Annotated in this window: 54 protein-coding genes, 1 tRNA gene, 1 rRNA gene and 2 pseudogenes (1 of these 58 only partly in view); 23 read left to right on the top strand and 35 right to left on the bottom strand. The window is 67.0% G+C overall.

Features of this window, described 5'->3' with window-relative positions:
• Window positions 1-180, top strand: partial view of a hypothetical protein gene (locus tag AB0N68_RS08765; RefSeq protein WP_199787650.1) — the 3' portion only. Its footprint begins 102 nt before the window's first position; only the last 180 of its 282 coding nucleotides appear in the window; its start codon lies off the left edge, out of view; it ends in the stop codon at window positions 178-180.
• Window positions 181-750: 570 nt separating this feature from the next.
• Here AB0N68_RS08765 and AB0N68_RS08760 read toward each other — a convergent pair.
• Both AB0N68_RS08760 and AB0N68_RS08755 read right to left on the bottom strand, forming a co-directional pair.
• Window positions 751-1,134, bottom strand: coding sequence for a TMEM175 family protein (locus AB0N68_RS08760; RefSeq protein ID WP_363332545.1), 384 nt, complete (start codon window positions 1,132-1,134; stop codon window positions 751-753).
• Between the two features lie 5 nt (window positions 1,135-1,139).
• Entirely contained in the window at window positions 1,140-1,880 is a 741-nt protein-coding gene (locus AB0N68_RS08755) for an aldo/keto reductase (RefSeq protein WP_238695569.1), read from the bottom strand.
• Here AB0N68_RS08755 and AB0N68_RS08750 point away from each other — a divergent pair.
• From AB0N68_RS08750 to AB0N68_RS08730, 5 genes are all read left to right on the top strand, one after another.
• Window positions 1,840-3,876 carry a site-specific integrase gene (locus AB0N68_RS08750; protein WP_162604560.1) on the top strand — a complete coding sequence of 679 codons (2,037 nt, stop codon included), beginning with the start codon at window positions 1,840-1,842 and terminating at the stop codon, window positions 3,874-3,876. The two genes, AB0N68_RS08755 and AB0N68_RS08750, sit on opposite strands and share 41 nt — an antisense overlap.
• A 125-nt stretch (window positions 3,877-4,001) precedes the next feature.
• A complete protein-coding gene (locus AB0N68_RS08745; protein ID WP_105950092.1) occupies window positions 4,002-6,113 on the top strand; it encodes a site-specific DNA-methyltransferase in 2,112 nt (703 codons plus the stop codon).
• Window positions 6,113-8,665 (top strand): DEAD/DEAH box helicase, encoded by a 2,553-nt coding sequence (locus AB0N68_RS08740; RefSeq protein WP_105950093.1) that lies wholly within the window; start codon window positions 6,113-6,115, stop codon window positions 8,663-8,665. Before AB0N68_RS08745 ends, AB0N68_RS08740 begins: the two co-directional genes overlap by 1 nt.
• Window positions 8,666-8,768: 103 nt before the next feature.
• Window positions 8,769-9,179 carry a hypothetical protein gene (locus tag AB0N68_RS08735; RefSeq protein ID WP_126892903.1) on the top strand — a complete coding sequence of 137 codons (411 nt, stop codon included), beginning with the start codon at window positions 8,769-8,771 and terminating at the stop codon, window positions 9,177-9,179.
• A gap of 4 nt (window positions 9,180-9,183) precedes the next feature.
• A complete protein-coding gene (locus tag AB0N68_RS08730; protein WP_105950095.1) occupies window positions 9,184-9,384 on the top strand; it encodes a hypothetical protein in 201 nt (66 codons plus the stop codon).
• A gap of 809 nt (window positions 9,385-10,193) precedes the next feature.
• Here AB0N68_RS08730 and AB0N68_RS08725 read toward each other — a convergent pair.
• The 7 genes and pseudogenes from AB0N68_RS08725 to AB0N68_RS08695 form a co-directional block, all read right to left on the bottom strand.
• The gene (locus AB0N68_RS08725; RefSeq protein WP_199787651.1) at window positions 10,194-10,478 is read right to left on the bottom strand and encodes an SDR family oxidoreductase; all 285 of its coding nucleotides are present in this window, start codon (window positions 10,476-10,478) and stop codon (window positions 10,194-10,196) included.
• 49 nt (window positions 10,479-10,527) lie between these two features.
• Window positions 10,528-11,061, bottom strand: coding sequence for a DUF488 domain-containing protein (locus tag AB0N68_RS08720; protein WP_200838805.1), 534 nt, complete (start codon window positions 11,059-11,061; stop codon window positions 10,528-10,530).
• A gap of 85 nt (window positions 11,062-11,146) precedes the next feature.
• Window positions 11,147-11,971, bottom strand: coding sequence for an IS3 family transposase (locus AB0N68_RS08715; RefSeq protein WP_234024242.1), 825 nt, complete (start codon window positions 11,969-11,971; stop codon window positions 11,147-11,149).
• 47 nt (window positions 11,972-12,018) lie between these two features.
• A complete protein-coding gene (locus AB0N68_RS08710; protein ID WP_158698552.1) occupies window positions 12,019-12,303 on the bottom strand; it encodes a transposase in 285 nt (94 codons plus the stop codon).
• Between the two features lie 422 nt (window positions 12,304-12,725).
• Window positions 12,726-12,803, bottom strand: a pseudogene (locus AB0N68_RS08705) (antibiotic biosynthesis monooxygenase); the annotation flags it as partial.
• Window positions 12,804-12,885: 82 nt separating this feature from the next.
• Window positions 12,886-13,272, bottom strand: a complete 387-nt coding sequence (locus AB0N68_RS08700) for a GlcG/HbpS family heme-binding protein (protein ID WP_234024130.1) — start codon at window positions 13,270-13,272, stop codon at window positions 12,886-12,888.
• 154 nt (window positions 13,273-13,426) lie between these two features.
• Window positions 13,427-13,738 carry a putative quinol monooxygenase gene (locus AB0N68_RS08695; RefSeq protein WP_105950100.1) on the bottom strand — a complete coding sequence of 104 codons (312 nt, stop codon included), beginning with the start codon at window positions 13,736-13,738 and terminating at the stop codon, window positions 13,427-13,429.
• Between the two features lie 107 nt (window positions 13,739-13,845).
• Here AB0N68_RS08695 and AB0N68_RS08690 point away from each other — a divergent pair, with 107 nt between their 5' ends.
• Window positions 13,846-14,787 (top strand): GlxA family transcriptional regulator, encoded by a 942-nt coding sequence (locus AB0N68_RS08690; RefSeq protein ID WP_280566902.1) that lies wholly within the window; start codon window positions 13,846-13,848, stop codon window positions 14,785-14,787.
• Between the two features lie 557 nt (window positions 14,788-15,344).
• Here AB0N68_RS08690 and AB0N68_RS08685 read toward each other — a convergent pair.
• Both AB0N68_RS08685 and AB0N68_RS08680 read right to left on the bottom strand, forming a co-directional pair.
• On the bottom strand, window positions 15,345-15,626 hold the full coding sequence (locus AB0N68_RS08685) for a transposase (RefSeq protein WP_363332540.1): 282 nt from the start codon (window positions 15,624-15,626) through the stop codon (window positions 15,345-15,347).
• Window positions 15,627-15,759: 133 nt separating this feature from the next.
• Window positions 15,760-18,426, bottom strand: coding sequence for an excinuclease ABC subunit UvrA (locus AB0N68_RS08680; protein WP_105950103.1), 2,667 nt, complete (start codon window positions 18,424-18,426; stop codon window positions 15,760-15,762).
• Between the two features lie 25 nt (window positions 18,427-18,451).
• On the opposite strand from AB0N68_RS08680, the gene AB0N68_RS08675 reads away from it, so the two are divergent.
• On the top strand, window positions 18,452-18,691 hold the full coding sequence (locus AB0N68_RS08675) for a hypothetical protein (RefSeq protein ID WP_158698553.1): 240 nt from the start codon (window positions 18,452-18,454) through the stop codon (window positions 18,689-18,691).
• 130 nt (window positions 18,692-18,821) lie between these two features.
• On the opposite strand, the gene AB0N68_RS08670 is transcribed toward AB0N68_RS08675, so the two are convergent.
• A complete protein-coding gene (locus tag AB0N68_RS08670; RefSeq protein ID WP_105950104.1) occupies window positions 18,822-19,121 on the bottom strand; it encodes a uracil-DNA glycosylase family protein in 300 nt (99 codons plus the stop codon).
• Window positions 19,122-19,367: 246 nt separating this feature from the next.
• Window positions 19,368-19,967 carry a hypothetical protein gene (locus tag AB0N68_RS08665; RefSeq protein WP_105950105.1) on the bottom strand — a complete coding sequence of 200 codons (600 nt, stop codon included), beginning with the start codon at window positions 19,965-19,967 and terminating at the stop codon, window positions 19,368-19,370.
• A gap of 240 nt (window positions 19,968-20,207) precedes the next feature.
• Between AB0N68_RS08665 and AB0N68_RS08660 the strand changes: the two genes are divergently transcribed.
• From AB0N68_RS08660 to AB0N68_RS08635, 6 genes and pseudogenes are all read left to right on the top strand, one after another.
• A complete protein-coding gene (locus AB0N68_RS08660; protein WP_105950106.1) occupies window positions 20,208-21,212 on the top strand; it encodes a metallophosphoesterase in 1,005 nt (334 codons plus the stop codon).
• Between the two features lie 730 nt (window positions 21,213-21,942).
• Window positions 21,943-22,094 (top strand): annotated as a pseudogene (locus AB0N68_RS08655) (IS3 family transposase); the annotation flags it as partial.
• A gap of 249 nt (window positions 22,095-22,343) precedes the next feature.
• A complete protein-coding gene (locus AB0N68_RS08650) occupies window positions 22,344-23,072 on the top strand; it encodes a VIT1/CCC1 transporter family protein (protein ID WP_105950107.1) in 729 nt (242 codons plus the stop codon).
• Between the two features lie 73 nt (window positions 23,073-23,145).
• Window positions 23,146-24,555: a ferredoxin reductase family protein gene (locus AB0N68_RS08645; RefSeq protein ID WP_105950108.1), complete on the top strand. Its 1,410-nt coding sequence runs from the start codon at window positions 23,146-23,148 to the stop codon at window positions 24,553-24,555.
• 19 nt (window positions 24,556-24,574) lie between these two features.
• Window positions 24,575-25,030 carry an FMN-binding protein gene (locus tag AB0N68_RS08640; RefSeq protein WP_105950109.1) on the top strand — a complete coding sequence of 152 codons (456 nt, stop codon included), beginning with the start codon at window positions 24,575-24,577 and terminating at the stop codon, window positions 25,028-25,030.
• Window positions 25,027-25,824 (top strand): FAD:protein FMN transferase, encoded by a 798-nt coding sequence (locus AB0N68_RS08635; protein ID WP_105950110.1) that lies wholly within the window; start codon window positions 25,027-25,029, stop codon window positions 25,822-25,824. The genes AB0N68_RS08640 and AB0N68_RS08635 overlap by 4 nt, the downstream gene beginning before the upstream one ends.
• Here AB0N68_RS08635 and AB0N68_RS08630 read toward each other — a convergent pair.
• The 3 genes from AB0N68_RS08630 to AB0N68_RS08620 all read right to left on the bottom strand — a co-directional run bounded on the left by AB0N68_RS08630 (window position 25,796) and on the right by AB0N68_RS08620 (window position 28,801).
• On the bottom strand, window positions 25,796-26,779 hold the full coding sequence (locus tag AB0N68_RS08630) for a sensor histidine kinase (RefSeq protein ID WP_105950111.1): 984 nt from the start codon (window positions 26,777-26,779) through the stop codon (window positions 25,796-25,798). The genes AB0N68_RS08635 and AB0N68_RS08630 overlap by 29 nt on opposite strands.
• Window positions 26,776-27,450 (bottom strand): response regulator transcription factor, encoded by a 675-nt coding sequence (locus tag AB0N68_RS08625; protein ID WP_105950112.1) that lies wholly within the window; start codon window positions 27,448-27,450, stop codon window positions 26,776-26,778. Before AB0N68_RS08625 ends, AB0N68_RS08630 begins: the two co-directional genes overlap by 4 nt.
• A gap of 100 nt (window positions 27,451-27,550) precedes the next feature.
• A complete protein-coding gene (locus AB0N68_RS08620; RefSeq protein ID WP_199787652.1) occupies window positions 27,551-28,801 on the bottom strand; it encodes a calcium:cation antiporter family protein in 1,251 nt (416 codons plus the stop codon).
• A gap of 1,300 nt (window positions 28,802-30,101) precedes the next feature.
• Here AB0N68_RS08620 and AB0N68_RS08615 point away from each other — a divergent pair.
• From AB0N68_RS08615 to AB0N68_RS08600, 4 genes are all read left to right on the top strand, one after another.
• Window positions 30,102-30,419 carry a hypothetical protein gene (locus AB0N68_RS08615; RefSeq protein WP_105950114.1) on the top strand — a complete coding sequence of 106 codons (318 nt, stop codon included), beginning with the start codon at window positions 30,102-30,104 and terminating at the stop codon, window positions 30,417-30,419.
• Between the two features lie 13 nt (window positions 30,420-30,432).
• A complete protein-coding gene (locus AB0N68_RS08610; protein ID WP_105950115.1) occupies window positions 30,433-31,353 on the top strand; it encodes a site-specific integrase in 921 nt (306 codons plus the stop codon).
• 74 nt (window positions 31,354-31,427) lie between these two features.
• Window positions 31,428-32,420 (top strand): tyrosine-type recombinase/integrase, encoded by a 993-nt coding sequence (locus AB0N68_RS08605; RefSeq protein ID WP_105950116.1) that lies wholly within the window; start codon window positions 31,428-31,430, stop codon window positions 32,418-32,420.
• Complete coding sequence (locus AB0N68_RS08600) at window positions 32,417-34,363, top strand: hypothetical protein (protein ID WP_105950117.1); 1,947 nt, start codon at window positions 32,417-32,419, stop codon at window positions 34,361-34,363. Before AB0N68_RS08605 ends, AB0N68_RS08600 begins: the two co-directional genes overlap by 4 nt.
• A gap of 243 nt (window positions 34,364-34,606) precedes the next feature.
• On the opposite strand, the gene AB0N68_RS08595 is transcribed toward AB0N68_RS08600, so the two are convergent.
• Window positions 34,607-34,683: transfer RNA gene (locus tag AB0N68_RS08595), tRNA-Pro, on the bottom strand.
• A 108-nt stretch (window positions 34,684-34,791) separates the two neighbouring features.
• Here AB0N68_RS08595 and AB0N68_RS08590 point away from each other — a divergent pair.
• From AB0N68_RS08590 to AB0N68_RS08570, 5 genes are all read left to right on the top strand, one after another.
• Entirely contained in the window at window positions 34,792-35,400 is a 609-nt protein-coding gene (locus tag AB0N68_RS08590; RefSeq protein WP_259954761.1) for a GNAT family N-acetyltransferase, read from the top strand.
• On the top strand, window positions 35,397-35,852 hold the full coding sequence (locus AB0N68_RS08585) for a hypothetical protein (RefSeq protein ID WP_280569359.1): 456 nt from the start codon (window positions 35,397-35,399) through the stop codon (window positions 35,850-35,852). The genes AB0N68_RS08590 and AB0N68_RS08585 overlap by 4 nt, the downstream gene beginning before the upstream one ends.
• Before the next feature lie 62 nt (window positions 35,853-35,914).
• Window positions 35,915-36,583 carry a lysoplasmalogenase family protein gene (locus AB0N68_RS08580; protein ID WP_280569356.1) on the top strand — a complete coding sequence of 223 codons (669 nt, stop codon included), beginning with the start codon at window positions 35,915-35,917 and terminating at the stop codon, window positions 36,581-36,583.
• The gene (gene hslR / locus AB0N68_RS08575; RefSeq protein ID WP_280569353.1) at window positions 36,583-36,957 is read left to right on the top strand and encodes an Hsp15 family ribosome-associated heat shock protein; all 375 of its coding nucleotides are present in this window, start codon (window positions 36,583-36,585) and stop codon (window positions 36,955-36,957) included. Before AB0N68_RS08580 ends, hslR begins: the two co-directional genes overlap by 1 nt.
• Before the next feature lie 39 nt (window positions 36,958-36,996).
• Complete coding sequence (locus AB0N68_RS08570) at window positions 36,997-38,436, top strand: HNH endonuclease signature motif containing protein (protein WP_313366652.1); 1,440 nt, start codon at window positions 36,997-36,999, stop codon at window positions 38,434-38,436.
• 178 nt (window positions 38,437-38,614) lie between these two features.
• On the opposite strand, the gene AB0N68_RS08565 is transcribed toward AB0N68_RS08570, so the two are convergent.
• The 18 genes from AB0N68_RS08565 to rrf form a co-directional block, all read right to left on the bottom strand.
• On the bottom strand, window positions 38,615-39,562 hold the full coding sequence (locus tag AB0N68_RS08565; RefSeq protein ID WP_280569347.1) for an NUDIX domain-containing protein: 948 nt from the start codon (window positions 39,560-39,562) through the stop codon (window positions 38,615-38,617).
• Window positions 39,563-39,624: 62 nt separating this feature from the next.
• Window positions 39,625-41,097 carry a ribosome biogenesis GTPase Der gene (gene der, locus AB0N68_RS08560; RefSeq protein ID WP_232089245.1) on the bottom strand — a complete coding sequence of 491 codons (1,473 nt, stop codon included), beginning with the start codon at window positions 41,095-41,097 and terminating at the stop codon, window positions 39,625-39,627.
• A 40-nt stretch (window positions 41,098-41,137) separates the two neighbouring features.
• Window positions 41,138-41,836 (bottom strand): (d)CMP kinase, encoded by a 699-nt coding sequence (gene cmk, locus AB0N68_RS08555; protein WP_313366653.1) that lies wholly within the window; start codon window positions 41,834-41,836, stop codon window positions 41,138-41,140.
• On the bottom strand, window positions 41,829-42,965 hold the full coding sequence (locus AB0N68_RS08550) for a prephenate dehydrogenase (RefSeq protein ID WP_187661846.1): 1,137 nt from the start codon (window positions 42,963-42,965) through the stop codon (window positions 41,829-41,831). Before AB0N68_RS08550 ends, cmk begins: the two co-directional genes overlap by 8 nt.
• A complete protein-coding gene (locus tag AB0N68_RS08545) occupies window positions 42,962-43,759 on the bottom strand; it encodes a pseudouridine synthase (RefSeq protein WP_259954748.1) in 798 nt (265 codons plus the stop codon). The genes AB0N68_RS08550 and AB0N68_RS08545 overlap by 4 nt, the downstream gene beginning before the upstream one ends.
• Window positions 43,756-44,379 (bottom strand): SMC-Scp complex subunit ScpB, encoded by a 624-nt coding sequence (scpB, locus tag AB0N68_RS08540; RefSeq protein WP_187661848.1) that lies wholly within the window; start codon window positions 44,377-44,379, stop codon window positions 43,756-43,758. Before scpB ends, AB0N68_RS08545 begins: the two co-directional genes overlap by 4 nt.
• Window positions 44,369-45,238, bottom strand: coding sequence for a segregation and condensation protein A (locus AB0N68_RS08535; RefSeq protein ID WP_280569339.1), 870 nt, complete (start codon window positions 45,236-45,238; stop codon window positions 44,369-44,371). Before AB0N68_RS08535 ends, scpB begins: the two co-directional genes overlap by 11 nt.
• Window positions 45,222-46,055, bottom strand: a complete 834-nt coding sequence (locus AB0N68_RS08530; protein ID WP_164498181.1) for a ParA family protein — start codon at window positions 46,053-46,055, stop codon at window positions 45,222-45,224. The genes AB0N68_RS08535 and AB0N68_RS08530 overlap by 17 nt, the downstream gene beginning before the upstream one ends.
• Before the next feature lie 164 nt (window positions 46,056-46,219).
• Window positions 46,220-47,122, bottom strand: coding sequence for a site-specific tyrosine recombinase XerD (gene xerD, locus AB0N68_RS08525; protein ID WP_187661850.1), 903 nt, complete (start codon window positions 47,120-47,122; stop codon window positions 46,220-46,222).
• Between the two features lie 2 nt (window positions 47,123-47,124).
• Window positions 47,125-47,721, bottom strand: a complete 597-nt coding sequence (locus AB0N68_RS08520; protein ID WP_280569331.1) for an NUDIX domain-containing protein — start codon at window positions 47,719-47,721, stop codon at window positions 47,125-47,127.
• Entirely contained in the window at window positions 47,714-49,408 is a 1,695-nt protein-coding gene (pyrG, locus tag AB0N68_RS08515; RefSeq protein ID WP_187661851.1) for a CTP synthase, read from the bottom strand. The genes AB0N68_RS08520 and pyrG overlap by 8 nt, the downstream gene beginning before the upstream one ends.
• Window positions 49,409-49,434: 26 nt before the next feature.
• Window positions 49,435-51,117: a DNA repair protein RecN gene (gene recN, locus AB0N68_RS08510; protein ID WP_313366655.1), complete on the bottom strand. Its 1,683-nt coding sequence runs from the start codon at window positions 51,115-51,117 to the stop codon at window positions 49,435-49,437.
• Entirely contained in the window at window positions 51,114-52,034 is a 921-nt protein-coding gene (locus tag AB0N68_RS08505; RefSeq protein WP_187661853.1) for an NAD kinase, read from the bottom strand. The genes recN and AB0N68_RS08505 overlap by 4 nt, the downstream gene beginning before the upstream one ends.
• Window positions 52,031-52,828 (bottom strand): TlyA family RNA methyltransferase, encoded by a 798-nt coding sequence (locus AB0N68_RS08500; RefSeq protein WP_280570154.1) that lies wholly within the window; start codon window positions 52,826-52,828, stop codon window positions 52,031-52,033. The genes AB0N68_RS08505 and AB0N68_RS08500 overlap by 4 nt, the downstream gene beginning before the upstream one ends.
• Complete coding sequence (locus tag AB0N68_RS08495; RefSeq protein WP_187661855.1) at window positions 52,825-53,004, bottom strand: hypothetical protein; 180 nt, start codon at window positions 53,002-53,004, stop codon at window positions 52,825-52,827. Before AB0N68_RS08495 ends, AB0N68_RS08500 begins: the two co-directional genes overlap by 4 nt.
• Before the next feature lie 49 nt (window positions 53,005-53,053).
• A complete protein-coding gene (locus AB0N68_RS08490; RefSeq protein WP_396654776.1) occupies window positions 53,054-54,103 on the bottom strand; it encodes an HAD-IIA family hydrolase in 1,050 nt (349 codons plus the stop codon).
• Window positions 54,103-54,921, bottom strand: a complete 819-nt coding sequence (locus AB0N68_RS08485; RefSeq protein WP_280570160.1) for a tetratricopeptide repeat protein — start codon at window positions 54,919-54,921, stop codon at window positions 54,103-54,105. The genes AB0N68_RS08490 and AB0N68_RS08485 overlap by 1 nt, the downstream gene beginning before the upstream one ends.
• A gap of 1,395 nt (window positions 54,922-56,316) precedes the next feature.
• Window positions 56,317-56,409, bottom strand: a 5S ribosomal RNA gene (gene rrf, locus AB0N68_RS08480); the annotation flags it as partial.

Raw genomic sequence — 56,409 nt, 5'->3', positions numbered from 1 at the left:
CCGCGGCCGAAGCCTGCGAAAGCGTGGGTGCGCTTCGGCGCCACGCCGGCGCTCGTCGACGCGGAGGTCTGCCGGTCGACAGCGGATGCCTGCGCGATCAGGTTCCGCGTGGGCGAGACGGAGATGAAGGCATGGGTATGGGCCTCGGCTGTCACCCCGGCCTCTCCTGCAAGGCGCTGAACGTCCCCTGTGGACGGTTTCTGCAGCGCCGCCAGCATCCTGGTTGCCTGGCATCGTGGATGACGACGAATGGCCGGGCTTCTCCCCTACCTGTGAGCGCTGCCTGGTGCAGCTGCAACCGTCGTGGAACCCGCCGACTTCCCCGGTCTGGCGGTGCCCGAATTGCGGCCTGGTGCGCATGTTCTAGCCGATCTGGCGGACGGCGAGCAAAGCAAGCCCGAAAACGTCGGACGACGGTAGGTCGCTATTCACTCGCAAGGAGCGTGCAGCTCCGAGGTACTATCCGCTCCTTCAGTCAACGAGCCATCTGATCGTGTCCCGGTTCAATACCGGGTCTGAACACGGGCTTTGCGGGGGAAATGACGTAGCTCAACGTTACAATCCCCGCCGCGATCAATCCAACACGCCAATTCCAGAACGCCAAGCCGAATGCCGCCCAATAGGCAGCGGCGGTAAGACCATACTTGATGGTAAGGCGGCGAAGATAAGCCTCGGTTAGCCTTCGATCGGGAAAACCTCTGGCGGTGGCGTACACCCACCGAAGAAACCACCAGGTCGCCGGTGCCGCTGCTATGCCCAGGTACCAAAGGGCGGCGGTCGTGCTGTCCGCATCTCCACCGAAATGTTCGACCAACTGGCGCGCGGGAAATGGAGTGATACTGACCGCAGCAAAAAGCCGATGGTCAGCAGGTTGTAGCCGTGGTCGGTCTTCTCCAGCAGCTTGCCGCTGAAATGACTGTGGGACCAATAGAGGCCGATGAGGATCACGCTGAGGACGTAGGCGGCGTAGTCCGGTGCCAGCTTCAGGTAGGCCGCGGCGAGGTCGCCATCCTCAGGCCTCGGTGCGCGCAGTTCCACCACAGGGACGGTGATCGCGATCGCAAACACCGCGTCGCTGAACACCTCGAGCCGATCCGTCTCATGTTCGGTTCCCTTGAGAGAGAAGACCGCCATTCGAGCTAGAGCATCTCGAGCGGGCGACGGTCGCGTGGCCGAGGAAATGCCGCGTCGAGTGTCGCAAGATCGGCGTCGGAAAGGACGATATCTGCGGCTGCCCGGTTCTCCCGCACATGTGCGATCGAACTCGCCTTCGGAATCGCAATGAGGCCATCGTGCCGCAACGTCCAGGAAAGTGCGACCTGCGCAGGGGTAGCACCAACCTTAGCTGCGATCTTCACAAGGGAGGGATGGCTCGAGAGTCGTCCCTGCTCGACGGGACTATAGGCCATGACAGGCATTTCATGAGCGACGAGCCACGGCAACAATTCCAACTCAGGGCCTCGACGGACGAGATTGTAGAGAACCTGATCGGTCACGCAGCCATCCCCGCCGGCAGCAACAAGCTCGTCCATGTCGTCAGTATCGAGGTTGCTGACACCCCAATACCGAATCTTCCCGGCCGATTTCAGCGCCTCCATCGCTTCTATCGTCTCAACGAGCGGCACCGATCCCCGCCAGTGGAGCAGGTAGAGGTCGAGCCGGTCGGTGCCGAGACGTCTCAAGCTCGCCTCGCATGCGCGTGAAAGGCGTGCGCGCGAGGCGTTCTGCGGATACGCCTTGCTGACGAGGAACAACCGGCCGCACCGGTCGCCTAGCGCTTCGCAGATCAGCGCTTCCGCCGCGCCGTCGCCGTACATCTCGGCAGTATCAACGAGTGTCATGCCCAGCTCGACACCGGCGATCAACGCGGCGATCGGCAAGGAGAGACGGCGCAAGGACCGAGCGCGCAACCGTCGGAACCTGGACCCAGGAACGACGATCCTCCTTGAGCAGGGCAGCCCTTGGAGCGACGCTCCGACTGCGAAGATCGAGCAACTCGTCATCGCCATCGCGCCGACGGTAATGGGAGCAGGACGCCTCGCTGCCTACCTCCGCAGCGCGCCCCCGCTCGCTTCGTCAAGGGATCAGGCCATGCCACGCGCGGCACAGCGGCTCCTCCGGAAAGCTCGCACCGCAGACCTGAAAGTCGCCCTGCCCGCCTGTGGACAGTGCGGCGAAGAGCGCTTCCTGGAACAGACAAGTCCGACCGGAGAACGGCTCGGCGGGCGCTGCACGAAACGCCGCTACGCTGCGCCCTGCTCTATATGCGACAGGCTTCTACCAATCACGCGCCGCATTGGTGAGTCACAATTCTGCGCCAACTGCTGGCGGCGCGACCCGAGGTCGCGAAGGGAATGCGCGGAGTGTGGGCGGCTACGCACGACCCACTCCATCGTCGGCGACAAGCCGTACTGCAACGACTGCGTGCCGAAACCGCGGATCGTATGTTTCATCTGTCACGAGGTCCGGCGGCTTTACTCCGCACGCATCGGTACTGGAGTCTGTGAGAGCTGCTACATCTCGACCGCCGGGTTTATGAAGCCGTGCCCTGAGTGCGGTGACAAACGTGTGATCGCCCACGACAAGGACGACAGACTGGTGTGTGCAGACTGTGCCGGGAACGCACCACTTTTCACCTGCAATGAATGCGGAGGCGAACGGGGGGCACGGCGGACGCTGTGCTCGGGCTGCGATCTGGTGAAACAAGTCGAGGAGCTATTCTCCGAAGCGTCGGATAGCGACGCGCGTGCTGCCCTCGAACCTCTACGCCACTATCTCCTTTCCTACAAGCACGACGCGGACCGGCTTCTGCGCTGGATGAGCCGCAGCACTAGCATCGCGATCCTGCGGCGGATTCTCGATGGCGAGATCCCCATCAGTCAACGCGCGTTGGAGATGCCCGAGCATCCGCATGCAGCATTGCGCGTTCGGGCTCTGCTTGAAGTCACGGGATGTCTGACAGAAGAACGCGACCCCTGGGCGTCATATGAACAATGGGCGGATCAACTCATCGCGATTTGCCCAAAGGCGAACCGAGAGCAATTTACGATCTTCACCCGTTGGATCGTTCCTGCCACCGCGCGCGTGCAGATTCGACGACGAGGCATCACCGATAGCACCCTCAGCCGGGCCAGAGAGATGAGCCGCGCGGCGCTCGAATTCCTCCAGATGCTCGAAGCGCGGAACCTGTCGTTGCAATCCGCCCCGCAGTCGATCTTCGACGAGTTCGCTGCCTCGCGCCGCAGCAGAGCAATCGCGATCCGTCCTTTCATCCGATGGGCGAAACAGACCGGCGCGATGCGCCGAATCTCCGCCCCGGTACGACCCAAGTCCGCCCCGTCGCTCGCCTACAGCGAGGCCACCCATCATTCTTGGGTGTCTCGCTTCCTCGAAGACGATCAGCTGAACGAGGGAACGAGGCTCGTCGGATTGATGGTCGGTCTCTACGCAGCGCCGATCACACGGCTCGTCAAACTCCAAGACAAGAACATCGTCTATCGAGGCGAAACGGCGACGCTTTCCCTCGGGAACGCTCCGCTCCACCTAGCGCCACGCGTCACCGAACTGCTCGGCATGCAACTGGCGCAGCGCGCTATATCCCCGGAAGGATGGTTATTCCCATCACCCGCCCTTCCTGGCCGACACATCGACCCCTCGACGCTTACCAAACGCCTGAGAGACCTCGGCTGCGAGACCATCCTGCTGCGCGGCGCTGCGATGATCAACCTGACCGCTACCGTCCCGCTCGGACCCTTGGCGGATCTCACAGGGCGATCACTATCGGCGACAGGCAGATGGATCAAGTCATCGGGTAGCACCTATCTGGTGTACCCGGCGATCCGGGATCCCTCCCGTCCTGGTGTGTCCAGCCAGTAGAACACTGCCGGGAACTCGCGGCCTTCGTGTCCTCAGATGCTGTTGAGTAGGCTGAGATCGAGTCCGTGCCACTCGCGCACACGCGAGAACGGACTCGTTCTTGTCCTGCCAGAAGGAGCCCGCCCATGTCGCGCTTGTCGGACCTGCTGCGCACCGTCAATCAACTCGATCCGCAGCTCGCTAAGGACCTCGACAGCGAGATCCAGCCACTCCAGAAGCGTCTACCGTTCGGGCTCAACTTCGAGCGTCATGCGCCGGAGGCGGTGGAGCTTCCCGCGCACAAGATTCGCAAGATGAGCAAGGTTCGAGTGCTCCCTCCGAGAGGGGTGACGGGGCACGGCGACCAGCGCATCTGGACTGTCGATGGAATCAACGGAGAGACCGCCGACATCTCGACGCCGAACGGCGCGAAGATCGAGGCCGCCTCGGTGGCATTGGATGACCTGGTTCTCGTGGCCGAATTCCGTGACCGCATCTACCCCGGCCTGCGCCCCGACGGGACCATCGAGCGCGGCGGCAATAAGCCGTTCCATACGGTCATCAATGGCGAGAACTTCCACGTCCTGGAGCAGCTCACGTTCACGCACGAGAAGTCCGTGGATGCGATCTACATCGACCCGCCCTACAACACAGGATCGCGCGACTGGAAGTACAACAACGATTACGTCGAGGGCGACGACCTGTACCGGCATTCGAAGTGGCTGGCGTTCATGGAGCGGAGGCTGAAGCTCGCCAAGCGGCTCCTGAAGCCCGCGAGCTCCGTGTTGATAGTCACGATCGACGAGAAGGAGTACTTGCGCCTTGGCCTGCTACTGGAGCAGACGTTTCCCGAAGCGCGTATCCAGATGGTGACGAGCGTCATCAGTAGTCAAGGCTCAGTGCGTGACGGAATGTTCAGTCGGTCTGACGAATACATCTTCTTCGTGTTCATGGGGCAGATGGCAGCCGCCCGCACGACTGACGACATGCTGAACGAAGGCCAATCCGAGAGCAAGTCTCAGGTGTGGTTTCAATACGTTCGGACTGGCAAGGGGAACTTGAGGGCAGACTCGCCCAACTTGTTCTTCCCGATTTTTGTAGAGGAAGCAACCGGACGCATTGTTCGGGTAGGGGCGCCGATTCCGCTTGGGACGAGTGTCGAGACGGTGCCAGTCCCAGCGGGTGAGGTCGCGGTATGGCCGAAGACCGCCACGGGCGCGGAAGCTCGCTGGCGCACAGGGGTCGAGGTCGCGCGACGGCGGGTCGAGAAAGGGCTGATCAGAGCCACCAAGTCCCAGCGACGGGGACGAGGCTACTCGATCATGACGGTGAACCAGGGCACCGAGGATCAGATCGAAAAGGGCGAACTCAGTGTGACCGGCCGCAACCCTTTGACTGGCGCAGCCATCATAGACACGTCGATGGTGTCTCGTGATCGTGCAGCAAAGACAACTTGGAACAGGGTCTCTCATAATGCGGGATGGCATGGCTCGAAGCTCGTTGCGGGCCTTCTGCCGGGTCGTTCATTCCCATACCCGAAGAGCCTCTACGCAGTGGAGGATGCCCTGAGGTTCTTTCTATCCGACAAACCAAACGCGGTCATTCTCGACTTCTTCGCTGGTTCCGGGACGACAGCTCACGCTGTCATGCGCTTGAACAAGCAGGACGGCGGCCGCCGTCAGTGCATCTCGGTGACGAACAACGAAGTCTCGGCCGACGAACAGGCCGCTCTGCGCAGGAAGGGCGTGCGGCCTGGCGATCCCGAGTGGGAGAAGCTGGGCATCTGCGACTACATCACGAAGCCGCGCATCCGCGCCGCGATCACGGGCGAGACGCCCGACGGCGCCCCGATCAAGGGCGACTACAAGTTCGTCGACGAGTTCCCGATGGCTGAGGGGTTCGAGGAGAACGCCGCCTTCTTCACTCTGACGTACGAGTCGAAGTGGCTCGTCGGCGTGGACCGCGCGTTCGCGGCGATTGCTCCGATGCTGTGGCTACGCGCCGGTGCGGTCGGCTCTCGCATCGACTGGATCGAAGGCGGATGGGCGATCGCTGACAGCTACGGCATCCTTCGCGACCTTGACCAGGCCGCCGAGTTTGTCGAGGCACTGCGCGGGAAAGGCGGCATTCGGATCGTGTACGTCGTCACGGACGACGAGGGGCGGTACCAGCAGGTCGCCGACGAGATCCGCGGCGTCGAAACCGTCCGCCTATATGAAGACTACCTCCGCAACTGCGAGATGACGGGGGACTTCTGATGCGCTTCACGCTGAAGGACTACCAAGCAGACGCGGTCGGTGACACGCTGCGCGAACTGACCTCTGCGCGGGACTTCTACCGCAGCGCGAGCAGGCGAGTCTCGTCGGTGGCGCTGACGGCTACGACGGGCGCCGGTAAGACGGTCATGGCTGCGGCCGTGATCGAGTCGCTGTTCTGGGGCAGCGACGACTTCAGCATCGCGCCGGACCCCGGCGCCGTCGTGCTGTGGTTCAGCGACGACCCGGCGCTGAACCAGCAGACCAAGCATCGGCTGGAACAAGCGTCGGACCGCCTGCGCAACCGTCTCGTCACGGTCGAGCACCCGTTCAGATACCAGAAACTCCAGTCGGGCAACGTCTACTTTCTGAACACCTCGAAGCTGTCGAAGAACAGCCTGCTCGTGCGGGGCCGCGACGACTCCAACACCCTGCCTGGCTTCGACTCGCATGCAGACACAGTGCCGTTCACGTTCTGGGACACCCTGCGGAACACGATCGAGGACAACGACCTCACGCTCTACATGGTGCTTGACGAAGCACATCGGGGCATGGGCAAACGCCCGTCGGAGACGCCGACCATCGTGAAGCGCCTCATCAACGGCCACAATGACGTGCCGCCGGTGCCGATCGTCTGGGGCATCTCGGCGACTGTGCAGCGGTTCGAGGCTGCAATGAGCGAAGCCGAGGTGCAATCGAATCGTGTGCACCTCGCGACGGTGCAGGTGGACCCTGTGCGTATCCAGGAGTCGGGTCTACTGAAGGACGACATCGTGCTCGACTTTCCCGCGGAGACGGGTGATTTCAATACAGTGCTGCTGCGCCGGGGCGTCCGGAAGGTGAAAGGAATTTCTGCGGCCTGGACGGCGTACGCGAACGATCAGAACGAGGAGCCCGTCAGGCCCCTCATGGTGCTTCAGGTGCCGAACAAGCCGTCGCCGACGGAGGTCGCCTCGGCTATCGACGTGATCCGTGACGAGTGGCCTGAACTGGAGGCGGACGCGATCGCCCACGTCTTTGGCGAGCACACTGCGCAGACGTTCGGCTCGCACAGCGTGCCTTACATCTCCCCGGAGCGCGTGCAGGACGCCTCCTACGTCCGTGTGCTGCTTGCCAAGGACGCCATCAGCACGGGCTGGGACTGCCCGCGCGCTGAGGTCATGGTCTCGTTCCGCCCAGCGAGGGACGAGACGCACATCACGCAGCTTCTCGGCCGGATGATCCGTACACCGCTCGCCAGGCGTATCGAGGGCGACGACCTGCTCAACAGCGTCGAGTGCATCCTGCCGAAATTCAACAAGGCGACGGCCAGCCTCGTGCTGGAGCGGATCATGGGCAACGACCTGACCACGGGCGGCGGGACGGGACAGCGTGTCCTCGTCGACCCACAGGTCATGACGCCGAACCAGGCCGTCCCGGACGAGGTCTGGGAATTGTTCCAAGCCTTGCCTGCCGAGACACTGCCTCGCAAGCATGCGAACCCGATCAAGCGACTCACTTCGCTGGCACACGCGCTCGCGGCTGACCGGCTGCTAGCTGACGCGGGGAAGCTCGCCCACGAGCGCCTCCACGGTGTTCTGAACGGACTCTCGGCTCAGTATGCAAACGACCTGACGAAGGCGCTCAAAGACGTTCAGACGGTTGCTGGCGGCACCGTTCGCGGACAAGCACGCCACGGGCTCCGCCAGGACGAGTCGTGGACGGAGTACGCGGACGACCGCGCCATCCAGGACGCATATCGCACAGGCGCGCGGTCGATCACGCCAGACATCGCCCGTACCTACGTCGAACATCTCGCCGCGGACGCTGAGGACGAGGACGCCTACCGCGACGCGAACGTCCGAGTCGCAGCCCTCGCTATGCTGCCGCAGACCCGTCCCGCGCTCGATACCGAGGCCGACCGCATCGCACACGAGTGGCTCGGCAAGTACCGTGTCGCGATCAAAGACCTCTCCGAGTCAAGGCAGAGCCTCTACGCAGAGATCACCGCCATGAGCACGGACCCTCAGCTCATCTCAATGGCGTTGCCGAAGAACCGCCAGGAGGAGACGAAACGCGTCACCGGCGACTCCGAACAGCTCCTTGAACGACGGGCACTGCACTTGTTGGCCGACGACGAGGGCATGTTCCCGGTCGGGAAGCTGAACCCCGACGAGATCGAGGTGCTGGACGCCGAGATGTCGAGGGGCGGGGCTCTGGCCTGGTATCGGAACCCAACAGGCGGCCGCGATTCGATGAGCATCGCCTACCAGGACCGTCACGGCGAATGGCGCACACTGCGCCCCGACTTCCTCTTCTTCGCCAACGGCGAAGACGGAGTGCGAGCGAGCATCGTGGATCCCCACGGCCACTGGCTCCCGGACGCGGCGTGGAAGCTACACGGCATGGCGAGGTTCGCCGAGGCCTACGGGGACCAGTTCCACAGGATTGAGGCAATCAGCCGGATAGACGGGAAGCTCAGAGTGCTCGACTTGAAGCTCGCCGACGTGCGCGCGAAGGTGCTGAACGAATCCGACGCGCGGTTCGCCTACGACCGCGCCGCCGTGGACTATTGAGCGCAGGATCGTCTGCCACTCGTAGTCGTTACTCACCGGCTGAGATCGCGAATCAATGTCGTTGGTAACCGAGAATCTCAACCACAGGGACGGGGCGTGAGCGATGACAGATCCTGAGGCAACGCAGATGCCGATCTACAGTCAGGCGGAGGCATTCGCGAAGCGGCCTGGAATGTACATTGGACGGCCAATCCGAATCGACCGAGTGATGATCTTTCTGCACGGCTACGAGGTCGCGATCTTCCACGTCCGCTTGGCGCGCTTCCCCGAGATCGCCAAGGTGCACCAGTCGGGCGGTCCACTGTCACAGTTCCGCGCTCAGATGCGGGATGAAGGACGGTTGCGATGGGACAGCGTGGAGCTCACTGCGGTGGCCGAAGCAATCGGCTGGACAGGTGAAGAACCGCCCGTGCTAGATGATCTGACCGAAGAACAGCACCACGCCGCGATCTGGCGTCTTGTACCCCTGCTGGAGCGAATGTTTACATTGCCTGCTGCCGTCGTTGAATCTTGATGCGATGAGCGAACCAAAAATTGAGAACGATCTCGCCCTAATCGAGAAGGCCCAGCAGCTCGCCGGACACTTCCCTGACGCCGACGCACTCGACCGCGCCCGCCGCATCCTCAACGGCAGCACCACCCCGGCCGAGGCATACGCCGAGCTGGACGAGAAGTACGGGTCGAACGTCGAGGACGGGCGAAAGAAGTACGTCCGATGACACGCCCTGCTCAGCGTCAGCGCCCTAACGCCTCCCGAGGTCGCGCGAGCACATTCTGACTGGCCCGAGCTGTTCGAGGGACTCAGCGCTGAGCAAGTAAACGCCGTGCGCACAGTGCTAAGCATCCGGCTGCGCAGCGGGCAGAACCTGGACTACGGCACAGTGCGAGAGCTTGCGGTCCACGCACAGACCTGCCCGTTAGTTCACGCGTAGCACGCCTGCCTCATCCCTTCGAAGGTGCGTCAGCCTCTTCCGGTGGAACGGAGAACTATGGGGTAACAGTTCTCGCCTGGGTATGTCACTTCCACCAGTAGACCACAATCCCCTGCTCGTTCGTCTCTTCATCCCCTTCCCTGATCAACCGTTTTTCTTCGCCTTCCGGCAGACAGAGATAAAACGGAGGCGGAGCGCGCAGCGCGCGCAATGTCGAGCGATATAAGCCCGTAGGGCGCGTTCGAGATTGTAGGAACGGAGTCGCGGGAGCCGACGTATTCTCGACAGCCGGAAAGGTCAAAGAAACAGAGCTTCTGCTGCGCCGTGTCAGCGGCTCCTTCGCGCGTTCGCGCGCTCGTCGTTTGGTTTTCCACGGGATCACCGGATGGGGAGTTCCGTGCCGTCGATCGGGGGGCGGTTGCAGGCGCCCGCGCCGCCGCACAACTCCATGCCGTAGAGGGCGTAGAACGCCTCCGGGTTGACGAAGTTCGCGTAGACGCCCGGGGCCCCTTCCGGCCTGCGAGAGAACCAGCGTGTCGAGCTGGGCGTTGGTGTTGTGCCTCCCGTCCGTCACCGGTCGCGCCGCGACCCGCGTGTCAGCCGTTCTTCGCGGCCAGTCGGTCCGTCTCGCTGTCGTTCCGCCACCCGGCGGTCGCGCCGCCGTCGACGCTGTAGTTCTGTCCGGTCACCCAAGAGGACTCGTCGGAGGCCAGGTAGAGCGCCATGTACGCGATGTCCTCGCCCGTGCCGGGGCGTTGAATGAGCGCGTTGCCGACCTGCCAGGCCTTGCCCTCCGCGTCCACCGCCTTGTCCGTCGCCGGGGTGCTGACGATCGGCGCTTCCGACCCGCCGTAGTGCAGTGTGCCCATGGTGGACGACATCCATTCTCGGAATGACAACTCGGTCACATCGGCGAGAGGCTCGCTATGCCTACGGTTGCCCTTCCAGGTTAGTGGGCGGGTACCAGACCCGCTGCCCGTCCACCGACGCGAACGACGTGAGTGTGTGGGGTTTGGTGGAGGTGGCGCTCATGATGTCCTTCACAGAAATGTGGCGAACGAGCAGCGCATCCGCGATGAGAGACCGGTGGCAGCGCCACGGGACCGCTTCCGCGCACATGATCGCCACAATCTTCTCTTTTGCTCGATCGATCAGACGGTCTATTCCACGCGCGAAGGGCTCGGTTTGCATGTAGTCGGCGTAGCTTCGGAAGCTTTTGTTGCGCCAGGCGCCGTTGATGCTCTCCACATTCACTGGGGTGTGGCGGAGACCGCCGAGTTCTTCCATCCGCGCATAGTGCAGGCCTGCGTGCGTCAGGCTTTCCTCAAGCGCCTGCGCGCCGAATTGCGGGTTATGTCGGGAGCCGGGAACCGTCCGCACATCGATGAGTTGTTGCACGCCGTTGTTTTCGAGCAGCGCTATGAACTCCTCGATCGGGTGTGTGGAGTGACCGATGGTGAACACTGTCGAGGGTTGCATCCTGCTCCTGAACGGTTGCGAGCGGTCGGTGGAGCCTGACCCGGTTTCCCGGACGGTTTCTCTGTGTTGATCATGCCGCGGTTGCGGCGGGGTTGTGAAGTCGTTCGAACTCCACGGGGCTGAGGTTGCCGAGCGCGGTGTGCGGGCGGGTGGGGTTGTAGAAGCCCTCGATCCACTCGAATATCGCCGACGACAGCTCGGTCCGGGATGTCCAGGTTGAGCGGTCGAGGAGCTCGCGTTGCATCGTGGACCAGAAGGACTCGATGAGCGCGTTATCGACCGATGAGGCGACTCGCCCCATCGAGCCGAGCAGTCCGGCTTGCCTGAGTCGGTGGCCGAAGAGCCACGACGTGTGTTGCGCTCCTCGGTCGGCGTGGACCACGGTGCCAGGCTCGGGTCGGCGGCGCCAGCGAGCCATTTCGAGCGCGTCAACGACGATCTCCGCGGTGATTCTGTCTGAGATCGACCAGCCGACGACGCGGCGGGAGAACGCGTCGATCACTGCGGCGCAGTAAACCCACCCGTCTTTCGCGCGATGCTGCGTGATGTCACAGAACCAGAGCCGGTTCGGCTCGTGCGCGCGGAACTGTCGCTTCACGAGGTCCTCGTGCGTCGCCGTGTCCGGCTTCCAGCCTCGTCGTTTGCGTCGATGAGACACCCCGGTCAGGCCATCCAGGCGCATCACCCGGGCGACGCGCTTCTTGCCCACGTGGACACCGAGCCCGAGCCGCAGCTCGGCCAGCACCCGCGGGGCACCATAGGTGCCGCGCGAATCGCGGTGAACCCGCCGGATCGTCGCCGGGGGCGCCCTATCAGCGATCGTCCGCGGCGATGGCGGACGCGACGCCCACTCGTAGTATCCCGAGGTCGACACCCTGAGGAACCGGCAGGCCACCGCGACGGGAACCCCATCCGCGGCAAGCTCCTGGACCAACCGGAACCCTATTTTGGGAGTACGTTCTCCCGAGCGAGATAGGCGCTGGCGCGCTTGAGGATCTCATTCTCCATCTCCAGCACGCGGTTGCGGCGACGCAGCTCGACCAGCTCCATATGCTCGTCGGTCGTGATCCCGGCCTTGCGGCCGGAGTCGATCGCGTCGCGGTTTATCCAGTTCCGAAGGCACGACTCGCTGATCCCCAGATCACGAGCGGTCTGACCGACAGGGTTTCCCTGGGCGACCAGATCCAGGGCTCGACGCCGGAACTCCGGCGAGTGGGCAGCAGGCATCTCACGGGCTCCTTCCGAGACGATCATCGCCTCAACTCAGGTGTCCGGGAAACCGTGTCAGGCTCCCCCCACGCTCGGCGTTTGCGCAGGTCAGCGGCTCGTTCGCCCAGTGGGCACATCAAGCGATAGACGCAAAGCCGACGTGATGAGGTCGTCGGTTCGATTCCCACAGGGGGCTCCGGCGAACAGCCCCTGACCTGCGGAAACGCAGGGCAGGGGCTGTTCGGGTCTGGTGGTCGCGCGATGCGCTGGCCTCACGGCTCTGCCCGACACCGACGTCGCTCTCCTCTGCGACGGACCCCTCGCGGCCGGCATCCTGTCCGTGTGTCGATAGGCCTCGCACCGCTCGGCAACGCAGCGTGACGTTGCGTCGCGACCTGGCTACGGCTCGGAGGGGCGCGGTTGTCTCGTGCGTTGGCGGACTACGGGAGCTTGGACGCGAGGAGGTCGGCCGCCATGATCTCGGGTGCTGCGCCGAGGAGGTGCTGGTTGGCCGTCAGGTCCGAGCCGTGACCGGCTACGTCGACGACGCACGCATCCAGCCTCGTGCCGGCCGGGGGCCGGGTTCGGTGCGGGTCGGTCTCAGAAGGCGCTGGCGGCGGCTTCGGCGACGGCCTGGTCTTGGACGCCGGTTCCTCCGCTGACGCCGACGGCGCCGACGACCTGGCCGTCGCGCTCGAGCGGGATGCCACCGGCGAAGATCATCACCCGACCGTTGTTGGAGGCGTTGATGCCGTAGAACTGCTCACCGGGTTGGGCGAGGTCGCCGAGGTCTTTGGTGGCTGTGTCGAACGCTCGGGCCGTGAAAGCTTTGTTGATCGAGATGTCGATGCTGCCCAGCCACGCTCCGTCCATCCGTACGTGAGCGACGAGATTGCCGCCGGCATCGACGACGGCGATGTTACTGGGCTGACCCTGCGTGCTGGATTCAGCTTCTGCTGCCGCGATGACACGTTTGGCGTCGTCCAACGACAATGTAGGAATAGATGGCATCAATTGCTCCTTCGAATGTGGCGTGCGCTTTGTGGCTCGAGCCGCTCCATAGCCGCCCGTTGGTTTGCCTGTTGAGTTTGTGACCGGCAGCGCTCGTGTTGTGTTCGCGTTGCGGACGTGCGTTGGCGGACTACGGGAGCTTGGACGCGAGGACGTCGGCCGCCAGGATCTCGGGTGCTGCGCCGAGGAGGTGCTGGTTGGCCATCAGGGCTGCGACGATGGCGCCGTCGGCGTGGGCGTCGCGAGCGGCCTCGTCGGGGAATGCATCGAAGATCCAGAAGGTGTCGGCGTGGGTCCTGACCGCGAACCAGACAATCGTTCCTACTTCTTCGTTGGCGAGTGCGACAGCGCCGGCGAGCAGATCGGCGACCGCGTCGTGCTGTCCATCGGCCGCGACGATCTTGGCGACGAAGGCATACGGAAGTGATGCGGGTGTGGACATGAGGGACTCTCCTTGAAATCGGGGTTCTTCGTGGGACGAGTTCAGCGTATGACGAGCGAGGGCCGGTGGGGAGTGGCGTATACGGCAGTATTGCTATTGTTTACGTCATGCGTATTGGACTGATCGCGATCGACGGCTGCTTCGGTTCGGCTATCGCGTCGATCATCGACATCGTGCGGGTGGCCGAGGGTGCCCGCGGCGATGTCGACCCGCGGATCGACCCGATCGAACTCGCCATCCTCGGACCGAAACGGCGAGTGACCACGACGGCATCGATGACCCTGTCGGTGGACCACCCGCTGTCGGAGTCCGGAGAGTTCGACGTGGTCGTTGTCCCTGCGCTTGGAACCCTTACGGCCGCCGCTACCAACGACGCCCTCCAGAGCCGAGATGCTCGTTCGGTCATCGCCTCGCTCGGGCGCCTCGACGAGGCGACCACCCGGATCGCCGCGGCGTGCACCGGCGTGTTCGCCGTCGCCGAGACCGGACGGATGCATCATCGGCGGGCGACGACCAGCTGGTTCCTGGGGCCGGAGTTCCTGAAGCGCTATCCGACCGTCGCCCTCGATCTCGACACCATGGTCGTGACCGACGGGAACCTCGTCACCGCCGGCGCCGCGTTCGCCCACATCGACCTCGCGCTCTCACTCGTGCGATCGATCAGCCCCGACCTGGCCCAACATGTCGCCAAGCTCCTCATCATCGACGAGCGCCCGTCGCAGGCGGCCTTCGTCGCTTACGAACATCTCCGGCACGAGGACTCGATCGTCGTCGAGTTCGAACGCTTCGTGCGCGCCCGCCTGGACGAACCGTTCAACGTCGCCTTCGTCGCGCAGTCACTTGGCACCAACCGGCGCACCCTCGAAAGACGAGTCCGTGCGGCGCTCAACCTGACTCCGCTCGGCTTCGTCCAACGGCTTCGCATCGAACGAGCTCGGCACCTCTCAGCAACCACGGACCTCACCTCCGCCGAGATCGCGCTACGAGTCGGCTACGCGAACGCCGAGACTCTGCGCTCCCTCCTGCGTAGGGAGCGACACCGTTCCTGACCTATCGCCATGCCTGTAGCCGGTGTGCCAGTGCTCGACTGGAATCACCTCTCAGCACGTCGCGTCGACGCTCCTGCGTCGCCCCCTGAACGACCCACTCGACACGCCCGCAGCACAGGCCATGTGACGTGTCCCGGCTTCCCGGACGGTCGGAGTTGGGTGGCTGCGATGTCGCTGCGTTCTCGTCGAGAGCATCAGCAGACCCGATCAGAGTCGATTGGGATAGGACGCGAAGGCGGTCAGGTCAGGGCGGCCGAAGCCGGCCGGCGGGGTAGCGTCGGACACGTCGAGGTCTTTCGGATGGATGGCGTAGGAACCTCCATCGTCGGGAGACCTCGACGTCTATCCCGGGACCGCCACGCCAACGCCAACTACACCCTCATCTGGGAAGAGCCCGTTTACGGCACCTTCACCGGGCATTTTTGCGGGACAGTCTTACGGGAATCGAAGGCTTAGGTAGTTGCTGGGTTCTGGTCGTTCACCCGGATGGTCCGCACCTGTACCGGTGGACGACCGGCTATCGGGACAGCGGAAGCGGTGTGCGCGGGGCAGACCCGTCAGGAGCGGTCGAGTTCCTTCGCGAAGAACACGCTCGCGGCCTTGAAGACTTCGTTCGCCTTGCGCAGCTCAGCGTTCTCACCCCGCAGGCGCTTGTTTTCCTCGGCAACATCGGTGGGCACACCGGGACGCTGCCCGCCGTCGACTTCGCGACGGCGATGCCACACCCGCAACGTCTCCGCGCTCATACCAAGAAGCCCAGCGACATGGCGCACCGCGGTTATGAGATTCGGATGCGAGGGCTTCGCCTCGTCCAGCATCCGCAACGCCTTCTCCCGCATCTCGGGCGACTACTTCTGATTCATCAATTCCATCCTTGCTTGAAGAACGGAACGGAACGAAACCCAGAGCGATTCACCTTACCCGGCCAACGACGCACCCTCGACGTCTACACCCCCATCTGCAAAGAGCCGGTTATGCCCCTGACGTCAGCGTCGCGGCCTCGGCGAGGGCGGCGGCGAGATACGGTGCTGAAGCGCTGTTTCTCGACGCGGCGACCTCTGCTGGCGTTCCGGACGCGACCACTGTGCCGCCGTCGTCACCGGCTCCCGGCCCGAGATCGATGACGTAGTCGGCTGCGCCGACCACCCGCATGTCGAGTTCCACCATCACGACCGTGTTGCCCGCATCGACGAGAGTCTGAAGGTGGGTAACTAGACGGTCTGCGTCGGCACAGTGCAATCCGGAGGTCGGCTCATCGAGCACATACAGAGTGTCGCCGCGCTGCGCTCGTTGCAGTTCGGTGGCCAGCTTCACACGCTGCGCCTCCCCACCGGAGAGCTCTGTGGCCGGCTGTCCCAAGCGCAGATAACCGAGCCCGACATCAACCAGCGAGGTGAGTGAGCGCATCACGTCGTACTCGCCGGCGAAGAACTCGTGAGCCTCTTCGACGCTCATCGCGAGGATTTCCGCGATGTTGCGCCCTCGCCAGGTGATCTCCAGGGTGCTCGATTGATAGCGGGTGCCATGGCAGTCGGGACACACGGTGTAGACCGAGGGCAGGAAGAGCAGCTCGACCATCACGGAGCCTTCACCCTCACAGGTCGGGCAACGGCCGCCTGCGACATTGAAGGAGAACCGACCGGGCTTGTATCCGCGTGTCCGAGCTTCCGGCGTCTCGGCGAACCGGCGCCGCACATGATCGAAGAGTCCTGTGTAGGTCGCGACGTTGGAGCGGGGCGTGCGGCCGATGGGTTTCTGGTCGATGCTCACCACACGCCGGACCGTCGTGAGGTCGCCCTCGACCGACCCTCCGAGTTCATCGGACTCGTCAGTGAGGAGCAGGGTGTCGGCCTCTGCGTTGTCCTCCTCGATGCGACGGGTGTCTCCTTGCCTGGCGCCGATGAGGGCTGGCAGGACTTGACTGACAAGGCTGGACTTCCCCGACCCTGACACGCCAGTGACAGCCGTGAGCGTTCCGAGCGGTAGCGCCACAGATACGTCCCGCAGGTTGTTGCGGGTGACGTGCTCCAGCTGCAACCAGTCGTGGGCGGCACGGGGCTGGTGCGGTGGGAGGCCGCTGCCTCCGAAGATGTATCCGCGCGTCACCGACTCGTCGACCTCCGCGAGCCCGTCCGTGGGGCCGCTGTAGATCACGCGCCCGCCGCGTTCCCCGGCTCCGGGGCCGATGTCGACGAGCCAGTCCGCGTGCCGCATGACGTCGACGGAGTGTTCCACGACGAAGAGGCTGTTGCCGCGCTGCTTGAGGCCGTCGAGGATACCCAGCAGCGCGGTGACGTCGTGCGGATGGAGACCGGCTGACGGTTCGTCGAGGACGTAGACGACACCGAACAGTTCCGACGTGAGTTGCGTGGCGAGTCGAAGTCGTTGCAGTTCCCCCCCGGACAGTGTCGGCGTCGTACGGCTCAGCGAGAGGTAGCCGAGTCCGAGGTCGATGATGGGGCGCAGGCGGTCCAGCAGCTCGGCACCGAGGCGGGCTGCCGCGGCGCGCTTCTCGGCGGACCGATTCGGCGTGCGACGGACATCGGGTGCAGCGGAGTGCGCAGACCCGCCTGCAGCGACGCGTTGTGCGACGGCCTCGCGCCTGGTCTCGACGTCTATCGTTGCGCCGGAGGTCTCGTCCTCGAGGTCGGATTCGGCGACGACGGGCACGAGAAGTTCTGCCAATTCACGCAGTGGCAAGGCTGAGAAGTCGGCGATGTCCAGTCCTTCGAACGTGACCGTCAGCGCTTCGGGCTTGAGCTTCTTCCCCTGGCACACCGGGCACACCGCTGCGCTCATGAACTGGGCTACGCGGCGCTTCATCGACGCGCTCTTCGTGTTTGCGAAAGTGTCGAGCACGTATCGTCGCGCGCCGACGAACGTGCCTGAGTAGCTCGGTTCGATCCCCGCTTGGATCGCCCGTCGAGCCTCAGCGAGCGTGAGTCGCGAGTGAACCGGGACGAACGGAGTCTCGTCGGTGTAGAGGATCCAGTCCCGATCCTTCTTCGGCAGATCTTTCCACGGCACATCCACGTCATAGCCGAGCGCGACCAGCACATCGCGCAGCTGGTGGCCGTGCCAGGCGGTCGGCCACGATGCGATGGCGCGTTCCCGGATGGTGAGTGAAGGATCGGGGACCATCCGCTCCTCGGTCACCGCGTACACTCTGCCAATGCCGTGGCACTCGGGGCACGCGCCCTGCACGGTGTTCGCGGAGAAGTCCTCGGCGTAGAGCATCGGCTGACCATCTGGGTATGCACCTGCTCGCGAATAGAGCATCCGAACCACACTCGACAGCGTGGTGATGCTGCCTACAGAGGAGCGCGCGCTGCGCCCTCCGCGCTGCTGCTGCAAGGCGACTGCGGGCGGCATCCCAGTGATGGAGTCGACGTCGGGGACACCCGCCTGGTCGATCAGTCGCCGCGCGTACGGGGCAACTGACTCTAAGTAGCGCCGCTGCGACTCCGCGTACAACGTGCCGAAAGCCAAGGAGGACTTCCCGGATCCGGACACGCCCGTGAACACGACCATCGCGTCACGCGGAACCGTGAGATCGACGTCCTTGAGGTTGTGTTCCCGGGCACCACGCACCCGGACATCGGGCTGGACGTGGGGGGACGCTGAGGAAAGGTGATCCATTTCGGAACTGTACCAAGCGGCTCTCGTGGTAAGCAGGTTCATCGACCGTGGGAGGCAAGATGATGCGGCTGTCTACCGGCTCTTCAAGGTTCGTGGTGAAGGGCGCTTCGTCGGCATCGTCTTTACCAACACGTTCGAGGATTCCCTCCCCTCTACGGGAGCAGATGGGGCAACAGCGATACTCGCGCTGCTTCTTGGTCTCGGCATCCTTGGCGGGGGCGCCTGGCTGGTGACGACAAGTAGGAGGAGACGTCTCACGCGATGAAGAACCTCCCCACCGTCGCCGCCGGACGGAGATCACCGCGGTAGGTCCCTGTCGTCGATCTCACGCCAACCGCATCCGGCTCACTAGGTGGGCGTCTGTCCTGAATGCTCCTTGTAGAACCTCCGGGTTATCACTCAGTTACCGCAGCCCTACACCGAAAATCGACGACGATGGCGATCCTTGCTGGCGTCAAGAGCCACAAAACACATCGCGGATGTTCGACGTGCGGCGGACTCCTCCGCTCCTTGACTTTGTCGATGGCCACGGCACTGAGAATCAGTGCAGGCACGCCAAGCACGCTCCGCATGCTGCCCTGGAGCAGCACCACGTTCAGCTTGGGCGCGAGCTCCAGCAGCCGCAGGATTGTCTGGACACCGGCGTCCAGTTGGGCGATGTTCGGTGCCCGGTTGATGTACCAGGAACTCGGCACACTTGTGCATGCACGAGGAACCCGGGAAGTTCGTCGTCAGTCTTATGAATCTGGCGCTGCCGCACGCCGCACGCCGCACGGGCATGGTCATGGAGTTCACAGACGTACACGCTCCGAGCGTCACCCGCACACCACGAATCAACCTTTAGCAACACGCTCTAGTGGCGGTGGCTAATGGGCCCGAGATGGTCGACACGCCGGAGACGAGGCCGCGTAGAGCTGGGCGACAAGCAGCCGACTACCGGGTCAGAAGGCGACTTCGCCCGCCGGGGTAGCGCCGGCACCCTTTCCGCTCTCCTCCAGGTACCGTGCGTAATCCTCTTCGGGGTCGTACCGGTTCGGGTGGCCGTCGCCCCACAGTTCGTACTTCGTCTCGATCCTGCCGGGCGGGAATGAAGGCCAGCTCCAGTCTTCGCCGCGTGCGTGTGCCCACACCGCAGTTTCCAAGGCGGCGCGCGCGAAGTCGATGGCGGCGAGGACCGAGTCTACGAAGGCACTCCAGCGGTCTCGGTTCGAAGTGGGCCAGCCCCCGGATTCTTCGTCCCAGGAGCGATCTCGGTCTGTGTAGGAGATGCGCTGCGTCGAGAAGGTGGCGAGCTGCGACGCCCAGTCGGCCGGCAATCCCCGGGGAATGCGGAAGTGGATGGTTGCGTACTCGTCCGTCTCGTTGGTAAGTACGCGAACGCCGTAGCCGTCCCAGGTACCGATGACATAGCGAGTGCATGCGAGATGCGAGTAAAGAGGCGACGGGTCGATGTCTCGCACGTACTCGTCAGTGGTGGGGCGGGGGAAGTCCGGCAGTTCGATGTCTGACTGCGGCGTAGTCGAGGCGTGGATGTTAGTCATAAGCAGCTTTCTCTGAGTGGTTTGGACGCCTCCCTATGCGCGACAACATCGAGCCGGCAAGGCTCAGCTGTAGGTCGTCAAGCACGCGTGTTGAGACACCCGCGTTGGACAGAGCTCGCGTCGAGAATCGCCGAACGGAGGACAACGCTCCATGCGAACAGACTCGACGCATGTTTGCTTGAGATGCTTGCAGGATCGCCCGGTGCACGGCCGTGGTGCTCGCCGCTGAACGGAGTCGGGATGAGATTGTCTGAACACACAGAAAGGATCTCTTTGCCCGATCGGCGCGTCGCGGTGTGCGGCGACTGGCACGGCAATGCAGATTGGGCTCGTGTGGTCGCCCGGGCACTCCCGTCGCTGGCACCCGATGTGACGACGCTGCTGCACCTAGGGGATTGGCAGATGTCGCCGCGCGAGGTCGACGCGATCTTCGCCGACACGAACATCGACCGCTTCTACGTGGTCCTCGGGAATCACGACGACTACGGTCAGATCACTCCGCTGCTCGATCGACATCCCGGGGAAGCCGTAAGGGTATCCGAGCTCACCTGGATCCTCCCACGGCCAGCCCGCCTCACCATCGGCGGACGCTCTGTTCTGGCGCTTGGCGGCGCCGCGTCCGTCGATCGCGAGTCCCGCCAAGAAGGGCGGACCTGGTGGCCAGATGAGACGATCACCGATGACCACGTCGCGACAGCTGTCGCCGGTGGGCGGGCGGATCTGATGCTTACCCACGAGTCGCCGGCCAACAACCCCGTCCGCGCCGTTCGCCAGGTCTTGCGCACAAACCCGCACCGGTTTCCGAGGATGGCACTCGAGGCTTCCGCAGCATCACGCGCGCGCGTGAGCGAAGTCTGGGACGCTGTGCACCCGGAGCTTCTCATTCACGGGCACATGCATATCGCAGGAGGCGGACAGACCGATGATGGACGGCGGGTCGCTAGCCTCGGACGCGACGGCCACGAGTGGAACCTCGGGATCCTCGACATGCAGAACCTTCGGATGGCAACGCCGAGTCTCGCCGTCCTCCGCGGACTGGCGAACGACCAAGCTCCCCGCCTCACTCGTGCGCAGCGAATCAACGGCGCCGCAGAAGCCCTGCACTCGGGTGTCTTGGACGGACTCAAGCCGACGCCTCGTGCCCTCCGTGACGCCCAGGACTACGTCGACGGTGTCCGCAGTCTCGAGGAGATACTCGAAGAGGTCCGCCGCCGCCATACTCGAACCCGCCACGATGAGCCTTGACCGAGGAGAAGCCCCTCGCTTCAGGTGCGACCCTGCGCGGGCTAGCTGCAAGCATTCAGCTAGTCGCAGTCGCCACGCGAACAGCATCGACGCTGTTTCCCTCGACGGACGGCCGCAAGTATGTCTGTCGCTGTGCCAACCGTTTTGGTCAGGCTTATACATCGCGACTGTATAAGCCTGCGCCACGGCTCCCGCCGCATCCACCCTCCCCGCTATACGGCACCGCTGGGTGAGAGGCCATCTCCTGTTGCTTCAGCGGGAGGGCGGGAGCGGCAAGGTTCGAGCAGCGTCGAGCACGCATTCGACGGACCAGCAATCCTCCCTGACGAGTCTCTCTGGAGACGAGTGAACGCCTGGGCGTGAAGGTCTGACGAAAGCTCCAGTGCACGAGCAGCCCATCGCGGGACGAAGGCTATGTTCGCCGTGCTTCAGGCGACGAGGAAGAGCGAGCCGACGCTCGCGGCCGTCGAGATGAGTAGTCCGCCCGCGGCGGTCAAAAAGTCGCGCCGAGTCGAGTTGAGCACTCGTACGCCGCAAGAAGGCTTTGTTGTCGTAGGTAGGACGTGTGAGCCCATGTTCGGCGCAAATCGCGTCCCACTTCTCGTCCCTACCGATGAAGAGAACCATTGACGAGGGGTCGCCGGGAGGTGCGAGTTGTCCTCGAACTCGGCCTTCGCGAGCTCTTCCATCTTGCCGATCCGCGCCTGGGCATGATCGAACTCCTTGCGCGCGCCGATGGGCCCCCGGCAACGACTTCCGCCTCGCCATCGTAACCTGAAGCGAACGGACCTACTACCGGCGCCGTCGACAGCGAGCCCTCGGCAAGTTGCGCCCGTCGAATTCGAAGCCATCATGACCACACAGGCCGCATCCGCGGCCTAACACGAAGAGTCACCAAGACCCTCGGCAGTCCCACGGAGCTTCGATCAGACCGGGAGCTCGTCGTACAGCACAATCCACCCGCGGCTCAACGCTTCGGGACAACGGGGGCTGGCACTGGACGCTCCCCATTGACCTGAAGCTTCAGATCACGCCAGCGTTCCAAAGCGAGCCCAGTTGCGGTTTTGTATTGGATCCGCGATCATCTTGAATCAGTCTGCGAAACCAGTCGAAGGATGCTTAGCTAACGCCATGGACGACAACGCGCCTGAGGGCGCCCACCGCAACGAGCCTCACTCTGGCGATCTCGGTGGGCGATTGAACTGGCTGCGGGCAGGCGTACTTGGCGCCAACGATGGCATCGTTTCGGTTGCGTCGCTCGTCGTGGGCGTCGCCGGGGCGACGACGGATTTCGCGCCTCTGGTGACGGCGGGTATCGCAGGGCTGGTCGGTGGGGCGGTCTCGATGGCGCTGGGCGAGTACGTCTCGGTCAGCAGTCAGAGCGATAGCCAGCGGGCGCTGATCGCGAAAGAACGCCAGGAGCTGGTCGATGATCCCGCTGCGGAGCTCGAAGAGCTCACCGGTATCTACCAGGCGAAGGGGCTCACTCCCGAGACAGCACGCAAGGTCGCGGAAGAACTGACCGCCCACGACGTCCTCACCGCGCACCTGGAAGCAGAGCTCGGAATGACCGAAGACCACGTGGTGAGCCCGTGGGCTGCCGCTGGAGCGTCGGCTCTTGCGTTCACTATCGGTGGGTTGCTCCCGTTGCTGGCGATCTTGCTGCCGCCCGTCGACCTGCGCGTCCCGATCACGTTCATCGTTGTCCTGCTCGCGCTGGCGCTGACGGGGTTCGTGAGCGCGAGGATCGGCGGGAACCCTGCGGTCCGGCCGACGGTTAGGGTCGTGGTCGGCGGGGCGCTCGCTCTCGCCGCGACGTTCGCACTCGGGTCGCTTCTCGGAACGACCGGCGTTGCCTGAGAATCACCTATGACAGCTTCAGGTGCACAGCTTTCTTAAAGCTCTCTCAGAGGGCCGCGTGGACGATGGCGTCATGAGCACCCTCCGCACCGCCTCAACGTTCACGCCGACCTTGCGTGTATCGAAGCCCCGGGTCGCCACTTCGTGGTGGCGGGTCGCCGCACTCTGCGTGATCTGGGCGACGAGCTTGTTCGTCGTCGCACTGTGGGTGGCCGGGGGCGGGGTGACCGCCGTACTCAGTTTCTCTGCGGAGAGCGTGACCACTCTGGGACGGCTCTCCGGGCTTGTCGCAGCGAACCTGTTGCTCTATCAGGTGTTGTTGATGGCGAAGGTTCCGCTGTTCGAGCGGGGGTTTGGGCGTGAGGGGATCACGCGGTTTCATCGACAGGTCGGCTTCTGGTCGTTCTGGTTGATGGGTCTGCACATCCTGCTGCTGGTCATCGGGTACGCTGCGGCGGCGGGTGTGGGACTGTGGGATCAGCTGTGGAGTTTCGTCTGGGATTACCCGGGGATGCTGCTGGCAACTGCGGGAACCGGTCTGCTCGTGATGGTCGTGGTCACCTCGATCCGCCGTGCCCGCCGTCGCCTGCGGTACGAGTCATGGCATCTGCTACACCTGTACGCGTACCTGGGCGTCTTCCTCGCTCTGCCGCACCAGTTATGGACGGGAGCCGACTTCCTCGCATCAACACCGGCCACGATCTACTGGTGGTCGCTGTGGGCTATCGCAGCGGCAGCCGTCATGGTGTTCCGCGTCGTCGCACCGCTTGTCCGTTCCCATCGACACGCTCTCCGCGTCGACACCGTCGCACTCGATGGGGCAGCCGGTGTCACCGTGCGCATGTCCGGTCGGGACCTCCGTGCGCTGAAGGCACGGGCGGGCCAGTTCTTCGTGTGGCGGTTCTTGGATGGGCCAGGATGGATGCGAGGGCACCCTTTCTCCCTCTCGGCCGCTCCGGGCGACACCTACGCGCTTACGGCGCGCCTCGTCGGCGACGGCACGACACGACTCGCGTCGCTGCGTCCGGGCACCCGAGTGTTGGTGGAGGGTCCGTTCGGGGAGATGACCGGAGATCGCCGCAGCGGCCGGAAGCTCCTCATGATCGGTGCGGGAGCCGGAGTGGCCCCGCTCGTCGCGCTTCTCGAGGCGGAGCGATACGAGCCAGGTGACGCGGCCCTGGTCGTCCGGGACAGTGCGGACTCTGACGCTCTACTGCGGGAGCCGATCTCGTCGCTGATCCGTGAGCGCGGAGTGCGCCACTTCCCGCTCACCGGCCCCCGCGCGGGCGGCAACTCCCCGTGGCTGCCGGCCACCCACACCGCCTGGAATGGCCCCGATCTGCTCCGCTACATCGCCCCTGACCCGGACGAGTACGACGTCTACCTGTGCGGCCCCGACGGGTGGATGCGCGCACTACGAGAAGACCTCCAAGGCGCCGGCTTCACCGTCGACCGCATCCACTCCGAATCCTTCACTTCCTGAGCACCGAGGGAGCAACGCCATGAAGAAGATCATCTACGCACTCCTCGCGACACTGAGCGGGATCGTCCTCCTGTTCAGCTACCGCACCTCCCTCGACGCTGTTCCCCCCTCCGACATCGCCAGCCCCGCCAGCAGCACCACCCAGGGCACCAGCGGGTCGGCATCGACCACCACCGCCGGGACTACGACGGGGCTCGCGGACGGGACGTTCACCGGCGACACCACCCACACGCGCTACGGGCCCATCCAGGTGCAGATCACCGTGTCGGGAGGGAAGATCACCGACGCGCAAGCGCTCCAGTATCCCGACAGCAACGGTCGAGACCAACAGATCAACGCACACGCGATCCCGCTGCTGGTCTCCGAGACCGTCCAGGGCCAGAGCGCACACATCCAGATGGTGTCCGGCGCGACCTACACCAGCGACGGATACACGAGCTCGCTGCAGAGCGCTATCGATCAGGCACAACAATGACCACGCCAGACATCCACGTGCACGTGGAGCACATCATGGGCACCGCCATCAGCATCCACATCGTCGACCCGCGTGACGACGCTGCGGTCCGGGATGCGGTGCGGGCGTGCGTCTCGGAGCTCCGCGACATCGACCGCGTGTTCTCGCCCTACCGGGCCGAATCCGACATCAGCCGCATCCGGGCCGGTGACCTCCGCATCCAGGACGCTGACCCGCGCGTGGCAGAGGTCGCTGCCGCGTGCGCCGACTACGAACACGAGACCGGCGGGCTCTTCTCCGCATCTTGGCGGGGCGGGTTCGACCCCACCGGGTACGTCAAGGGGTGGGCGGTGGAACACGCGAGCAGACGACACCTCGCCCCTCTCCTCGTATGGTCACGGGCCGTCGGCATCAACGCCGGAGGAGACCTGCAACTGTTCACCGCACAGGGCTCGGACTGGGTCTGGGACGTGGGAATCGCAGACCCGTGTCGCCCCGGGAGCGTTGTCGCGACGATGCAGGTGACGAATGGTGCTGTGGCCACGTCCGGTCCCGCCGAACGTGGCAGGCACATCATTGATCCACGCACCGGTCACCGCGCGCACGGCATCGCCTCCGTCACCGTCGTCGCCGACACTCTCGCTCACGCAGACGTCTGGGCTACGGCCGCCATCGCCGCAGGCTCCTCCGACACCACCTGGATCGCCGCCTCCCGCACGAGGACCGGGCTGCTCGTCACGGATACTGGAGCCACCACACGGTGGATCGGGTCGACGCCCGTCGAGGTCACCTCGGCGTCGTCGTGGGCAGCGTAAGAAGGAACACTGTCCTTCCCGGGGACGTCGATTCGACGACAACGCTCCCTCCGGCGCGCTGTGCGACATCCCGCACCAGCGAGAGCCCGATCCCGAATCCGCGTCCACGGCCGCTGTCGGGAGAGCGAGCGAACCTCTCGAACACCTGAGCGGGGTCGATACCGGAGATCCCAGCCCCGTGGTCGGTCACACGTATCTCCACCCCGCTCGCCGACCGCCGTGCTGAGAGCTCGACCGAGCCGCCTGCCGGTGAGTGCGCGACCGCGTTATCCAGGAGTGCGACCAGAGCCCGCACGAGGGTCACCGGCAGCACCGGCACGACAGCGTCCACGACGTCGACGTCGATCCTCACAGCCGTGTCGTCCGCCAGGGAGCGGATCGCGGCTGTGGCGCCGCGAGCGGCGTCGGCGAGGACCGCTGATTCTCCGGCGAACGACTGTCCTTCTGCGGCGAGGAGCATGTCGGAGAGGACGTCGCGCATGCGATCCGCGTCTTCTCGCAGCTCGCGCGCCGTCGCGGTCACGTCCTCGCCGCGGTCCAGACGGCGCTGCAGGATCTGGATACGGCTCGTCAACGCCGTCAACGGCGTACGGAGCTCATGGCTCGCATCCGCGACGAACTGTCGTTGCCGCCGCAGAGCATCGCTCAACGGGAGTGCTGCTCGCCGCGCGGCGATACTCGCAACCACGGCCAGCAACAGCACCCCCACCGCACCGAGCAGGACCACGGCGGGCACGAGAACACTGATGTCGACGACGAAATCGTCCCCACCCGCACCCGGGAACCACCCGCCCTCGTGCCTCTCGCCCTCACGGCGCGACGACGACAGCACCACCGCGAGAAGAATCAGCACACCTCCGAGGACGATCACCCCGGACGAGACGCCCACCCAGACCGCGACGACCCGAGCCGCCCGCCGCACCTTCTCCGCATCCGGGTCTCTCTGCGCACTCATGACGGGTTCCCCGCACGATACCCGCGCGCTCTGACCGTCTCGATCATCTCCGGAGTCGTCTTCTTCCGCACATAGTGCACATACGTGTCCACGGAGCTCGCGGAATCACCGGCAGGGAACACCGCCCGGAGGATCTCCTCTCGACTGAACACATGGTCCGGACTCCCGCTGAGCACCTCCAGCAACGCGCTCTCCGTCGCCGTGAGCGTGATCCGGTACCCCGACGGGTCAAAGACCGCCTGTGCTGTCGGGGCGAAACTCCACTCACCGAGCTCGCGCCGCGCCCCACCCGACTGGAAAGCCCGCTGCAATGCGCGCAACCGCGCCAGGAGTTCCTCGTAGTCGAACGGCTTGACGAGATAGTCGTTCGCCCCACCGTCGAGCCCCGTGACCTTGTCGTCCACCGCGCCCAGGGCAGTCAGCATGAGCACCGGGGTCGTGATGTGCGCCGTGCGCACCGCGCGAACAAGATCGACACCGTCCATCCCCGGCAGCCGCCGGTCCACCACCATCAGGTCATACCGGGTACCCAGCGCCAAACGCAGGGCGACCTCGCCGTCGGACGCATGATCGACCCGATACGTCTCCGACAACACCTCGACCGTCATCGCCGCGATCAGTGGATCGTCCTCGACATACAGCACAGACGCGAGCTTCGAGGATCCCACCATGAGGTGATACTGCCACGCGCCACGGGCATCACGCTATGACTCACGACAAGCGCACAACGGAATCGAGCATCTCACTCACACAGCAGATGCCGTGCTCACGTCACTGCCAGGCAGCCGTCGGAGTCTCGCTGAGACGTTCCCGAGTAGGGGTGCGGCGGAACGGTGCCGTGAGAGTGGGCAGGATGTGTGCGCGGTGCGCGATGAGCATCCCCACGGCGATCAGCACCTGGATTGCTGAGAGGATGTAGCGGCCGGTGGTGTCGGTGACGAAGAACTGCACAGCGAAGATCGCTGCGAGGGCGACGGCCGAGCGCCAGTGGAAGCGCAGCGCGATGATGATCGCGACGCCCATGAGGGTCTGTGTGCCGGTGAGGACAAACTCTTCGATCTGGCGGGAGTCGAGTGGCAGGTCGCCTCCTCCGCCTCCGAAGAAGTGCGCGATGGGGAGGGATCCGACGAGCAGGCTCCACTGGTTGACCTTCGAGGCGATGAGGGTGCCGATGGCGGCGGCGCCCATGCCGCGCAGCGCGAAGAGCACGGCGATGATGAACTCGGGAGCCTCGGAGGCGAGTGGGGCGAGCCACTGGACGAGGAAGTAGCTGTCGATGCCGAGCGACGTCCCCGAATCCACGAGCGCGGTAGCGAACGGTTCGGCGCAGGCGAGGATGATCGCGGCCGACACGACGAACATCGAGATGACGGTGACGCGGCGGGCACGCGTCGGCATTCCGGCGATGTCGGCTGCCGCTCCGACGAACTCCTCTTCGCCGTCGTCTTCGACCCGGCTCGCGCGCCATAGGTACAGCACGAATCCGGTGATCAGGACGAGGCCGAACCAGATCGGGATGTTGCCCAGCAGCGGGATCGCGAATGCCAGCACCGCGAGGATGCCGAGGAATCCGACGTCGAGGCGCGCAGTCACGGGAAGGCCCAGACTCGACACCCGGCGCGTGTCGCCACGGCCAAGACCTCGATTGGCGACGATGAGGGCGACGATCACGACCAGCGGCCAGCCGAAGCCGAGCAGCAGCCGGTTGGACCCGGTCATGTTCGCGGCGGCGTACTGGGCGTAGTCGGGGTCCGAACCCGAGCGGAACGCGTAGTACAGGTCGACGGCGTACTCGGGGAGCACGGCGATCAGGGCGAGGATCGCAATCGCGAGGGCGCCGGAGATGTCCTTCTGCGCGGCTTCGGCGGCCCAGGCGAGCAGGAAGCTCGCAGCGACCACCGCGGCACCGAACACGAACAGGTCGACTACGGGGTTCGGGTGGAATGCGAGGATGCGGAACACAACGGCCGGGGCGGCAATCGTCAGGCACAACAGGATGCGGGAGATGAGGGCGCGAGGCATCGCGCTCTCCTTTCGGTCGGGCGCGACCGAAGAGACGACACAGCGGAGCTTCGGCCACACAGAGAGGCCGAAGGTCTCGCTCATCCCGGATCGGGACGGGGCACCGGACGATCTCCGTGAACGTCAGTATGTCGATGCACCCTCAGGCGCTACGGCCCGGAGCTACTCCCCTTCGATACCCCCAGTCTTCCGGCCGGCGAGCTTCGAACATGGCCGAGAGAACGGATTCGGAGCTTTTCGGGAGACCTGAAGCGGAATCGTAAGGCCGAAGCTAAGACACTTCTTATCTTTTCGCTGCGCCGAAAGCATGAGCGAGCGTTTCTCAAGCGCCACAGCCGGCGGCGCAGCCACTCAGAGCAACGGATGGCAGCATGACATGGCCTCGCCCAGACTAGCGATTCGGGGTGCGGGGTCGCCCACGGCAATGACGCCGAGACCCGAATGATAATGCTGGCACTTGACGTTCTCGCGTCTGGTAGACAACCATCCTGCAGCCCGACCACTGCTGGATGCGATCAGGCCAGGATTGCGAAGCGTGCACGAAATTCAGCATGTGGGACCGCTCGGGTGCGGCCGGGGTTATGTTCGGCGCGCTTCTCGAATAAGTCGGAGCAACTTCTGAGTACGAGCACGTTCAAGTCGTCCGTTTCGGAGTCGCAGCAATTGACGGCCGAGCCATCGCGCGAGCACGAACTCTGCCCGATCTGCCGCGTGCAATCGAGGAAGGGTGCGATGCGCTGCGACGAATCGTTCGCATTCTTCGAACCTTTCGTTCCACGCGCGATCCAGGGGATCCCACTCGAAAGCGGGTGAGACGTCGAGTCGAGCGCGCTGGTACGCGTTCAGGCCGCCTTCGAAGCGACGCTGATACCGAGCCCACTCGCCGAGATGGCGTTCCTCGTCCATGAGGGTCGTCCTCGCGCGAGTGTTCTCGCGTGGCGCGCGACCGTGGTGTCGCCAGTGATCTTCGTAGGCATGGAGAGAACGGATCCAGGTCGCTGCGCGGCGCTGAGGTACGACTTGGTCGTCAAGAACCAACGTCACCGCCGCGGCGAACCGGTCGGCGACGGGATCGACGGGCCCCTCCGCCCGTCGTAGTTGTTCAGCTTCTTGGTGGAGTTCTGCAGGGGTCGACGCGCGCACAGGGTCCTTTCATGGGCGAGACGGCTCGCCCAATGGACCTATGCGCGGTGTGCACCCGTCGTCAGACCGCGCCGAGCACACGCGTCGCTGTCGCTGAGTCGGCGGAGTCGCCCTAGACGGCTTCGTAGGGTTGCTGACATTTAAAGGAGGCGTCATCGTGCAGATCGACGACGAGCCGCAGGTCCGGGTGCTCGACGAGATGGACGGCGTCTTCGTCGTGACCACAGATGATGGAGTCGAGTACTGCCTCGACATGAACAACCGACAGGTCACCCGCACGGTAGAAGTGCGCACAGGGGTCCGTACGGTGCTCGACCCAGAATCCGCCGCGCTGGTCGCTGTCGCGACGTGCCGAGTCGGCGTTCCGATGGTGCTCCTCATCGACCGAGACGTCCCCGGAGTGTTGTTCACTCGCCGCACGTCCGCCACGGTGTTGAGCATCAACCAGGTGTCACGAACACCACTCCCGCAGTAGGAACAGCTGGACCATGGCCGATACCAAGGTCGACGATGAGGCCGACGACGGAGCCTTCGCGCCGAAGAAGGCGGCACGGTACTGGACGACGCTGGGGCCGGTCGTGACGGCTGCGGTGAACAAGACGGCGAGTCGGACGGGTCGGGAGGCGCGTTCGCTGTATCCGGTCGCGACGGCGTTCGTGCTGTGGGCGTGGCAGACCAAAGGCCTGGAACTCGACGTCGCACAGATGTTCCGGCGTCGACTGGTCGAAGAGTACGTCCACCGAGGGATGGAATCGTTCACGCGCGGGAGCCGGGCCACGTATCGCTCCGTCCTCCTCACCATCGTCGACACCGTGACCCCACCCTCAGAGGCCCCCTTCCCTATTCCTCGGTCTGATCCCACTCCGCCATACAACTCAGCTGAGATCGCTGCCCTCCGGAGCTGGGCCGGCGCCCAGGGGTCGACTGTCCGCCGTCGTGACGCGGCCGCCCTCCTCGCGATGGGGTTCGGAGCAGGCCTCGCGACCCGTGAACTTCTGTCGGTGCGCACCGGGGACATCGACGTGCGCGGGGACGACGTTCATATCCTGGTATGGTCGGGGCGACCACGGCTCGTCCCGGTTCTCCCTGCATGGCAACCCGCACTCCGAGAAGCGATAGAAGAGCTGGGCGACGACCAGTGGGTATTCCGTATTGGACGCACGGGGGTGCGGTCGGCTCAGGTCACCGACTTTTTACATCGGGGGCACAAGACAGAGCTGGATGTTAGGCCGGCGCGGATGCGGACGACTTGGTTGCTCACCCATCTGCAGGCCCGGACACCTCCGGGGGAACTCCTTCGTATCGCAGGGCTCGAGCACCTTGCGGCGCTGGATAGGATTCGACGGTTCCTTCCGTCGCGGGCACCACTTCCGCCATCGAAGTCCGACTTCGAGCGCTCTCGGGACTAGGCCGGTGCGCTGTGCTGCGGGAAGTGCGACACGCCGTACGCACGCTTTGGCGACTGGCCGCGTACACGGTGGTCATGAACCCAAACCACCGACTCAGCGACAACCTCGACGAGACCGCAGCACTACTCGCATCCCACCCGCAGCTGCCCGAGCTGGCCGCGCCCATCATCGTCAAGTACCGGCCCAACAGCGCCGCCCTGGCTGGCGCCTGGACGGCCACACGCTCCTTCACCGTCGAGACCGCAGCCGCGATGCTGCCGCACTCGTTCGATGTGGCTCGCCGGCTGATGACGATGTCCGCGTCGTTCCACATGTGGGTGTGGGCGCGGACGGGTACAGAGCTGACGATCCGTCGGGTCTACACGCAGAGCAACATCGACCGGTTTCTCGAGACGGTCCATAAGAACCGATCCGCGGGTCACCGGTGGGGCGTATCCCGTCAGCTGGTGAAGATCGGTCGCGAGCTCGCCGACGCCGACCTCATCGCCATCACGGCACCGCACGGCAAGGTCCGCTCCCCGTTCACGACGAAGCAGATCGCGTCGATGCACAGCTGGGCGAACTCGCTCACCACCGTGAAGAAGCGCCAGAACGCTCAGGCGCTCCTCGGACTGGCCGGCGGCGCTGGACTGACCGCGGCCGAGATCGTCAACGTCCGCGTCGCCGACATCCACCGCGACGGCGACGTCGTCTTCGTCGATGTCGTCGGCAAGCGTGCCCGACGCGTACCTGTGCGACACGCCTGGGCTCGGGTGCTGCTTCGCAGCATCGACGGCCGGGCCGACGCCGACCAGCGTCTGTTTCGTGGACCGCGGATCGCCGAGTACCCGCCCCGCATCATCCAGTCCTTCCTCACTGACCACCCCGCGCCCGTCCGTCCCACCCCGGCAGCGCTTCGTGCGGCGTGGTTGCTGCACCACATCAACAACAACGTGCCGCTGCCCGTGCTCCGTGAAGTGGCCGGGTTCGAGCACTACTCGACCCTCGTTCGGTACTACGAGCACGCGAACGTGCTGGATGTCGCTGACTTCACTGCTCAGCTCGTCGGAGCGGAGGTCGCACGATGACCTCCGTCGACATCGACTACTACCGCGCCTTCGACGACAACGACGACTGCGGCATCACCGAGCGCGAGGTCCTCGGTCGCGGCCGCGACCTCCAGCAGTTCGACGACTCCACTGTGGCCTTGGCGGAAACCCGCGTCCGGCAGTCCGGCATCCTCGAGCAACTCGACCGTTGGGCCGCTGAAGATGCCAAACGCGACGGTATGGGCGGACGACCCGCGATGATCTCCTACCGCGCCCTGCTCACCGCCCTCCTTCTTCTTGCTCAGGAAGGGGCCCCGCTCCACATCCGGCGTGCCGCGTACGTTCTTCAGCACAGGCTCTCCACGAAGTCCAGCGACCTCCTCGACCTGCCCGAGACGCCCACGAGCTTTGCTACCCATGTCGCCACAACGAAGCGCTGGTACACGAACACGATTCGCGCGTTCCACCGAATGAAGACCCTGATGGACCCCTACCCGCAGGAGCTCTACACTGCCAAGACCCACACTCAGATCCAGGAGATCCTTCGCAATCACGACGCAGAGCGCGCGGAGAAGTACAAGGCGCGCCTGGACGAGTACACCCGCCTTTTTATCCGCATGACGTTCATGCTCCAGCCGCGAGAAGTGCGTCGGGCTTCGAAGCAGATGGATCTCTCCTTCGACCAGACCTACATCGGCACACCCACCACCAAGGGGTACAGCCGCAAGCATCTCGCGAGCAAGGTCAAGGCTGAAAAGGGAGCCGATTTCGGCGAGGTCTCCCCTGGCCCCGTGGACGCCTTCGCCGGGTGGCACGTCAAGAGCGGCAAAGCTGAGCGCGTCGACAACCAGAAGGGCGAGGTCGACCAGACCGCACCTGAACGCGGGAAGTCGGGAGACTACGACTGGGGATGGGTGGCGAACCTGGCCGTTCGCGTCGACGCCGAGCAGCCCAGCTCAAAGCGGTTCCCGAGTCTCGTGGTCGCCGCGTCCCTCAGCATCCCGAACATGGAGGTCGCCGAAGAAGCTGCGCACCTCCTCGAAGCCGCAGCGATGCTCGACCTCGCCCCTGGTGTCGCCGACGCTGACAAGCAGTACTGGGCCAACGCCAAGCCCTTCCGACTCCTGAAGCCGGCATTGAAAACCGGCTTCACTCCGTCCACGGACTACCGATCCGACCGCGTCGGCGTCAAGGGTGGCCAGCACGGCGCCTTGTTCGTCGAAGGCGACGCGTACTGCCCGAGCACGCCGAAGCCCCTCCTGAACGCCACTCCGGATCGTCTCGGCGACGTGATCGACGTCGCAACGCATCGAGCCCGAATCGAAGAGCGGAAGGCCTTCCAGCTGCACGTCAAAGACAAGGCGAAGACGCCTGACGGAAAAGTGATGCTGCGCTGCCCGGCCCTCGGCCCCAGTCCGACGGTCACCTGCCCACTCCGCGAGATGATGCTCAGCGCGGCTAAGAAGGCCCGCCCCGAGGTCGAGCCCGAGACCCTGGAAGAAGAGTTCCTCGACACCATCTGCAAGAAGCACTCGGCCGCGTTCGACCTCACTGAGATGCAGGCCCCGCAGCAGGCCTTCGCCTACGGCACCGAAGAGTGGGAGACCTTCCACGACCACGCCCGCAACACCGTCGAGTCCGGAAACCATCAGCTCAAGGCATCAGGCGACGCAGACATCGAAACCGCCGGTCGCCGCCGCGTCCGCGGAATCGCCGCCGCACAGATCCTCGTCACACTCCTCATCGCGGCCCACAACATCCGGAAGATCGCAGCCTTCTTCAGCGACCGAGAGATCGAACGAGCGCGCACGACTCCACGTGTCCACACCATCCGCCGCCGCGACCGCGTCTGGGCCAATCGCTACACGAAGACCACAGGCAACGGCGACCTCAGTATCCCCCGAGGCGGTCGAGCATCGTCGCTGACGAACACACCGCCCGGCCAACCGAGCGAGCTCGCGCTGACACCAATGCGCACCTGAACGGCTCCGTACACTGACGACGCCCGCCGGCGGCACGCCCGGCACGCTCCCCGCTACACCAGGACAATCGAACGCGCCCGAAAACCGGGCGCGTTCGTGTTTTCGTCCCCAGAATCGTGCGGACTCGACCATATGAACTCGAATCCGATCTCGCAGACGCAGAAAAGGGAAGGGCACCTGCTCGAAGCAGGTGCCCTTCCCTTTTCTCTAGCTGTTCTGCAATCAGTATTGCCAACAGCCCAATGGTCGGGCTGACAGGATTTGAACCTGCGACCCCTTGACCCCCAGTCAAGTGCGCTACCAAGCTGCGCCACAGCCCGTTGTTCTGCACTCTCGCGCAGGCAACTCCCCTATCTTAGCCGCACCCGCGGCCCTCTCGCGAACCGAGGCGTTGCGGGGTGTCGGAAGCTGCTTGTACCGTCGCCTGCATGTCGACGATCACGACCGCGCTGGCGACGACCGCCCGCTGGGATGACGTGCAGCACGCGCTCACCGGCGGCGGTGACGGGGCGAGCTGCCAGTGCATCTGGCCGGTGCTGCCGAACAAGGACTGGAATCAGACCACCACGCCTCAGCGCACCGAGATGTTCCGCGCCGAGATCGACGAGGGTCCCCCTCCGGGACTGGTCGCGTACGTCGACGGCGAGGCCGCGGGCTGGATCCGGATCGGACCGCGCACCCGTCAGGCCCGGATCCCCCGCACCCGCATGATCGCCGCGTCGAGCACCGAGCCGTTCGACGACGAGTCCGTGTGGGCGGTCACCTGCTTCGTCGTCCGCAGGGAGCATCGGGGCACCGGGCTCAACGCGGAGCTTCTCGACGCCGCGATCGCCTTCGCGCGGGAGTCCGGCGCCCGCCTCATCGAGGGCTATCCGGTCGATACCCGCGGCGAGAAGAAGCGCGCGAACGATCTGTACCACGGCACACTCGGGACGTTTCTCCGCGCCGGCTTCGAGGAGAAGGCGGTGATGAAGCCGGGGCGCGTGCTCGTCGCCCTGGAAATCACACCGAACGAGAGCGATAGCGTGAAGGCATGAGCGCCGCGAACTCCTCCCTCGACGATCCCGACCTCGGACCGCTCCACCGGGCGACCTCCGAGCTCGACGACGGCTCAGTCCTCACCCACGACTGGTTCGTCGGTAGCGTCGAGGTCGACGGCAGCACCTACGAGCTGATGGTCGAGGGCGCGTCACCGGACGAGGTCGCGCCGCTGCTCCCCCGGCTGCGCACAGTCGTCGCCGCGCTCCCGGGACTGCGCCGGGTCGCCTCGGACGCCGTGGTCGCGACGTTCAGCACCGGAGACCCCGCCCCCACCGAGCTCGACGAGGCGGCCGACGACCTGGAGCTCGAGACCATCGAGGCCGGAGCCGACGGCACCGTCGTCCTCCACTTCACGGACACCTGCGGCGAGCACTTCCCGGAGGGCTACTGGCCCGCCGTGCACCTCGACACCGCGGGTGCCGTGGCGACGGTCACCGTCGAGTCCTGAAGCGGGCCGGTCCGATCGACCGCCTTCGGGACGACATGCGCCTCCGGTCATACGATGGAGGGATGCAGCGCCGCGCCCTTCCTCCCGCGATCGTGTGGGCGTTCGTCCCCTACGCCGTGGTCTCCGCCTTGCACGTCGTGCTTCTGGCGCTCGGCCACGACCTCGCGGCTCCGACGAAGCTGCTGCTCATGCCTCTGCTCGCGGTGCCGGTCCTGGTGGCGGCGCGACGGATCCACCCGCCGGTGACGGTGGCCCTCCTCCTCGTTGCCCTGCTCTTCTCCTGGCTGGGTGACGGCGCGGGTGCGCTGTTCCCCGCGGCACCCGAGCTTCCGCTCATGCTGGGCTTCTTCGGTCTCGCGCACATCGCCTACATCGTCCTCTTCGCCCGCCACCTGGCGCGCCGCCGCCTGCCGTGGTGGACAGCGATCTATGCCCTCTGGTGGCTCGCGATGATCCTCCTTCTCGGCCCGCACACGGGCCCGCTCCTCATCGGGGTCGCGCTGTACGGCCTGCTCCTCGCGGGCACCGCCGCGTTCGCCGCACGATGTCACCCGCTCGTCGCGACGGGCGGCGCGTTCTTCCTGGCGAGCGACACGATCCTCGCTTTCCGACTCTTCCTCCCCGACGCCCTCCCGGCCTGGAGCAGCCCCGCCGTGATGCTGACATACACGCTCGGCCAGGGCCTGATCGTCGCGGGCGCGCTCGTCTCCCTGCAGCGGAGGGCAGCCTGATGGTCGACAGCGCGCGGGTGGACAGCTGGCTCTGGGCGGTGCGTGTCTACAAGACCCGGTCCGCGGCGACCACCGCATGCCGCGCCGGGCATGTGCGCGTCAACGGCGACAAGGCGAAGGCCGCGCAGGCGGTTCGCGTAGGCGACGAGCTCCGCATCCGCATCGCGGGATTCGACCGGATCCTGATCGTGCGGCAGGTCCTCGTCAAGCGTGTCGGCGCGCCGCTCGCCGCCCTCGCCTACGAGGACCGGACACCGGAACGGGAGCCGCAGGCGGCCCTCGGCGTTCGAGACCGCGGTGCCGGGCGACCTACGAAGCGGGAGCGTCGAGACATCGATCGCCTTCGCGGACGAAGCGATATACAACAGGACTGAACCCTTCCTTCGTTCGAACATACGTTCTAAAATCGAGGTATGACGAACCTCACGACCGCACCCCTCGACCTGGAGGAGCGGCGACGCGTGCGAGACGCCTGGGCGGAGACCCGCCGGCGCATCGCGGCGCTGGAGGCAGAGGCCGCGGAGCTGTTGGTCGCGCAGATCGCTTTCCGCGACGAAGACGTCGCGTCAGCCCCGCACCACCGTGACGCCATCCACCGCTCGATGGTCGCCGAGTTCGCCGCGGCGGGGCGCGTTTCCACCGGCACCATGGAGTTCGCGTTCGCCGACGCTCTTGCGCTGAGCACGGCGCTCCCCCGCGTGCGGCAGGCCTTCCACGAGGGAACTTTGAGCTCCGCACACGTCCGGGAGGTCGCACGGGCGAGCGCCATCGTGGACGAGGCCATCCGCAACCGCGTCGTCGCGCCGGAGACGATGGCGCTGTTCGAGACGGCGGTGCTCGTCGTCGCCGAAGCCGAGACCGCGGCGCGCACGCGGGTGCATGCCCGCCGCGTCGCCTCCGCTCTCGTCGGCGAGACCATCACGGAGCGACACCGCCGAGCGGCGGACGAGCGCTGCGTCACAGTGCGATCGGTCGACGACGGCCTCGCGGTCCTGACGGCGATCCTCCCGGAGTGGGCGGCGGTGGCGATCGCCGACCGGCTGAGTCAGCTCACCCGCACGGTGCTCCGGGCGCGCGCTGCGGTTCCCGCGCCTGATGCGGGGTCGGACGAAGCGACGCATCCCCTGGCTCCTGCGAACCACGAACTACTGACTGCTCACAGCGTCGAAACGGATCGCCCGTGCGATGACACCCGGGCGGGGACTACGATCCCGAGCGCCGACGGCGACACGTACGCCCTCGACCCCGAGGCGGAATCGGCCCCCTCAGACACCCGCACCTGGAGCCAGGTGCAGGCCGACCTTCTGACCGATCTCCTCCTGACGGCCGATCCGAGTGCCGTCGAGGGCGACGGTATCACCGGGGTGCGGGGTCGCCTGCAGGTGACCGTGGCGGCGACGACCCTCGCCGGACTCGACGACCGTCCCGGCGAACTGGACGGGCACGGTGCTCTCCACCCGGATGTCGCCCGCGCTCTGGCCGGACGAGACGGCGGATGGACGCGCTTGTTCCTCGACCCTCACGGGCAGGTCGTCGAAACGGACGCCTACAGCCCGACCGAGAGCATGCGCCGGTTGCTCCGCGCCCGCGATCAGCACTGTCGGTTCCCGGGGTGCCGCCAGCCGGTACACCGCTGCGACATCGACCACACCCGGGATCATGCGAAGGGCGGCCCGACCCGCGTCGACAACCTCGCGCACCTCTGCCGCGGACACCATGTGCTGAAACACCCCGATATCCCGGAGCCTCAGCGCTGGACGGTACGTCAGCATCCCGGCGGGGTTCTCGAATGGCGAAGTCCCCTCGGCGCCGTCCACACCGATCACGCCCCGCGTCGGGTCGCGTTCGTCTGACCTTCGCGGGTCATCACGACAGCGGGTCATTCGCGAGCGGTGACGCAGGCCACGTCAAACCAAGCCAGGCCGCGCCAAGCCCGGCCACGCCAAGCCACGCCACGTCGGACCAAGCCGTGCCAGGCCCCAGCACTGCACGAGCACCTGGGGCCGCGGAGCGAAACGCCCGCGTCTCGCGCTACGCGTCGAGAAGACGGAGGAGCCAGCCGCTCGAGCGCACCTGGGCCCCGGCAGCCTCGACGCGGGACTGCAGCTCGCGGTCACTGGTCACCGCGAGAACCGGCCGCCCGCTCGCGACCCGGCGTTCGACCTCGGCCACGATCGCGTCGTCACCGGCGCCCTCCGCGCGCACGACGTCCAGGGCCAGGCTCGCGACGCCGGCTTCCGCGGCCGCGGCATCCGCAGGTGATCCCTCGGCGGAGGCCTCCGCGATGTCGCGCGCGCGACCTTCCACGACGAGCGATACCTCCGGGAACCAGTCATCCCCCGCGAGTCCGAGGTCGTCCGCGCGCACAGAGAGGCCCGTCAGACGATCGCGCAGTCGTGCCGCGGCTCCGGCGCGATCCTTCCACCAGCCGTCCGGGACCGAGCCCACGACGTTGGCGGCGTCGACCACGACCACCGGATGCGCCGAGAGCTGAGCCCGCAGCATCGGCCACGCCGCACCGAAGCCGGGGTGCAGGGGCAGCGCGTCCACGTCCTCGACGGGTACCCACGACAGCGCCACGCTCTCCGGGTCGCTGATCACGGGGTCGAACGGCGTCCGCACATCGGCGACGACGGTGGTGTACGACCAGATGCCGAGATCGAGCACACTCGTGAAGCGGGGCCGCACCGCACCATCCGGCACTCCCGCCTCCTCCTGCGCCTCGCGCACGGCACCGACGATGGCCGCCTCACCCTCGTGCAGCGCTCCCCCGGGCAGACCCCAGGTGCCGCCGAAGTGGCTCCACGCGACGCGATGCTGCAGCAGGATGCCGCGCTCCGCATCGACGGCGAGGAGACCTGCGGCGCCGAAGCGCCCCCAGTACCGCTCGCCCGTGTCCGCGACCACCCAGGCATCGCCCGGATCGCGAGGCCCCTCGGGGCGACGCGGTTCACCGGCGGCGGGAGGTACGACAGTCACCCCCTCAGCTTTTCACAGCATCGGGGCTCCGGCGCCACCGCCGCGACATGCGCGGCAACGAGTCAGCGCTGACGCTTCTCGCGCACCCGCATGTTGATCACGATCGGAGTGCCCTCGAACGAATACAGCTCCCGCAGGCGGCGCTGGATGAACCGGCGGTAGCCCGGGTCGAGGAAACCGGTCGTGAACAGCACGAACGTCGGCGGACGGGTCGACGCCTGGGTCCCGAAGAGGATGCGCGGCTGCTTTCCACCACGCACCGGGTGCGGGTGCTCGGCGACGAGCTCGGCGAGGAACGCGTTGAACTTGCCGGTGGGGATCCGGCGATCCCAGTTCTCCAGCGCGGTCTCCAGCGCCGGGACGAGCTTGTCGAGGTGACGGCCGGTCTTCGCCGAGATGTTCACGCGGGGGGCCCACGCGACATGCGCGAGGTCCTGCTCGATCTCGCGCTCCAGGTAGCGGCGGCGGTCGGCGTTCTCCAGGTCGTCGTCGTTGAGGCGATCCCACTTGTTGAACGCCAGGACGAGCGCGCGGCCCGACTCGAGAACGAGGTCGATGATCCGCACGTCCTGCTCGCTGATCGTCTCGGAGACGTCGAGCACCACGACGGCCACTTCGGCCTTCTCCAGCGCGGCGGAGGTGCGCAGCGACGCGTAGAAGTCCGCACCCTGCGCCATGTGCACGCGGCGACGGATACCGGCCGTGTCGACCAGGCGCCACATCTTGCCGCCGAGCTCCACGACCTCGTCCACCGGATCACGGGTCGTGCCGGCGAGGTCGTTGACGACCACGCGCTCCTCCCCCGCGGCCTTGTTCAGCAGCGAGGATTTGCCGACGTTCGGGCGCCCCAGGATCGCGACACGGCGCGGGCCGCCGATCTCCTGCTTCGCGACGGCGGACACCTCGGGGAGCTTCTTCAGCACGGCATCGAGCAGGTCCGCCACACCGCGACCGTGGATCGCGGAGACCGGGTGCGGCTCCCCGAGACCCAGGTTCCACAGGGCGGCCGCTTCCGGCTCCTGACGCCCGTCGTCGATCTTGTTGGCGACGAGGAAGACCGGCTTGCCGCTCTTGCGCAACAGCTTCACGACGTGCTCGTCGGTCGAGGTGGCGCCCACCATGGCGTCCACGACGAACAGCACGACATCGGACAGGTCGATCGCGACCTCGGCCTGTGCCGCGACGGACCGATCGATGCCCCGGGCGTCGGGCTCCCAGCCGCCGGTGTCGACGACCGTGAAGCGACGATCGTTCCACTCGGCCTTGTACGTGACGCGGTCGCGGGTGACACCGGGGGTGTCCTCCACGACGGCCTCGCGACGGCCGAGGATGCGGTTCACGAGCGCGGACTTGCCGACGTTCGGCCGCCCGACGATCGCCACCACGGGCAGCGCGGGGCTGTACTGGATGCCGTCCTCGCCGAGGGTGATGCCCGCGAGGAGCTCCGCGTCCTCGTCGTCCAGCTCGTAGTCGGCGAGGCCGGCGCGCAGGGTCTCCGCGCGCTGCTCGGCCAGCTGCTCGTCGAGCTGGTCCATCTTCTCGGCGAGCTGGTCGGGACCGCCTTCGTATTCGTCGTCAGCCACGGTGTGCTCCTCGGAGTCGTTCGATCACCGAGAGAACGGCGTCGATGGTCTGGGGGAAATCGAGTGCGGTCGAGTCGACGACCTCCACGCCTTCCGCGGCGTTGAGGAAGTCGACGACCGCGCTGTCGGAGGCGTCGCGCTTGTGCAGGGCGTCCGCGACGGCGGCGGCGTTCTCGCCTGCGAGCTCGCCCGCGCGGCGGGCGGCACGCACTTCCGGTGCGGCGGTCAGCAGGATGCGGACGGGCGCATCGGGTGCCACGACGGTCGTGATGTCGCGGCCTTCGACCACCACGGCCGGGTACGGCGCCTCAGCGACCAGTGCCCGGAAGAGCTCGTTGACCTGGGTGCGCACCTCGGGCACCCGCGCCACGCCGCTCACGGCGCCGGACACGCGGGGCTCGCGGATCGCCTCCGTCACGTCCACGTCGCCGACACGTACCGTGCGGTCATCCGGGTCGAGGCCGAGGCGGACCGGGAAGTCGGCGGCCGCGGCGCGTACGGCCTCCGCGTCGCCGGTGTCCGCGCCGCGATCGAGCACGTGCCAGGCGAGAGCCCGGTAGGCCGACCCGGTGTCGAGGTAGCCGAAGCCCTCGCGACGCGCGATCGCCTTGGACACGCTCGACTTGCCGGACCCGGCGGGACCGTCGATGGCGATGAACTTCGTGGCGGAGACGGTGGAGGTGTCAGTCATTGGTGTTCCCTGCGATGCGCCAGCCGCGTTCCTGGAGCCCGGTGATCGCGCCGTGCAGCGCCGCGGGGTCGACACTGATCTCGGCGAGGCCGAACTGCGCGCCGGGAGAATGCTCCAGCCGCAGGTCCTCGACGTTGACGCCCAGCTCGCCGAGCTCGCCGAACAGGCGACCCAGCTGACCGGCGGTGTCGTCGACCATGACGACCAGTGTCTCGAAGCGTCGGTTCTGTCCGTGCTTGCCGGGGAGGCGCTCGACGCCGTCGTTGCCCTGGCGGATGGTCTCCGCGAGCACGCGACGGGCACCCGGTGCGCCCGGAGCGCGCAGCGCATCGGCGACCTCGCTCAGGTCCGTCGCGAGGGCGTCGAGGATCTCGACCACGGGACCGGCGTTGGCGCCGAGGATCTGCACCCACAGCTCTGGAGCGGATGCGGCGATGCGCGTCGTGTCCCGCACGCCCTGCCCTGCCAGGCGGAGCGCGCCCTCCTCGGCCCCGGCAAGACGCCCGGCGAGGAGACTCGCGACGACCTGCGGCACGTGCGAGGTGAGGGCGACGGAGCGGTCGTGCTCCTCGGGGGTCATCTCCAGCGGCATCGCACCGACATCGAGAGCCAGCGCCTCGACCAGCGCGAGGTCCCGCGCGGTGGTGTCCTCGTCGCGGCACACGACCCACGGCCGTCCGATGAACAGATCGGCTCGCGCCGAGATCGCCCCGCCGCGCTCCCGGCCGGCGAGCGGGTGGGAGCCGATGTAGCGGGCGAGGTTCACACCGCGGTCACGGAGCGTGCGGAACGGCTCCAGCTTCACGCTCGCGACATCCGTCACGACGGCGTCAGGGTAGCGCTCGAGCTCGGCCTGGATCACGTCGGCGGTCACATCCGGCGGCACGGCCACAACAACGAGCACCGGGGCGTCGTCATCCTGCGGAAGGCGTCCGGCGCCGTAGTCGACGGCGAGGCGCAGCTGCGCAGGGGACGCATCCGTGAGGACCACGTCGATGCCCTTCGCGCGGAGTGCGTGGCCGACGCTGGCACCGAGCAGCCCGGCGCCGACGATGCGCACGGTGCCGGACAGGCGCGGCGCGACGGCACCGGCCTTCCGCGCCGCGGGCGCACTCGTCGTCTGGGTCATTCGCTCTCCTGCTCGCCTGGCGCCTCGGCGACACCGGATTCCCGGCGCGCGAGGGTCAACAGCGCGCCGAGTTCGATTTTACTCAGTTCCCGCGTCCGGCCCGCCGGGAGGGTTCCCAGGTGCAGCGGACCGAACTGCCGCCGCACGAGTTCCGTGACCGGATGGCCGACCGCGGCCATCATCCGGCGCACGATCCGGTTGCGTCCCGAGTGCAGCGTGAGCTCGACGAGGCTCGAGCCCGCCGACGTGTCCAGCAGGCGGGCCTTGTCGGCGGCGATGGGGCCGTCCTCCAGCTCGATGCCCTTCGTGAGCTTCGAGATGGTCTGCGCCGTCACCGTCCCCTCCACCTTCGCGATGTAGACCTTGGTGACGCCGAAGGACGGGTGCGCGAGGACGTGCGCGAGCTCGCCGTCGTTGGTGAGCAGCAGCAGGCCGCTGGTCTCGGCGTCCAGGCGCCCGACGTTGTAGAGCCGCTCCTCGTAGTCCTTCGTGAAGCGCCGGAGATCCGGACGGCCGCTCTCGTCGCGCATGCTGCTGACCACGCCCGTCGGCTTGTTCAGCATCACGTAGCGCTTGGACACGTCGAGCTGCACCGCAGTGCCGTCGACGTCGACGAGGTCGCGCTCCGGGTCGATGCGGCGGCCGAGCTCGGTGACCACCTGGCCGTTCACGCGGATACGCCCCTCGACGATGTACTGCTCGACGACCCGACGGGACGCGACGCCGGCGGCGGCCAGCACCTTCTGCAGTCGGACGCCCTCGGGGGCTGCGGAATCGTGGGCGTCGGTGGTCATCGGACCGTCCCTTCGTCGAAGCCGTCGGCGCCGTCATCGAGGAGCGGCGAGATCGGCGGAAGCTCATCCAGAGAGTTGATGCCGAGATGCTGGAGGAGCGCATCGGTCGTGCCGTAGTTGATCGCCCCGGTCTCGGAGTCGGCGAACAGCTCGGTGATCAGGCCCCGTGCGAGGAGTGTGCGGACCACGGAGTCGACGTTGACCGCGCGGATCGAGGCGACCTGGCTACGGGTGACGGGCTGCTTGTACGCGATCACCGCGAGCGTCTCCAACGCGGCCTGCGAGAGCCGGGCCGGAGCCTGGCCGCCGACGAACTCCGCCACGACCGGATCCAGGTCCTCGCGGACGTAGAGCCGCCATCCGCCGCCGACCTCCCGCAGCTCGAAGCCGCGCCGCGGACCCGCGCCCCGGCCGTCGTAGTCCTCGACCAGCGACTCGACCGTCTGCCGGACGGCGGGCACCGGCGCGCCGACCGCCGCGGCGAGAGCCACCAGGCCGATCGGCTCGTCGACGATGAAGAGGATCGCCTCCACGCGCTCGCTGAGGGGCAACTCGGCACCCGTCACGGCGTCGGGCTCCTCGCGGAGCCCGGTTTCCGTCTCGGTCATGTCATCGGTCATAGTCGGCCCCCAGGGTCGCGAGTGTCTCGTCCGACCAGGAGTCGGCGGCCCAACGGAGCGTCAGCTCCCCGAGCGGTTCCAGTTGTTCGAAGGACAGCGCCGCGTGCCGGTACAGCTCCAGCACCGAGATGAAGCGGGCCACGACGATGCCCGGCTCGGTGACGCCGGCGACGAGTTCGCGGAAGCTCAGCGACTCGGTGCCGCGCAGCAGCGTGACGACGATCGCGGCCTGCTCGCGGATGCTGACCAGGGGCGCGTGCAGGTGGTCGAGCCCGACGTGCGGGATCTCCTTCGGTGCGAAGGCCAGCAGTGCCAGAGCCGCGAAGTCGTCGGTCGTGAGCGACCAGACGAGCTCGGGTGTCTGCTTCCGGTGCTTCTCCTCCAGCGGCACCGCGCGCACGTGGCGGCGGTCCTCCCGCTGCAGGCACCGTGCGAACCACGCGGAGACCTCCTTGAACGCGCGGTACTGCAGCAGACGGGCGAAGAGCAGGTCGCGCGCTTCGAGCAGGGCCACGGCCTCGGCATCGACGAGCTCGCCCTGCGGCAGCAGACCCGCCACCTTCATGTCGAGCAGGGTCGCGGCGACGACGAGGAACTCCGACGCCTGGTCCAGCTCCTCCTCGTCCTCGAGGTCGGCGAGGTACGCGATGAACTCGTTGGTGACGGCGCTCAACGACACCTCGGTGATGTCCATCTCGTGCTTGGAGATGAGGGTCAGCAGGAGGTCGAAGGGGCCGTCGAAGTTCGACAGCGAGACCCGGAAACCGGCGTCGTCGGCGGAGGAAGCTTCCGCACCGTCGACGGCGTCGGCGAGTGCCGGGACCTCAGCGGTTCCGAGCTCGTCAGGCGACGGCGCCACGGGCGACCAGCTCCCTGGCCAGCCGCAGGTATGCCTGTGCGGCCGCGTGCTCCGGAGCGAACTCGGTGATCGGGACCCCCGAGACCGACGCATCCGGGAACTTCACGGTGCGGCCGATCACGGTCTCCAGCACGTCGTCGCCGAACGCCTCCACGACGCGTTCGAGCACCTCGCGCGAGTGCAGCGTGCGCGGGTCGTACATGGTCGCCAGCAGCCCGTCCATCTCGATGGAGGGGTTCAGGCGATCGCGCACCTTGTCGATGGTCTCGATGAGGAGCGCGACACCGCGCAGCGCGAAGAACTCGCACTCGAGAGGGATGATGACGCCGTGCGCCGCCGTCAGCGCGTTCACGGTCAGCAGGCCCAGCGACGGCTGGCAGTCGATGAGGATGACGTCGTACTCCCCCGCCACCTGCCGGAGCACGCGGGCGAGGATCGTCTCGCGGGCGACCTCGTTGACGAGGTGCACCTCCGCGGCCGAGAGGTCGATGTTCGCGGGGAGGACGTCGAGACCCGGCACGTTCGAGTGCACGATCGCGTCGTGGGCGTCGCGCTTCGTGTCGAGCAGGAGGTCGTAGACCGTCGGCACGTCGTGCGTCTGGATGCCGAGACCGGCGGACAGGGCGCCCTGCGGGTCGAAGTCCACCGCGAGCACCTTGCGACCGTACTCCGCGAGGGCGGCGGCGAGGTTGATGGACGTCGTCGTCTTGCCGACGCCGCCCTTCTGGTTGCAGAGGGCGATGATGCGCGCGGGGCCGTGCGACTTCAGCGGCGCCGGGATCGGGAAGCCCTGATACGGACGGCCGGTGGGTCCCATGGGAGTGTCGTCGGCCTTCTGTGCCTTCGCCCTGGACTTCGCCGCTTTCTCAGCCACCGGTTCTCCTGCTCCTTCGTGCTTGCTCGATTGTAGCGGCCATGCGTTCCCCGGCCGTCCCGGCGCGCGGCGGGCCGCCTCGGGAGGAGGCGCGGATCCGCGCGGGATCAGCGTGCCCGGGGGTGCGAGGTCGCGTAGATGTCGCGGAGGGCGTCCACCGAGACGTGTGTGTAGATCTGCGTCGTCGCGACCGAGGAGTGCCCCAGCAGCTCCTGCACCACGCGCACGTCGGCGCCGCCCTGCAGGAGGTGGGTCGCGAAGGAATGCCGCAGCGTGTGCGGGGAGACCTCGGCGGTGAGCTGCGCACGCTCCGCCGCGGAACGGATCACCAGCCAGGCGCTCTGCCGCGAGAGCGGAGCGCCCCGCGCGCCGAGGAAGAGCCGGGCCGACGCACGTCCCTTCGCCGCGAGGCCCGGGCGGACCCGGGTGAGATACGCGTCGACCGCGGCGCGGGCATACGACCCCACGGGGACGATGCGCTCCTTCGAGCCCTTTCCCCGCAGGCGCAGCACCTCGCCGTGCGCCATGTCGTCGACGTCGAGCCCGACCGCCTCCGACACCCGGGCACCCGTGGCGTAGAGGAGCTCCAGCAGCGCCCTGTCCCGGATGCCGAGCGGCTCCTCGGCCGACGGCGCGGCGAGCAGCCGCTCCACCTGGTCGATCGTGAGGGCTTTCGGGAGCCGGCGCGGGGTCTTCGGCGGGCGGAGGCGTCCGGTCGGATCGTCCGCCTCGATGCCCTCCCGGGCGAGGAACCGGTGCCAGCCGCGCACCGAGGACTGCAGGCGCGCGAGGCTCGTCGCCGCGGGCGGCGGCTCCGCCGAGGCACGGTCGGCGACGAAACGGTCGACCACCACGGACGTGATGTCCGCGGTGTCGTCGATCCCCTCAGCCGTGAGCCAGTCCCGGTAGCCCTCGAGGTCCCGCCGGTAGGCGCCGACCGTGTGCGCACTGAGCCCGCGCTCGATCGTCACATGACGCAGGTACGCGTCGAGGGCGCGATCGAGCAGCATCCTCAGCCTCGGTCGCGCAGCCTCTGCGCCGCCGCCAGCACGCCGATGGAGAGGATGCCGTTGCGCAGGCGTCCTGCCATCACTCCCGCGACGGCGTCTTCCAGCGGCACCCAGGCGAGCCGGATGTCCGCCTCCTCGTCCTCGCGGTCGTGCGCGGTCTCCGCGGCCGAGAGCCCCGTCGCGAGGAACACCCGGATGAGCTCGTCGTTGCCTCCGGGCGTCGTCCACGAGGACACCAGCGGCTCCCAGTGGGCGGCCACGAGGTCGGCCTCCTCCGCGAGCTCGCGACGGGCGGCCGCCATCGGCTCCTCCCCCTCGATGTCGAGGAGGCCCGCCGGCAGCTCCCAGTCGCGGTGGCGGATCGGGTGACGGTACTGCTGGATGAGCAGCACCCGCCCCTCGTCGTCCAGCGCGAGGATCGCGACGGCGCCGGGATGGGCGACGTACTGCCGCACGATCTCGCCCTCGCCGTAGCGGACACGATCGGAGCGCACGTCCCAGACGCGCCCCTCGTAGACGAGGTCGCTGCTCAGGACCTCCGGCTCGAAGGACTCGTCGCGCAGCGACTCGTCCGCCGCGCCCAGCCCCTGCTCACTCATCGACGGGCACGTCGAACAGCTCGCTCGCGCGGTGCCGGGCGATGGCCGCGCCGACAAGACCGCGGAACAGCGGGTGCGGGTCGGTCGGACGCGAGCGCAGCTCCGGGTGCGCCTGGGTGGCGATGTAGTACGGGTGCACGTCGCGCGGCAACTCGACGTACTCGACGAGGTCCAGCTCCGGGTTCAGGCCCGAGAACACCAGCCCCGCCTCCGACAGGCGATCGCGGTAGGCGTTGTTCACCTCGTAGCGGTGGCGGTGACGCTCGGACACCTCGGCGGCGCCGTAGACCTCGCGCGCTAGCGAGCCCTCCGCGAGAGCCGCCTGGTAGAGACCGAGGCGCATCGTGCCGCCCAGGTCGCCGCCGTCGAGGATCTCGATCTGCTCGGCCATGGTCGCGATGACGGGCTCCGCGGTGTCCGGATCGAACTCGCTGGACGAGGCTCCGGCGATTCCGGCCACGTCGCGGGCGTACTCGATGACCATGCACTGCAGGCCGAGACACAGGCCGAGGGTCGGGATCCCCTGCTCCCGGGCGAACTTCAACGCGCCCAGCTTCCCCTCGATGCCGCGGATGCCGAAGCCGCCGGGCACGCAGATGCCGTCGAGCTCGGCCAGCTGCTCCTGCGCGCCCTCGGGCGTCTCGCAGAGGTCGGACGGGATCCAGCGGATGTTGACCTTGGTCTCCTGCGCGAACCCGCCGGCCTTGAGGGCCTCCGTGACGGACAGGTAGGCGTCCGGCAGGTCGATGTACTTGCCGACGAGACCGATCGTGACCTCGTGCTTCGGGTTGTGCACGGCGTGCAGCACCTTGTTCCAGCGCGTCCAGTCGACGTCGTCCGCCTTCTGGTCGAGACCGAGGCGCCTCACGATGTAGGAGTCCAGGCCCTGCTCGTTGAGGGTGGAGGGGATGTCGTAGATGCTCGGCAGGTCGACGGTGTTGATGACGCCCTCGACGTCCACGTCGCACATCAGCGCGATCTTGTTGCGGTTGCTCGCGCTCACCGGGCGGTCGCTGCGGAGCACGAGCGCATCCGGCTGGATGCCGACCTGACGGAGCGCGGCGACCGAGTGCTGGGTCGGCTTGGTCTTCTGCTCGCCGGACGCCCCCATGAACGGCACGAGCGAGACGTGCACGAAGAACACGCTGTCGCGACCGAGCTCGTGACGCAGCTGGCGGGCCGCCTCGAGGAAGGGCTGCGACTCGATGTCGCCGACCGTGCCGCCGACCTCGGTGATGATCACGTCGGGACGCGGGTCCTCTGTGGCCTGCAGCCGCATGCGGCGCTTGATCTCGTCGGTGATGTGCGGGATGACCTGCACGGTGTCGCCGAGGTACTCGCCGCGGCGCTCCCGCGCGATCACCTGCGAGTAGATCTGACCGGTCGTGACGTTGGCCGCCTCGGACAGGTTGATGTCGAGGAAGCGCTCGTAGTGGCCGATGTCGAGGTCGGTCTCCGCACCGTCGTCGGTCACGAAGACCTCGCCGTGCTGGAACGGGTTCATGGTGCCCGGATCGACGTTCAGATACGGGTCGAGCTTCTGCATGACCACGCGGAGTCCGCGGGCGGTCAGGAGGTTGCCCAGGCTGGCCGCGGTGAGCCCCTTGCCCAAAGACGAAACGACACCACCAGTCACGAAGATGTGCTTGGTCGTGTCGTTCTTGGGCCCCGCAGAAGAAGAGTTCATCACGGGCTTCTATCCTAACAGTTCGTTCAGACGCCGAGGCTGAGAAGCTCACGAGCGTGGGTGAGTGCGGCATCGGAATCCGCGAGTCCGGAGAGCAGACGGGCCATCTCGGCCTCGCGCTCCTCCCCGTCGAGCCGCCGCACGCTGGAGGCGGTGACGGCGCCGTCGTTCGATTTCACGACGGTCAGGTGGTTGTTCGCGAAGGCGGCGACCTGCGCGAGATGGGTGACGGCGATCACCTGCGACTTCTCGGCGAGTCGGGCGAGTCGCCGACCGACCTCGATGGCCGCGGCACCGCCGATGCCGGCGTCGACCTCGTCGAACACGAAGGTGGGAACGGGGTCGGTCGCCGCGATGACGACCTCGATCGCGAGCATCACGCGCGACAGCTCGCCGCCGGACGCGCCCTTGGCGACGGAGCGGGGTTCGGCACCGGGATGCGGCGCGAGCAGGATGGCGACGTCGTCGCGCCCGTGGGTGCTCTCGGCAGCAGGCGCCACGGACACCTCCAGGCGTGCGTCCGGCATCGCCAGCGCGTGGAGCTCGGCGGTCACGGCCTCGCCGAGCCGGACGGCGGCCTCGCTCCGGGCGGCGGTGAGGGCGTCGGCGCGGGCGTCGAGCTCCGCCCTGGCCGCGTCGCGCTCGGCGGTGAGGCGTTCCAGACGCTCCCCGTCATCGTCGAGCTCGGCCAGCCGTGCGGAACCGGTCTGCCACAGTGCCAGCGCTTCCGCCAGCGAACCGTGCTGACGGATGAGGACGCCGAGCGCGGCCCGGCGTTCCTCGACGGCTGCGAGCTCGTGCGGGCCGGACTCATCGAGGTCGGCGAGGAAGCCGGAGAGCACGCCGGCGGCGTCGGCGATCCGGTAGCCGATGTCGGCCAGGGTCTCGGCGACCTCCGCCAGCTTCGGGTCCGACACGCGCTCGATCGCCCGGCGTGCCTCCGCGACCAGCGCCGACGCATCGGGCTCGCCCTCCTCGTTCGAGAGGGAGCCGTGGGCCAGGGCGGCCGCGAGCCGCAGCTCCTCCGCGTTCGCGAGGCGTTCGGCGCGGGCCGTCAGCTCCTCATCCTCACCCTCTTCGGGAGCGGTGGCCTCGATCAGGGCCAGGTCCTCCCGCAGCCGGGCGGCCTCCTCGGCGCGCCGGTCGCGGTTCGCGGTGATGTCGACGATCTCGGCGTCGAGCGTGCGCCAGTGCTCGAACGCGGCCTGATACTCCTCCAGCGCTCGGGCGATGGCCTCGCCGCCGAAGCGATCGAGGGCGTCGCGCTGCGCGGCCGCCGATCGCAGCCGCAGCTGCTCGGACTGCCCGTGCACCACGATGAGCTCGTCGGCGAGCGAGGACAGCACACCCGCCGGTGCGGCGCGGCCGCCGACGCTCGCGCGACTGCGGCCTTCGGCGCTGAGGGTGCGCGAGACGTACAGCTCCGCAGTCCCGGCGCCGGCCGGCTCCAGCTCTCCCCCGGCCTCGGCGACGATGTCGGCGACCTCACCGGTCTCCGGCACGATCCACACACCGGCCACCGACGCCTGCGCCGCGCCCTTGCGCACGGCGCCGGAGTCGGCGCGCTGTCCGAGAAGCAGGCCGAGACCGGTGACCACCATGGTCTTGCCCGCTCCGGTCTCGCCGGTGATGGCCGTGAAGCCGGGGCCGAGCGGCAGGACGGCATCGGCGATCACGCCGAGCCCCTGCATGCGCATCTCCTCGATCATGCCTCGCTCCTCCGTTCCTGTCCGCGCCATCCCTCGACGGGCAGCTGGAACTTGCGGACGAGACGATTCGTGAACGCGGTGGGGTGCAGTCGCGCGAGGCGGACCGGGCGCGACGAACGACGGACGACGACGCGGGCACCCGGCGGAAGGTCGTGGGAACGACGGCCGTCGCACCAGAGGATGCCGGAGCCGTCCGTCCGCTCCAGCATCTCGATCGCCACGGCCGCGTCGGGGCTCACCACGAGCGGCTTGGCGAAGAGGGCATGGGCCGACAGCGGGACGACGGCGATGGCCTCGACCGTCGGCCAGATGACCGGGCCGCCGGCGGAGAAGTTGTAGGCGGTCGAGCCGGTCGGGGTGGAGACGACCATGCCGTCGCAGCCGAAACTCGACAGGGGGCGCCCGTCGATCTCGAGCACCACCTCGATCATGCGCTCCCGGCTCGCCTTCTCGACGGTCGCCTCGTTCAGGGCCCAGGTCTCGAAGACGACGTCGCCCGAGGCGTCCTTCACCCGCACCGACAGCGCCAGGCGCTCCTCGACCTCGTAGTCGCGGGCGATGACGCGGCGCATCGCGTCGTCCATGTCGTCCCGGTCGATCTCCGCGAGGAAGCCGACGTGGCCCATGTTGATGCCGAGTACCGGGGCGCCGCTGTCGCGGACGAGTTCCGCCGCACGGAGGATCGTGCCGTCGCCGCCGAGCACGATCGCGAGCTCGAGGGACGCCGGACCGGCGGAGGCATCCAGCACCTCGACGTCCGCGAAGAACGCATCGACCGCGGAGAGCTCCGCGTGGTCGTCGGCCGCCAGGACGGGGCGCACTCCCGCGCCGCGGAGGGCGTCGATCACCCGGCGGGCGGCCGCGACGGTGTCGACGCGACCCGCGTGGGCGACGACCAGGATCCTGCGCTCGTTCATCGTCCCCCTGCCAGCCGGTTGATGGTGTCCATCCATTCTGTCGGATTGCTGCCGCCGCCCGGCACGAGGTGGACGAGATACTCCGCATTGCCGTGGGTTCCGAGGATCGGGGAGGAGACGATCCCCGCCATCCCCATCCCCGCGTCCCACGCGCTCCACGCCACGCGGGCGACGGCATCGGCACGGGTGGCGGGGTCGGTGACGAGACCGCCGCGCACCGCCGTCCGGCCGACCTCGAATTGCGGTTTGACGAGCAGCAGGACATCGGAACGCGGCGCCGCGACGGCGACCACCGCGGGGAGCACGAGCTCGAGCGAGATGAAGGAGAGGTCGCCCACCACCAGGTCGGGCGAGGCGGACTCCCCCGTCGCCGCGGCGAGACTGTCACGGGTCATGTGCCGCACGTTGAAGCCCTCGACCGCGGTGACATCGGGGTCTGCCGCGATCGACGGGGCGAGCTGGCCGTGACCGACGTCCACAGCCAGCACGCGCCGCGCGCCGCGCTCCCGCAGCACCTGCGTGAAGCCGCCGGTCGAGGCTCCCATGTCGAGCACGAGGCGCCCCTGCACGGGAATGGTGAAGCTGTCGAGCCCGGCGATGAGCTTGTGCGCGCCGCGGCTGACATAGTGGTCGGCGCCGGCCACCGTGATCGTGTTCTCCTCGCCGACCGCAGTCGAGGCTTTGACGACCGGGCGACCGTCGACGCTCACGAGACCGTCGGCGATGAGGGTGGCGGCGTGCGTGCGCGAACGGGCGAGTCCTCGGGAGGCGAGGGCGGCGTCGAGTCGCGTCATCGTGGTCCCGGAGTCTCCCGCTGTTCCAGCCGGGATCCGCTCTCGAGCCGTCGAGAGAGTTCGTCGTGCAGGGCCGAGTACAAGTCCGCGCGTGCGGAGAGCGGCTGACCTTCGATCAGGCGCAGACGACTCCACAGGCCGTCCGTCGGCGCGCTGGTCGTCGTCTCGTCACTCACGCTTCCACTGTACGCGGCGCCGCCGACGGCCGACGGCGCCACGCGTGGCTCAGGGGCGGTGGAACGGGTCGGCGTACAGCCGTTCGGGAACCCGCAGCACGAACACCGGCGTACCGGACGCCCAGATGGCCGCGGCGCCGGCGCGGAGGAGGTCGAGCTGCTCGCCGGACTCGGCGACGATCTCGACGTCCGCTCCGTGGACGCGGACGGCGGCACCGTTCACGTCGAACACGCCGTCGGTCACGATGGGCTCGGGATACGGCTCGTGCAGACCGCGCAGGTCGCTCAGGATGTAGGTCGGGCGCGATCCTTCGGGCGCGGCGAGGACGTGCTTGGGACGGTCGATGCCGGTCAGCACGAGCGCGGACTCGATGCCGGCGCGGCTGGCGCCCATGATGTCGGTGTCCAGGCGGTCGCCGATGAACAGAGCCTTCGCGGCACCGAAGCGGGCGAGCGCCTCCTCGAAGATCGGGGTCTCCGGCTTGCCCGCCACCGTCGCCAGGCGACCGATCGCGGTGTGCACGGCGGAGACGAGGGTGCCGTTGCCGGGGGCGACGCCGCGCTCGCGCGGGATCGTCCAGTCCGTGTTCGTGGCGATCCAGGGGATGCCGCCCTCGTCCTCAGGGACCTTCAGCGCGAACGCCGCCTCGGCGAGGTCCGTCCAGGCCACCTCGGGCGCGAACCCCTGGACCACGGCCTGCGGAGCGTCCTCGGCGCTGCGCGTCACCGTGTACCCGGCCTTCTGCACCTCGTCGACGAGCCCGTCGCCGCCGACCACGAGGATGGTCGCCGGCGCGGGAACGATCCCGGACAGCAGACGCATCGCGGCCTGCGGGCTCGTGACGACGTCCTGCGGAGCGACGTCGAGCCCGAGACTGGTCAGATGCGCGGCCACGGAGGCGTCCGTGCGCGAAGCGTTGTTGGTGATGTAGCCGAGACGCACCGCGTGCGCCGCGGCGTTCAGGCTCTCGACCGCGTGCGGCAGAGCCCCCGGACCGGCGTAGACGACGCCGTCGAGATCGGCGAGGACGGTGTCCACGCCCTCGAGAGGCGTCCGTTCCGCTCGAGACCTCCGTGCCTTGGGTGTGAAGAGCCCCACTACGCCTCCGGCTTCTCGGATGCGGAGGGCGAGTCGTCCTCCGTCTCGTCGTCCTCACCGAGCAGTTCGCGCACCTCGTCTTCGATGGACGGCTCGGCGGGCTCGGGGGTCTCGTTCGTGTCGGAGGAGGACGAGTCGTCTCCGGTCTCCGCGTCGGAAGCGGCTTCTTCGTCGGCGACGGTGTCGTCGGCGGAGAACTCCTCCTCGTCGGAGAACTCGTCCTCGACGGAGACAGCGTGCTCCTCGGAGAACTCGTCCTCGACGAGACCGTCCTCGACGTAGAGCTCCTCGTCGCCGGCCTCATCCACACCGAGAGCCTCCGCGGCGACCTCGGCGCGGTGCGCCCAGAACTCCGCCTCGTCCGTGCGGCCGAGATCTTCCAGGACGGCAGCGCGCGCGGCGAAGAGCGCGGGGCTCCACTCGAACGCGCGATCCGGGTCGAGCTCCGGGATCTCGAGCTCCCCGAGGGCCAGCTCCAGGTCGCCCTGGTCCAGCCGGGCACCCGACATCGCGATCGCGAGAGCCACGCGCACGGGGGTGGTCAGAGCCGATCGGTCCACGGCGCGGCCGGTCTCGAGGGCGCGGTCGGGACGTCCGATGCCTCGCTCGCTGTCGACCATGAGGGCGATCTGGTCGTCCTTGCCGGAGATCCGGCGATAGGTGCGGAGCTCCCGCAGGGCCAGGGCGAAGTCACCCGTCGCGTAGGCGGTGATGCCCAGGGTCTCCCGGACGATCGCGATGCGCCCTGCACGACGTGACGCCGCGAGTGCGTGCTCGTGCGCCAGGGTCGGGTCCTCGTCGATCAGCCGAGAAGCCATCGCCAGATGCCGAGCGACGAACTCCGCGTTCTCCTTGCTGAGCGTCTTCAGCTCGTTGCGCGCGGAGGGGTGCAGGTCGCGCGCCGTGACATCCTCCGGGACGCGGGGCTCGTCGAACCGCGGACGCTCGCTCGCCGCGTTGGCAGGACGCTCCCGCCCCGCACCGCCGCGCTGCGGGAAGGACCGAGACCGGTCACTCCCCCGCTCCCGGTCGAATCCGCCCTCGCGGCGCGGAGCGCTGTCACGATTGTTGTACCCGCCTTCACGGCGCGGGGCACCACCGTCACGGTTGTACCCGCCCTCACGGCGCGGGGCACCACCGTCACGGTTGTACCCGCCCTCACGGCGCGGGGCACTGTCGCGGTTGTAACCACCTTCACGACGCGGGGCACCACCGTCACGGTTGTACCCGCCCTCGCGACGAGGGGCACCACCATCGCGGTTGTACCCACCCTCACGACGCGGGGCACCACCGTCACGGTTGTAACCGCCTTCACGACGCGGAGCGCTGTCGCGGTTGTAACCGCCTTCACGACGCGGAGCGCTGTCGCGGTTGTACCCACCATCACGACGCGGGGCACTGTCACGGTTGTTGTAACCGCCTTCGCGACGAGGGGCACCACCGTCACGGTTGTACCCGCCCTCGCGACGCGGGGCACCATCCCGGTTGTTGTAACCGCCTTCGCGACGAGGGGCACCACCATCGCGGTTGTAGCCGCCCTCGCGACGCGGGGCACCATCCCGGTTGTTGTAACCGCCTTCGCGACGAGGGGCACCACCATCACGGTTGTAGCCACCTTCGCGACGGGGCGCACCATCACGGTTGTTGAAACCACCTTCACGACGCGGGGCACCACCATCACGGTTGTAACCACCTTCACGACGCGGGGCACCACCATCACGGTTGTAACCACCTTCACGACGCGGAGCACCACCATCACGGTTGTAACCACCTTCACGACGCGGAGCGCTGTCGCGGTAACCACCTTCACGACGGGGCGCACCATCGCGGTTGTTGTAACCACCTTCGCGACGAGGGGCACCACCATCACGGTTGTAACCGCCTTCACGACGCGGAGCGCTGTCGCGGTTGTAACCGCCCTCACGACGAGGGGCACCGTCACGGTTGTTGTAACCACCCTCACGACGAGGGGCGCCGCCATCGCGGTTGTAGCCACCGTCCCGCCGAGGGCTTCGGTCGCCGGAACCGGCACGAGAACCGCCGTCGCGGTATACGGGGCGACCTCCGGAAGGACGTTCGTTGCGCTGGTTCCCGTCGTTGCGACGTGGACGGCGCTCTTCCTCTTCCGGCATGGTGCTCCCTGTTCTCTGTTCTCTTCGCTCGTAAACGCAAAATGGCCACCCAACGATGGGTGGCCATTTCGACTAAAAGGAGTCCGGCGGTGTCCTACTCTCCCACAGGGTCCCCCCTGCAGTACCATCGGCGCTGTGAGGCTTAGCTTCCGGGTTCGGAATGTGACCGGGCGT

Origin of the sequence: Microbacterium meiriae (assembly GCF_040685015.1) — a bacterium.
Lineage (GTDB): Bacteria > Actinomycetota > Actinomycetes > Actinomycetales > Microbacteriaceae > Microbacterium > Microbacterium meiriae.
The sequence above is the reverse complement of the archived record's forward strand: the minus strand, read 5'-3'. Positions and strand labels throughout refer to the sequence as shown.

Bases quoted from the DNA above. Each gene is read 5' to 3' on its own strand.
- AB0N68_RS08725 (WP_199787651.1), bottom strand. From the start codon at position 10,478: ATGTCGTCCACCATGGGCACACTGCACTACGGCGGGTCGGAAGCGCCG.
- AB0N68_RS08690 (WP_280566902.1), top strand. From the start codon at position 13,846: ATGCGTATTGGACTGATCGCGATCGACGGCTGCTTCGGTTCGGCTATC.
- AB0N68_RS08585 (WP_280569359.1), top strand. From the start codon at position 35,397: ATGAGCGCCGCGAACTCCTCCCTCGACGATCCCGACCTCGGACCGCTC.
- hslR (WP_280569353.1), top strand. From the start codon at position 36,583: ATGGTCGACAGCGCGCGGGTGGACAGCTGGCTCTGGGCGGTGCGTGTC.
- AB0N68_RS08550 (WP_187661846.1), bottom strand. From the start codon at position 42,965: ATGACCCAGACGACGAGTGCGCCCGCGGCGCGGAAGGCCGGTGCCGTC.
- AB0N68_RS08745 (WP_105950092.1), top strand. From the start codon at position 4,002: ATGTCGCGCTTGTCGGACCTGCTGCGCACCGTCAATCAACTCGATCCG.
- AB0N68_RS08735 (WP_126892903.1), top strand. From the start codon at position 8,769: ATGACAGATCCTGAGGCAACGCAGATGCCGATCTACAGTCAGGCGGAG.
- AB0N68_RS08610 (WP_105950115.1), top strand. From the start codon at position 30,433: ATGGCCGATACCAAGGTCGACGATGAGGCCGACGACGGAGCCTTCGCG.
- AB0N68_RS08530 (WP_164498181.1), bottom strand. From the start codon at position 46,055: ATGGGACCCACCGGCCGTCCGTATCAGGGCTTCCCGATCCCGGCGCCG.
- AB0N68_RS08660 (WP_105950106.1), top strand. From the start codon at position 20,208: ATGAGATTGTCTGAACACACAGAAAGGATCTCTTTGCCCGATCGGCGC.
- AB0N68_RS08760 (WP_363332545.1), bottom strand. From the start codon at position 1,134: ATGGCGGTCTTCTCTCTCAAGGGAACCGAACATGAGACGGATCGGCTC.
- AB0N68_RS08620 (WP_199787652.1), bottom strand. From the start codon at position 28,801: ATGCCTCGCGCCCTCATCTCCCGCATCCTGTTGTGCCTGACGATTGCC.
- AB0N68_RS08645 (WP_105950108.1), top strand. From the start codon at position 23,146: ATGAGCACCCTCCGCACCGCCTCAACGTTCACGCCGACCTTGCGTGTA.
- AB0N68_RS08630 (WP_105950111.1), bottom strand. From the start codon at position 26,779: ATGAGTGCGCAGAGAGACCCGGATGCGGAGAAGGTGCGGCGGGCGGCT.
- AB0N68_RS08500 (WP_280570154.1), bottom strand. From the start codon at position 52,828: ATGACGCGACTCGACGCCGCCCTCGCCTCCCGAGGACTCGCCCGTTCG.
- AB0N68_RS08520 (WP_280569331.1), bottom strand. From the start codon at position 47,721: ATGAGTGAGCAGGGGCTGGGCGCGGCGGACGAGTCGCTGCGCGACGAG.
- AB0N68_RS08665 (WP_105950105.1), bottom strand. From the start codon at position 19,967: ATGACTAACATCCACGCCTCGACTACGCCGCAGTCAGACATCGAACTG.
- cmk (WP_313366653.1), bottom strand. From the start codon at position 41,836: ATGACTGACACCTCCACCGTCTCCGCCACGAAGTTCATCGCCATCGAC.
- AB0N68_RS08625 (WP_105950112.1), bottom strand. From the start codon at position 27,450: ATGGTGGGATCCTCGAAGCTCGCGTCTGTGCTGTATGTCGAGGACGAT.
- pyrG (WP_187661851.1), bottom strand. From the start codon at position 49,408: ATGAACTCTTCTTCTGCGGGGCCCAAGAACGACACGACCAAGCACATC.
- AB0N68_RS08685 (WP_363332540.1), bottom strand. From the start codon at position 15,626: ATGCGGGAGAAGGCGTTGCGGATGCTGGACGAGGCGAAGCCCTCGCAT.
- AB0N68_RS08600 (WP_105950117.1), top strand. From the start codon at position 32,417: ATGACCTCCGTCGACATCGACTACTACCGCGCCTTCGACGACAACGAC.
- AB0N68_RS08485 (WP_280570160.1), bottom strand. From the start codon at position 54,921: ATGGCTTCTCGGCTGATCGACGAGGACCCGACCCTGGCGCACGAGCAC.
- AB0N68_RS08505 (WP_187661853.1), bottom strand. From the start codon at position 52,034: ATGAACGAGCGCAGGATCCTGGTCGTCGCCCACGCGGGTCGCGTCGAC.
- AB0N68_RS08545 (WP_259954748.1), bottom strand. From the start codon at position 43,759: ATGACCACCGACGCCCACGATTCCGCAGCCCCCGAGGGCGTCCGACTG.
- recN (WP_313366655.1), bottom strand. From the start codon at position 51,117: ATGATCGAGGAGATGCGCATGCAGGGGCTCGGCGTGATCGCCGATGCC.
- AB0N68_RS08710 (WP_158698552.1), bottom strand. From the start codon at position 12,303: ATGCCTGCTGCCCACTCGCCGGAGTTCCGGCGTCGAGCCCTGGATCTG.
- AB0N68_RS08590 (WP_259954761.1), top strand. From the start codon at position 34,792: ATGTCGACGATCACGACCGCGCTGGCGACGACCGCCCGCTGGGATGAC.
- AB0N68_RS08750 (WP_162604560.1), top strand. From the start codon at position 1,840: ATGCCCAGCTCGACACCGGCGATCAACGCGGCGATCGGCAAGGAGAGA.
- AB0N68_RS08695 (WP_105950100.1), bottom strand. From the start codon at position 13,738: ATGTCCACACCCGCATCACTTCCGTATGCCTTCGTCGCCAAGATCGTC.
- AB0N68_RS08730 (WP_105950095.1), top strand. From the start codon at position 9,184: ATGAGCGAACCAAAAATTGAGAACGATCTCGCCCTAATCGAGAAGGCC.
- der (WP_232089245.1), bottom strand. From the start codon at position 41,097: ATGGACCAGCTCGACGAGCAGCTGGCCGAGCAGCGCGCGGAGACCCTG.
- AB0N68_RS08650 (WP_105950107.1), top strand. From the start codon at position 22,344: ATGGACGACAACGCGCCTGAGGGCGCCCACCGCAACGAGCCTCACTCT.
- AB0N68_RS08580 (WP_280569356.1), top strand. From the start codon at position 35,915: ATGCAGCGCCGCGCCCTTCCTCCCGCGATCGTGTGGGCGTTCGTCCCC.
- AB0N68_RS08640 (WP_105950109.1), top strand. From the start codon at position 24,575: ATGAAGAAGATCATCTACGCACTCCTCGCGACACTGAGCGGGATCGTC.
- xerD (WP_187661850.1), bottom strand. From the start codon at position 47,122: ATGCTGCTCGATCGCGCCCTCGACGCGTACCTGCGTCATGTGACGATC.
- AB0N68_RS08635 (WP_105950110.1), top strand. From the start codon at position 25,027: ATGACCACGCCAGACATCCACGTGCACGTGGAGCACATCATGGGCACC.
- scpB (WP_187661848.1), bottom strand. From the start codon at position 44,379: ATGACCGATGACATGACCGAGACGGAAACCGGGCTCCGCGAGGAGCCC.
- AB0N68_RS08605 (WP_105950116.1), top strand. From the start codon at position 31,428: ATGAACCCAAACCACCGACTCAGCGACAACCTCGACGAGACCGCAGCA.
- AB0N68_RS08570 (WP_313366652.1), top strand. From the start codon at position 36,997: ATGACGAACCTCACGACCGCACCCCTCGACCTGGAGGAGCGGCGACGC.
- AB0N68_RS08680 (WP_105950103.1), bottom strand. From the start codon at position 18,426: ATGGATCACCTTTCCTCAGCGTCCCCCCACGTCCAGCCCGATGTCCGG.
- AB0N68_RS08740 (WP_105950093.1), top strand. From the start codon at position 6,113: ATGCGCTTCACGCTGAAGGACTACCAAGCAGACGCGGTCGGTGACACG.